Below are 57,671 nucleotides of genomic sequence, written 5' to 3' on the forward strand. Positions count from 1 at the left end.
GACTATCGGAACTCTGGGCAACTGGACGAAGGGGCCGTGATGGTGGTCGGCGCTAGCGCCACAGGCACGCAACTTGCCGACGAAATCCACCGCTCCGGCAGGCCCGTCACCTTGGTGGTGGGGGAGCATGTTAGGGCCCCACGCGTCTATCGGGGAAAGGATATCGAGTGGTGGATGGATGTCACCGGACTGAACGATCAACGCTATGATCGGGTGGACGACATCGAACGCGCGCGCCGGCTGCCGTCGTTTCAACTGGCCGGATCGCCGGAGCGGCGAACGCTGGATCTCAACGCGTTGACTGAGATCGGCGTCAAGCTCGTGGGCCGAATCGCCGCTATTTCCGACGGGAAGGCGCAGTTTTCAGGATCGCTGCACAACAGTTGCGCGATGGCTGACCTGAAGATGAACCGGCTGCTGAACACGTTCGATCAGTGGTCGTCGGAGAACGGATTCGATGGCCAAGTGGAAGCACCGCACCGCCTGGACCCCACCCAGGTCGAGGCCAAGCCGCCACTCCACATTGATCTTAGCTCCGGGAGGATCAAGACGATTCTTTGGGCCACGGGTTACCGGCCGGATTATTCCTGGCTGCACGTCGCGGTCCTCGATCGCAAGGGCAACATCCGGCACGACGGCGGCATTGTCGCTCATGCGGGACTGTACCTCATGGGGATGCAGTTCCTTCGCCGGCGAAAGTCGGCGCTGATCGACGGCGCGGGCGACGATGCACGCGACCTTAGCGATCACCTCGTCGCATTTCTCAGGCGAAAGTGACGGTCGGCAGCGACACGTCGATCAGATGCCGAGGTGAAGCTTCGGTTTCCAGAAAGGGCGGAACAGCTCGATCTTAGGACAGCGGTTCATGACGACCTTCAGGCCGGCGTCTTCCGCCAGCCGCGCCGCGGCGTCATCGCGAACCCCGATCTGGCTCCACAGGACCTTGGCCTTGATCTCTATGGCTTCCCTGGCCACCGCGTATAGATCTTCCGAGCGACGAAAGACCTCGACCATGTCGACCGGTTGGTCGATCGCGGCCAGCGACGGATAAACCTTCAGTCCGCGAATCTCCTGCAGGTCCGGTGTGGGATTGACCGGGATCATGTCGTAGCCGGTTTCGTGCAATACGCGCAGAACGCCGTAAGAAAACTTCGTCTTATCGGGGCTGGCGCCGACCATCGCGATAGTCTTCACCGATTTCAGAATGCCCTGGAGGTATTCCTCGGGGTAAGGATCGTCGTGGTTCATATGGGTCATTTCGATTTCTCTCAGGGGAACCGCGATATCGGCCTTCAGTTCGTGCAAGGCGAGGGGATCCGTGAAGGGGTTGCGATAAAGCTTCCCGTGGCTCTCGACCCCGACCTCCAGCGTGCAGTCGCTCATCGGACGCGCCACGCAAAGGATGACATAGCCATCATTGATCTGGCGGTTGTTCAGCGCCACCTGGGCTCTCTGGTCGACCTTCCCGGCGATCAACCGGGCCGCGCAGCTTATGCAGCCGCCATACTTGCAGCCGTAGGGAAGGTCGACGCCGTGATCGAGAAGGCTCTGCAGCAGCGGCTTCCGGCGATCGACATCGAATGCCACGCCGCCACGATTTGCAAGCGTGATGGTGAAGCTGGTCATATAAAGATATCGCTCGTGCAGTCGCCGCCGGGATACCTGGTCTCGTGACAGCGACTAGGCCCATTCGGTTCCTTGCCGAAATCGACGACGAAGTGCGGATCGATTTCCATTCCCCCTTCGCTGGTGTCGCAATTGACCATTAGCATACAGCCGCCGTTGGTGCGGATTTCCGGATAGAACTGGTTGTCCCAAGTCGAGAACAGCGACGTCGTCACGTAGAGGCGCTTGCCGTCGAGGCTGAGCTGGATCATCTGGGGTCCGCCGGTGACCTTCACGCCGTTGACCACCGGTGCACGACCGAGCAGACCGCCCATCCATACCTGCCCGGTCAATCTGGCGTGGTGTGGGTCTGAAATGTCGTACTGGCGAATATCGCCATGCAGCCAGTTGCAGAGATAGAGAAACCGATCGTCCATACTGATCAGGATGACGGAGATCACGCCCGGGATCGGGATCGGCCACTCCGGATGCGGCTCGTTTGCTACGTCGATGATCTTCTCCCACTGCCATTCGCGCTCGGCGTCCTTCCACCAGTGGATGATATTGGCGGATAGCGCCGCACCGACGAAGCCATGGCTGCTGTCGGGGTTGTGATGAAAACGCACTTCCAGCGGGATCAAACCGTCCTCACCAAGATAGAAGGTTTGCCGCGGCTCCTTTTGCGCGAAATCCCATAGATGAATCTCGCGCCCATATTTCAGGTGGCCCACTTCCTCAAGGTCGAAGCCCGGCATGAACGTGTTCGGCGCAGCCCATTCCGAACTCACCATCACATTGTGTCTGGGCTGATACCAGAAATCATAACCGAACTTGATGTTGCCCATGGAGTTTTCCCACCGGCCAACAATCTCGAAGTCCTTGTTAAGGTGGAGATATCCTCCTGGTGCATTGCCGCGCGCGTCGCCAAGCATGGAAATGATGATGCTTGAGCCGAGGCAGTGCACCGTATGGGGTGCCGACAGGTTGGTCTTGGCTTTGATTTCGGCTCCGTCGATCACCTTGTAGAGGGTCGGGTTACGGGGATCGGTTCCGCAGTCCACGATGTGCAGGTTCGACGAACGCACACCCGGCACGATAAGATACTTGCGCTCCATGCTTGTGTCGCCGTGGCAGGAGGAGCAGGCGTTCCAACCCATGTGGTGCAGCTCATCACCTATTCCCGGGACCTCGAGCCGCGAAATCACCTGGCTATACGTTGCGCTCTTGGGGTCCGCGTCTATGGTGCAAAGATAGTCGGGCTTCTGAATACCAGTACCGGTGTAAATAGCGATCGTGTAGAGCAGTTTCTCGCGAGGTGCGTTGATCGCTTCGGCAGGAGAAGCGTAACCGGGTCCACAGCAATGATCGGCCATGAGAACCTTCCAACTCTTTGAACAAATCACCGTCCACTCGAGCGGGATGCATCCATATGCTTCGCTTGAACGCTTCGGGTAGCAGGCGAAACAACTTGTTTGGCTGGAATCCGCGATCTCGTGACTTAGCTAAAGGATGTCTCCCTTTCGCCGAAGGCACAAGCCACCCGATGGCCGATTTCGACAAGCATTGCGGATCGACGGTGCCAAGGGGCCCGTAAGCGGACTGGCAGCTTCGAGGCTCGGATTTTGAGAAGCGGACAATCCCTGCAGCCGCAGGCGTCGACCTGATCTGACCGAATCGAGACCTTCCATCCCGATCCGCGCAAGGTCCGCGTTGGGGTCAAATCCGTGCGTTCCAACCCGGCGGCTGGAGCTAAACTCACTGGCCATCCGCGCTACACGTTGCTGAGGACCCGAGGATGCGATCGAAGGTACAGTATCCTGATTTTGCCGCTCGCTCCGCCGCATTTTGAGGTAGACTAAAGCAACTTGCCCGCGACGACTCCGATCGGGGGAGATTCATGGACGTTGACAGCTGGCTGCGTGACTTGGGGCTTGGCCAATACGCCGCTGCCTTCGAGGAGAACGCAGTCGATGCCGACACCTCGCGCGAGTTGACTGCCGACGATCTCAAGGAACTCGGCGTCAGCCTCGTCGGTCATCGCCGCAAGCTGCTTGCAGCGATTGCCGCACTCACGGACAGACCCTCTTCAACTGATGGAAGCGGTCCGCCCGAGAATTCCGAACTGGACAAGTGATGTCGATGTGGCCGAGCGTCGTCAATTGACAGTGATGTTTTGCGATCTGGTCGGATCAACGACGCTCTCGGCAGAGCTCGATCCGGAGGATCTGCGTCAAGTGATCGGCGGCTATCAAGCCGCCGTGACCGAGGAAGTCGCCAAGTTCGGAGGATTCGTCGCCAAGTACATGGGCGACGGCGTGCTTGCATATTTCGGCTATCCGCACGCTCACGAGGAGGACGCCGAAAGGGCCCTGCGGGCCGTCCCGGCCTCACCGGCAGCCGGCTCTTCCGGGAACTGAAGGAACTCGGCTATCGCGGCGGCTACACGGCCGTCACCGACTTCCTGCGCGACGTCCGTCCATCTGCGGCGGAGCGCGGCTACGAGGTCCGCTTCGAGACCCCGCCTGGCGAGCAGGCACAGGTCGACTTCGCCCAGTTCAATGTCGTCCTCACCGATGCGTTCGACCAAAAGCCTCGCGCACCGGCATCTGGCAGCGTCGCAAATTCCGCGTGCCGATCACCGTAATAATGACGATATGTGTCGGCTAGGTTCCTGCCGAGCGCTTCTGCAGCCAGTGTTGCTGATCGCTGATCCGCAGGACCGCCTGTCGCGATAATCCCGTTTCCGCGGCAACGGCCGACGCCCCAGCGCCCTGACTGAACATGAAAGCCACGGTCTCAAACGTCTTCCGATCATAACTTAGCTTGCGCCCTCGATATGCCGTTGAACTTGTCGCCCGCGCGGCGGCAATGCCGACCTTCTGGGCCTCTTTGGTAGCGATCGCCTGTGCCTCTGCAGTGGCGGCAGCCAAAAGCGCAATCAGCGTCGCGTGCGGCTTGTTGATCAGGGTCGGCCGTTTCGCCGTCGAACACCCGGCGCTGATCAGGGCGACGCGTTGCCGACGCCGACTTAGGGTCGGTAACGGACTGGCAGTTTCGGGGCATCGTCATCGCGAAACCTGACGTTTTGCCGCGAAACGTTGAAATTCATGTCTGGTCGTTTTGGCATTGCGTAGTCAGCGCATTCGCGTGGGAGAGCAAGATTCGGAACCGGCGGGGACAGAGCCACATCATTGCAATCGGCTGTTGTGTCGCAGCACGAGGCCTACCGCGCCGAGCAAAGCGTCGTTTTCGGTATGCTTGCCCACGGTTATCCGCGTGCGCAGGGCCGGCGCGATGTCGCGCGATTTGATCAGCGTGTGGCGCTCATAGGATGCGACCAGCGGCGCCAGCAGAATGTCGCCAGCCAAGGCCATGCGGCCGCCGATGATGATGAGCGGCGGATTGAGCACCGAGCCGATCACGCCCAGACCGCGGCCGGCCACCTCGGCCGTGTCCTCGATCATCCGCAAGGCCCTGACATCTCCCCGCTCGGCCATCTCGATCACGTCATCCATCGTGACCGGCCGCCGAACGATGCGCGAAATCTGCTCGAGCGGCCGTACAAAACTCGCATAAAGTTCCAGGCATCCGCGATTGCCGCACCGGCAAAGATCGCCACCGGGGTCAATGCTGATATGCCCGAACTCTCCGGCGCCGCCGGCGATGCCCGTCACGAGTCTCCCTTGTTGAACAACGGCACCGCCTACCCCCAGGTCTATCTTGAAGAGTACGAAATCATCGTGGCCGACGGCTGCGCCCCACATCAATTCCGCGATGGCGGCGCAGTTGCTTTCATTGTCGGCAAAAATCGGCTGCTCGAGAGCCGCTCCAAAAACATCTCGAATGTTGACGCCGGCCCAGGTCGGAACAATGCTCGCGCGCAGCACGACTCCTTCGCGGCTGACCGGGCCCGAGACTGAAACGCCAACCCCCAGCAGCCCGGCCATCGGCAACCCGTTTTCCTCATAGCATCGCGTGATCACTGACTTGGCCACCTGCCCCGCCTGCCGCGGCTGATAGTCCAGCCCCATGGGTATAGTTTGTTCGGCGATGACAGAATGCGAGACGTCAGCGACGACGAAACGCATCTCGTCGAGGCTCAGGTGGATTCCGACGCATGTGCCTGCGGCCGGATTGAGCGTGAGCGTCGCGGCCGGCCTGCCGATGCCTCTTGCACGGTCGCCGCTCGCCAAGGTTTCGACGACCATTCCTGACTTTCTCAAGCCAGCAAGTGCGGTGGAGACCGTCGATCGCGCCAACCCGGTGACACGGGTGATCTGCGACGCGGAGAGCACGCCACGCTCACTCAGGCATCGGACGATGAGGCTCTCCGGTGATGCGGACAGTCGATCGTTGAGCAGGCTCTTAAGCAAGGGTTTGGTCATGAACGATCACAAGGTCGTTGACTCATAGCTTGAATATGACATTCTGGAAAGAACTCGAGACTACAGTATCTCGCTGGCGGTATTAAAGCCACAAGCGGTCAATACGAACCGTAGAATTCATAATGGGAGAGAAACGATGAAATACACCATGACGGTCCTCGCGGCCGCTACTGCCTGCACCCTGGTTTCTGGGGCAGCCCTCGCCGAGCCCAAAACTAACCTGCTGCATCAATGGGCGACCGGATCCGACGCCCAGGCGATCGCCAAGCTAGGTGAGATGTTCACGGCGAAGGGAGGCACGTGGCAGCAGACCTCCATCGCGGGTCACACGGCCAACACGCTCGCAAAATTGCGTGCCGACGTGATTGCCGGCAATGCGCCTCCTGCGGTGCAGCTCAAAGGCCCCGAGATCGCCGAATGGAACGAGACCGGCATGACCGCCAATCTCGACGAGTTGGCCGCAGCAGAAAACTGGGAGAAAGTTGTCGCCCCTGAATTGCTGCCTGTGATGAAGCCTACAGGCAACTGGGTGGCTGCGCCGATGAATATCCACCGCATCAACTGGCTGTGGGCATCGCCGAAGGTCTTGCAGGAAGCAGGCGTGGCCGAGGTGCCGAAAACCTGGGCGGACTTCAACGCCGCCTGCGACAAGATTGTGGCGGCGGGCAAGATCTGCATCTCGCATTCGACCGCGGACTGGACGGACTCGACCGTCTTCGAAGTGGTCGTCTACGGCATGGATCTCGATCTGTTCAAGAAGGCCTTCGTCGAGGGCGACGTCAAGGCGATGCGCAGCGACGGCATGGTCAAGGCCTTCGAGCAGATGCGCACCATGACCACAAAGTACATGGACCCCGGCATGAACGGGCGCGATTGGGATACCATGTCGCATCTGGTCGGCCGCGGCGAGGCCGCATTCCACATCATGGGTGACTGGACGCTCGGCCTCTTGACCGCCGGCGGCTTCAAGGAAGGCACGGACTATGTCTGCGCTCAAGCCCCGACCGACTGGGGCAAGGCGGGCTTCATCCTGAACTCCGATTCGGTTGTGTTCTTCAAGCAGACCGATCCGGACTACGTCGAGGGGCAGAAGCTGCTCGCCTCTCTGATTCTGTCGCCCGAGTTCCAGACAGCCTTCAACCAGACCAAGGGCTCTATCCCGTCCCGGCTGGACGTCGATCTGTCGACTGGATTCAACCCATGCCAGCAACTCTCGCAGAAGGATCTGCAGGCTTCGATCACCGCGGGTACGCTCGTCCGCTCGATGGCGCACAACATGACGATCCCGCAGAAGGTGCGCGGCGCCATCATGGATACCGTCACTGAATTCGTGGCGACGCCCGGCATGTCGGCGCAGGATGCGGCCAGTGCGATGGCCGATGCCGCCGAAGCGCAGATGTAACGCTGCCGATGAAAGGCCGGGCGGAAACGCCCGGCCAGACTTCGCCGGAGCTGCCCGATGTCCACGCCTGACCTGACCGTGCCGGTTGCGGCTTCAGCAGCTCCGCCATGGCGAGAGCGACTGACCACGATGGCGCCTGTTCTGCTGTTGGCACCGTCGCTGGTGGCGAGTTTCATCTACGTCTTTGTCTTTACACTCTGGACGCTCTACCTCTCGCTTTCCAATTCATCGCTTTTGCCGACCTACGGGTTTGTCGGCGTGGACAATTATGTGTCGCTCTGGGCGAACCGGCGATGGAACATCGCCTACACGAACCTCTTCCTATTCAGTGCTTTCTATATTCTGGGATCGATGGCGGTCGGACTGCTGCTCGCCATCCTGATCGACCAGCGCGTCCGCGGCGAGGCGATCTGGCGCACGATCTTCCTCTATCCGCTGGCGGTGTCCTTCATCGTCACCGGTACGGTGTGGAGTTGGCTTTACAACCCTGTCGACGGCATCCAGGCTTTCGTGAGGGGGCTCGGCTGGAGCGATTTCAGCTTTGCCCTGACCGCCAACCGTAACACCGCGATCTATGCCGTCATCATTACCGGCATTTGGCAGTCGTCCGGCTTCGCAATGGCCCTTTTCCTGGCCGGGCTGCGGTCAGTCGATCCAGACCTCGTCAAGGCCGCGCAGATCGACGGCGCTTCGACGTTTCGCACTTATCGCAAAGTCATCCTGCCGACGATCGCCCCCATATTCCTGGCGGTAGCCGTCATCCAGATCCAGTTCGCCATCAAGACCTTCGACCTGGTGGCGGCGCTGACGCGGGGCGGGCCAGGTGTGTCGACGACTTTCCCGGCCATCTATGTGTACGATCTGATGTTCCAGCGCGGGCAAATCGGCGAGGGTGCGGCAGCGGCGATGATGATGCTCGCCGCGCTTGCCGTGGTGCTGGTGCCCTATTCGCTGTGGATCGTCTGGCGCAGGCAGGCGGAGGGGCGCGATGGCTAGCATCGCCCTCAACGACAGGTATGATCCCGAAGCTGCTGCTGCTCGGCGACGGTATTTCTGGAGCCGCTTTCTTGTCTATGCAGTGCTGACGTTTTTCGCGGTCATCTACCTCGTGCCGCTGCTGGTCGTGATCTTCAACTCTTTGCGGGAGCAGCCCGAGATCGCGCAGAACGGCCTCATCTCCTTGCCGCGCAGCTTCCGCCTTGATGCATGGGCCGATGCCTGGGGCTCCTACTGCATCAGCGGAACTTGCGAGGGAATGCGGCGCAATTTCTTCAACTCGCTATGGATGACGGTCCCCGCCACCATCATCTCGACCGTTCTCGGAGCAATAAACGGCTACATCCTCTCCAAATGGCGCTTCAAGGGCTCCGAAGTGCTCTTCAATCTGATGCTGCTCGGCGTTTTCATGCCCGGCCAGATCTCGCTCATGCCGTGGGCGTTCCTGCTTGGTAAGCTCGGCCTCACCAATTCGACGTACGGCCTCGTGCTGATTCACGTCATCCAGGGCATCTCGTTCACAACGCTGTTCTGCCGCAATTTCTACGTGAGCATCCCCGACGACCTCATCAAGGCGGCGCGCATCGACGGCGCCGGCTTCTGGCGCATTTTCCGCAAGATCATCCTGCCGCTGTCACCGCCGATTCTGATCGTCACCGTCATCTGGCAGTTCACCGGCATTTGGAACGAATATCTGTTCGGCGTCGTCTTCACATCGGGGCAGGAGCAGCCGATCACGGCTGCGTTGGTCGCTCTCACTGCCGGCGGTACGACCGCCCGCGCTTACGACGTTATGAGCGCAGCAGTGTTGATCGGCGCGTTGCCGCCGTTGCTGATCTACCTGTTCGGCGGAAAATACTTCGTACGCGGCCTGACCCAGGGCGCCATCAAATGAGACGCCCTTAATGTCTGCGCTGACGATCCGCAACCTTCACAAACGCTACGGGGCTGTAGAAGTCCTGACCGGCATCAATCTCGAGGCACAGACCGGGGAGTTCGTTGCTCTAGTCGGCCCTTCAGGCTGTGGCAAGTCCACCTTGCTCGCCATGATTGCCGGCTTGGAGACCATCACTTCGGGCGAGATCTGGATCGGCGACCGGCTCGTCAACTCGGTGCAGCCCAAGGACCGCGACATCGCGATGGTTTTCCAGTCCTATGCGCTCTATCCCACGATGACGGTGCGCGAGAACATCACCTTCGGTATGGAAAGCCGAGGCGTGCCGAGAGCCGATCAAGCCGAAGCCGTGAAGCGGGTTGCCGCGCTCCTGCAGATCGAGCAGCTGCTCAAACGCAAGCCGGGCCAGCTTTCAGGCGGCCAACGGCAGCGGGTTGCGATGGGGCGGGCGCTGGTGCGCGATCCAAAACTGTTCCTGTTCGACGAGCCGCTGTCCAACCTCGACGCCAAGCTGCGTGTCGACATGCGCACCGAAATCAAGAAGCTCCACCATCGCGTCGGCAAGACGACTGTCTACGTCACCCACGACCAGGTGGAGGCGATGACGCTCGCATCCCGGATCGCGGTGATGAACCAAGGTTCGGTCCAGCAGTTTGACACGCCGAAGTCCATCTATGAGCGGCCGGCCAACATGTTCGTGGCCGGCTTCATGGGATCGCCGGCGATGAATTTCATTCCCGCCCGCCTCGCCGGCCCGGCCAATATCTCGGTGCGCACCGCCAATGGCAGCGACGCCACCCTGGCGCTTCCCACGCCGGTGGCTGCCGGCGCACCTGATAACCTGATACTCGGGGTCCGGCCGGAACACATCTATCGCTTCACGACGGACCTGAAGTCGCGGAAACCCGCGGTCGCCTCCCTGGAGGCGCCGGTCGAGCTGGTCGAGCCGACGGGTGCCGAGACGCTTGCGGTGCTGAGACTCGGCGACCTGGAAATCACCGGCCGGTTCGAACCGGACACCGCTCCCACGATGGGCGAAATGGTGACGCTCGGCATCGATATGTCGCGCGCCTGTCTGTTCGACCCGACAACCAAGGCGCTTCTCTGACTGATGTCCCCACAATTCGCGACTTACCCGAGCTTGACCGACCGCGTCGTGCTGATCTCTGGCGGCGCCTCCGGCATCGGTGCCGACATGGTCCGAGCCTTCGCCTCGAGCGGCGCTCGTGTCGGTCTTCTCGATGTGCAGGATGCGCCCGCGCGGGCGCTGGTGGCGGAGCTGAGCGAGGCCAGGCACGCACCGCTCTATCTTCGCTGCGACGTGACCGATATCGATGCGCTGCAGGCCTCGATAGAAGATGTGCGTGCGCGGCTTGGTCCGGTCGCCGTCCTCGTCAACAACGCCGCCAACGATCAGCGGCACAGTATCGGCGAGGTGACTGCCGACTATTGGGACAACAGCTTCGACGTCAATCTCCGCCATCATTTCTTCGCTGCGCAGGCAGTGCATCCGCATATGAAGGAACTCGGCTTCGGCTCGATCATAAACTTCTCGTCGATCTCCTGGCGCTTCGGGGCCGATCAGATGGTGACCTATGCGACGGCCAAGGGAGCTGTCGTCGCCTTGACCCGCGCGCTTGCGCGATCGTTCGGTCCTGACAACATCCGCGTCAATGCGATCGAGCCTGGCGCCGTCATCACGGAGCGGCAGCGCGAGCTGTGGTTCAAGACGCAGGACGCAATCGACCAGACGGTGCAGCGACAGCTGATCCGCCGCGTCCTGCTGGGCGAGGAGATCGCGCGGGCAGCACTTTTCCTGGCGGCGGACGACAGCCGCATGATCACCAAGCAATCCATCACCGTCGATGCGGGTCTGCGCTGATGCGATCATTCCCTCATTCCCCACTGGAGCCAAGTTGATGTTTCGCCTCGGCCTCAATCCTTATGGGCTGACTTATCATCTCGGCCTGCAGGGTCGCGGAACACCGCGCCACAACCCTAATGGGGCGGGTCTCCAGGGCTTCATCGCGCTCGCCGAGGAACTTGGTGCACGAACGCTCGAAATTTACGAGCCTTGGCTCACCGACCTGCCCGACGCCGAGGTCGTCAACCTGCGCAAGCGACTGGCCGGGCTCGGCATCGTGCCGGTGGTGAGCGGCGGCCTTCTCGTCGCCGGTCCCCTGGACAAAGCCTTCCGCGCAGCGCGCCTGCTGGAAGCGACGACGATCCGTACCGCGCTGACCCCCGTCCTGTGCGGCGATCGCAACGCGTGGGGCGAGAAGTGGACCGAATTCGACGCGACGATCCGCGCTGCCCTGAGAGAATGGGGACCGCGGGCGGCGGCGGAAGGACGGGTGCTAGCCATCGAGAACCATCAGGATTTTGGCAGCGACGAGTTGGTCGCGTTCTGCGAGCTTGGGGGGCCAGCTGTCGGCATCACCTTCGATACGGGCAACACGTTCCCCGTCGGCGAGGCGCCGCTTGCCTTCACGCGAAGGATCGCGCCCCACGTTCGCCACGTCCACCTGAAGGACTACCGCGTGCAATTCACCGATGAGGGATATCGTCTCGTCCGCTGTGCGATCGGAGACGGCGCCGTGCCTTTTGCCAAACTGGCGGCCATCCTCGCCGAGCACCACGACACGTTAACCGCGGTGCTTGAACCCGGCGCGCTGGAGGCCCGCCACGTTCGCCTTCTCACCGATGAGTGGTGGAACGGATACCCTGAGAAGACCGCGCGTGAGTTGGTGGCCTGCCTTAGCGCCGCGCATGTGAACCGCCTTGCCGACGACGCCGATTACCGGACGCCGTGGGAGCGCGAGGAGGACGGCGCGCTCGTTTCTTATGAGCTCGATATGATCCGCCGCAGCGCCGCCAACATGAAGAAGTTCGATCTATGACAACGGAGAAACAAACATGACCGCCCGAGAACTTAGCGGCCTCACCGCCTTCGTGACCGGCTCTGGACGCGGTCTCGGCCGCGTGATGGCCGAGCGCCTGGCCGAACTCGGAGCAAACGTCGCGATACACGATCTGGATTGGACGAGGCCCTCCCAATATGGCGAATTCGCCGACCTCGGCGAATCCGCCAAGGGTTTGGAAAAGCATGGCACGCGCGTGACTGCGGTCACCGGCAACATCGGCGACAGGGACGCCATCGCCGAAATGAAGAGGAAGATCGAGGCGGACCTCGGCGATGTGCACGTCCTGGTCAACTGCGCAGGCGGCGACATCGGTGCAAAGGGGGTAAAGCCAAATCCCAACAACGCGCTCGACATCGCCTACGAAGACATCAGGACACTGACCGAGAACAACCTCATCGGCACAATGCTGGTCTGCCAGGCATTTGTACCGCCGATGGTCAAGCGCGGCTCCGGTTCGGTGATCAACATCGCCTCGGCGGCGGCGCATATCGGCTGCTCGCCGGAAGTCGTTTATTCGACGCTGAAAGCCGCGGTCGTCCACTATACGCGCTGCCTCGCCAAGGAACTGATTGACGACGGCGTGCGTGTCAATGCGATCAGCCCCGGCGCGACCAAGACCGCGCGGTTCCAGGCGAGCCGGGTGGTCGATCCGGCACGGATGGATTCGAGCCAGAAATCTTTGAACCGCTACGCGGAGGCGGAAGAGATCGCGGAAGCGGTGGCCTTCCTCGCTGGTCCGCGTGCACGCTTCATTAACGGCCAGGTCATCCGAGTCGACGGCGGCTTCACCATCTTCCCAGGTTGAAGCGCAACTGTCATAGCCTGTTGGAGGACGCCTCACCATTGAGCGCTGAGTTATGCCGAAACCGTGCATCGCCCCTACATTGTCCTCGAGTCGCGTGATACACGCGAGAAGCCAATGTCCGGGCTTGAGTTCCGCGCACGCCTAACCAGGTCCTCCCAGCAACGGGGGCCTGTTTCGGAACAAGACATGCACAAGTCAGCTGCGATCGGGGCAGCTTGAGATTGCACACAGGGCCTACACGTCGGTCCGGAGGGCTCACGTGGCCGCTGGATCGGTACCGCTTCGTCGACGGATGCCGTGAACCCGAAGGGCGATACGCCCTGGTGAACAGGACATTCAATATTCGTCCCGGCGCAACGGCGAGCGTGATGGCTCCGGATCAAGCAAACGATTGTCCGATAGATGGAAGAAGAGATGGCTTCATATTCGCCTCCGATCGATGATATCGCTTTCCTGCTTGCGGAGGTCTTTGATTTTGACCGCCTAATGCGGTCGCTTCCCGGCTGCCAGGACGTCGATGCCAAGCTTGCGGTATCTATCCTGGAAGAGGGCGGTAGATTCTGTACGGGCGTGCTCGAACCGTTGAACAGGTCCGGTGACGAGGAAGGCTGTCGGCTCACGGACGGCCAGGTCTTCACACCGAAGGGGATGCCTGAAGCATACAGGGCCTTTGTAGACGCGGGCTGGTCGGCCCTTTTCGGCAGACCCGGAGTATGGCGGGCAGGGCCTGCCTCGCGTCATCCAGATCCTGTTCGATGAGATGCTGTCCTCCGCCAACCTGTCGTTTGGCCTCTTCCCGGGGCTTACGCGTGGCGCCGTGGAAGCGCTCTCGAATCACGCAAGCGCGGAGCTCAGGCAGAAATACCTGCCGAAGATGATCGCCGGCGAATGGACTGGCGCGATGGCCCTGACAGAATCGTCGGCCGGCACCGACCTCAGGTCTCCTGACAGCGCGGGCCGGGCCTGTCGGCGACGGCTCCTATCGTATCCATGGAACGAAGATTTTCATCTCGTCGGGCGACCACGACTTTGGGGGGAACGTCGTCCACCTGGTGCTAGCTCGTTTGCCCGATGCCCCGAAGGGAGTAAAGGGTATCAGCCTGTTCCTGACGCCAAAGTTTCTCGTCGAGGAAGACGGCACGCCCGGAGCACGAAACGGGATCTCGGTCGGGTCTCTGGAACACAAGATGGGCATACATGCTCAGCCGACCTGCGTCATGAATTACGACGGTGGGATCGGCGGGCTGGTCGGTGAACCGGGTCGCGGCCTCGATGCCATGTTGACAATGATGAAGGCGGAGCGCCTGTTCGTTGGTGTGCAGGGGCTGGGTATCGCCGAGATAGCCAATCAGAAGGCCGCAAACTATGCACATGAGCGTAGGCAGGGGCGTTCGGCTGATGGGAGCCGTTGGCCTGTTCCCATCATAGAGCATGCCGACGTGCGCAGGATGCTGCTGACCGGACGCAGCCTGGCGGATGCGTCGCGCGCGTTGGCGGTATGGACGGCCATGCAGATGGACGTCGCTGCCCGTCATCCGGACCCTGCTGTGCGCAAGGAAGCGGACGCTCTCGTTGCGCTGCTGACGCCTGTAATCAAGGCGGCTTTCACGGATTTCGGCTTTGAAACGGCAGTGGCTTCGCAGCAGGTGTTTGGTGGCCACGGCTATATCCGCGAATGGGGGATGGAGCAGTTTGTCCGCGATGCGCGCATCACGCAGATTTACGAGGGCACCAACGGTGTGCAGGCAATGGATCTCGTTGGCCGCAAGCTGTTGGCGGATGGCGGAGCCGCGGCCGGTCGCTTCTTCTCGATAATCAAGCAGGACCTTGAAATTGCGGCGCAAGTGCCCGAAGCCGAGCAGATCGCCAGGGCAACCGAACAGGCGCTCGGACGGCTCGAGCGGACGACGTCCTATCTTCTCGCTACCCGTGCCGATCTCGCGGCGGCCGGCGCTGCGGCGACCGACTATCTGCGCCTGTTCGCACTCGTCGCGTGTAGCTGGATGTGGGCGCGGATGGCTTTGAAGGCAGCCAACAGCGACGCTCCGCTCCGCCGCCGCAAGCGCGCCGCTGCCGCCTTTTTTGTCGAACGGGTGTTGCCACAGACCCTGGCGCTGGAGCTTTCCATCACCAATGGTCCGGCAACATTGATGGCAATCGAGGGGGATCTCCTCTGAGGGAAGCGGCCCGGCTTGTTCATCTAGCCATGGCGATCGTTGCCGCGACTGCCAGATGCGACGGCTGAAATGGACGCGATCCCGACGGTTCGTCCATAGAGCTCCACTGCAAAACGCGACAGCGAAGAGTCTCGATACCCGGCACCATCGCAATGTGATATATGAACTAAATGGTTTATTGACATTGCTCCGGCTCGCCACCAAGATGATCGAGCCGGTTCGGACACTGCGGTCGACAATATCTCTGGAAACTTCGGGTGAGGACCGTCGCCGGAGGAGGTTCAAGAAGTTCCTCTTCCGGACTGGGGACCGCTGCGCCTCGGTCGCAATCACGACGGACGTGTGAAGCCGGGGATGTCGAGCAGAAGTCTGGTACCGCCTGGGAAGCATAATGGAGAGAGCCTTGAGAGACTTCAAGCCGGAGATGAGCATTCGCATTCTATGCACTGTACTTAGCCTGCTGTTGCTTCCTGTTGCCAATGTGCGGGCGCAGACTTTGACTGATGTGTCGATAGCGCTTCCATCGACCAGCGTCGTCGGCGGATCGATCCGGCTCGCCGATGTGATGGGCATGTTCGAGAAACACGGCCTGAAGCCGAAGTTTACGGTGATGGATGGCGGCGCCGTGACACTGTCGGCACTGGTTTCCGGGTCGGTCGATGCAGCGATGCTGGGCGGAACCGAGAACGCAGTCGCCCGTTCGCGTGGCCAAGATGTCGTCATCCTTGCGAACACATATGGCGGTTTCGGCGCGACGCTGGTACTCGACAGGGCAGTTGCAGACGCGAGCGGGGTCGCTCCTGACGCTCCGCTCCAGCAGCGCCTGAAAGCGCTTTCGGGGCTGACGCTCGCTGCGCCCAGCCCGACCTCCGACTATACGTTCGCCTTCAAGTCGGCTGCGGCCGGGCAGGGGGCTGCTCCCAATTTCGTGTTTATGAGTCAAAGTGCCATGCCGGCTGCCCTGCAGAGCGGCGCTGTTCAGGGCTACGTGGCCAGCGCCCCGAACTGGGGCGCGCAAGTCTTGTCGGGAACGGCTGTCGTCTGGATCAGCGGTCCCAAACGAGAGCTGCCTCCGGAATTCTCGCCGCGCAGTTCGATCAGCTTGCAGATGATGCGTGCCACCGCTGACGGCAAGCCGGAAATTACCGGATCATTGATCGCCGTCGTGGACGAGATGATCGCCGCCATGACAAACCGCCCCGACGATGTGATCGCGGCGCTGGGCAAGCTTTATCCCGCCTTGTCGGCGGAGGAACTGAAACTGCTCTTCGGTTCGGAATCCGGTCCTTGGGCTGCCAACAGGCTCACGGTCGAGGATGTCCAGGCCGACCTCGAATTCGCACTGCGCACCGGAGTGCTTTCGAGCCTGGAGGGTATAGACGCTCGCCAGATGCTTCACCCGTAGATTGTTGGCACGCGTCCATCGACGGCCTCGTTGAAAAACGGGGCCCTCGATAGGGAGATCGTTGTGCCTGACGTGCGGCTTGCGCGTCCGAATATGCAGACCCGTGCGCAGTGGAACAGTACATGGAACAGATCCGAAGCGCTACCGCCGCGGCTGTCATCTGCCGGCAGCTGGCAATCAGTTTCGACGAGGTCGTGGTCAAGTTTGGCGACTTTCATGCGATGGGGCCGACCAGCCTCGACGTCCGCCATGGCGAGTTCCTGGCGATCGTAGGTCCCAGCGGATGCGGGAAATCGACCTTGCTGAACCTCGTTGCCGGCACGCTGGTGCCCAGCAGCGGTGCAGTCGCCTACAAGGGCAATGGGGTCGCGGGTATCAACCACGACGTTGGCTACGTGACCCAGAAGAACTATTGCCTACCGTGGCGCACGGTGGAGGGCAACGTCCGCCTTCCCCTCGAGTTTCGCAACGTCCCTCCCGCAGATGCGCGCGAACAAGTTCGCGATGCGCTCGCCATGGTCGGGCTGCTTGGATTCGAGAAGGCGTACCCCAAGCAGCTGTCGGGCGGGATGCAGCAGCGCGTCGCCATAGCGCGCACTCTGGCATACCGGCCGAGCGTTTATCTCATGGACGAGCCTTTCGGCAGCCTCGACGCGCAATTGCGCACGCGCATGCATGAAGAACTGCTCAAGATCTGGCAGGAGACCGGGGCGACCTTCGTCTTCGTCACGCATGACCTGCAGGAGGCGATCACGCTGGCTGACCGGGTGGTCGTCATGTCGAAGCGGCCAGGAATTCCGAAACTTGTCGTCGACATCGACCTGCCCCGCCCTCGGGACATAATCGATATTCAGGCGAGCCCTGCTTTCGGCGCATACTTCAAGACGCTGTGGGCCGCTCTCGACGTTCACTAGGACATTTAGGGAGGCTGGACATGGCTATCGACAACCGACAGCCGGCGCGGCACGGCTGGCGATTTTTCGTGGGCTCGAACACGTTTCTTCAAGTGCTCGTCGGGATCGTCGGGCTTGCATTCTGGGAAGCCGCCTCACGCAGCTTCGATCTCGACTTTTGGATCAGCAGTCCTACCGCGGTAGCAACGGAACTCGTCCGGTGGGAACGATCCGGTCACCTTTGGGTCGACCTGCGGGTGACCATGACCGAGGCGAGCCTCGGCTTCATCGTTGGCTGTATCGCAGGCGGCTTCACGGGCTTCGTCCTCGGCTGGACACAACGGCTCGGAGACATACTCGAACCCTATATCGTTGCGCTATATTCCATTCCGAAGATCGCATTGGCGCCGCTGTTCGTGCTGTGGCTCGGCATCGGCGTGACCAACAAGGTGATGTTTGCGGCGATGCTCGTCTTTTTCATCGTCTTCTTCACCACCTACCGCGGCGTGCGCAGTGTCGACCGAGAGCTCGTGCAGAATGCCTGGCTTCTTGGGGCCAATCGCTGGGACATCTGGACCAAGATAGCCATTCCCTATTCCGCTGTGTGGATGTTGACGGGCCTGCGTATCGCGCTGCCCGATGCTCTGATAGGTGCGATCGTAGGTGAGTTTGTGGCATCCGACGCCGGCGTCGGGTATCGGATCAAGGAGGCGACGGCTTTCGTCAACACCGCTGGCGTCTTCGCAGGCCTCTTTGTCTTGCTCTTGATCAGCCTGTGTCTGCTCAGCCTTCTCAAGCTCATCGAGAACCGCACCTTGCGATGGCAGGCAGGGGACGGGGCCATCGCGACGGAGCCAGGCCATTGACTGCCGGGCGTGCTATCCGCTGCGGTCCCTCGGAGCCTCCGCACGTTCATCCTGCTCCGCACTCCGCAGCATCGCCCGATCTGGTTTTGAAGGGGGGCTCAGTCACGGCATCGCGCCATACGTCCCTTCCATCATCAGAATTGACATAAATCATTTAAATAAGATAGGTTCATTGAATGGGACGGCCGTGGGCAAGAGGAATTGACCCCGGCAGCGACTTGGAGCGACCGCGGGTTATCAACCTCTCTGCGAAGTTCTGATCAACACTTGGCGCCTGCTCGACCCGGCGAGCTCGATCGCTCATCGCAGCCGCGGTTCGGGGTCGCCGTTGAGAAGGACTGATAGGCGAAATAGGAGCAAACGTAAGTGGGAACGTCCCTTGCCAACCTCGTTGCCCAGCGTATTGCGTTCGGCATCCTTCTCCTGTTTGCGGTATCGGTGCTGATCTTCGCCGGCACGCAAATCCTTCCGGGCGATGTGGCGGCATCGATCCTGGGTCAGTCAGCGACGCCGCAGGCGCTCGCCAATCTGCGTGAGGAACTTGGTCTCAACGACCCAGCGATCGTGCGCTATTTTCACTGGCTGGGCGGGGTCCTGACCGGCGATCTGGGCACCGCGCTTTCGAGCCGGCAAGACATCGCGTCCTCGCTCGGCCCCCGGCTCTGGAACACGCTCTTCCTGGCTTTCTGGGCGGCCGTCGTGGCCGTGCCGCTGGCAATCATCCTTGGCCTGCTCGCGGTGCGCTACCGCAATGGCCCCGTCGACAAGACGATTTCGGGCCTGGCGCTCGCCTCCACGTCGCTCCCGGAGTTCTTCATCGGCTATCTGCTGGTATTTCTGTTCGCGGTGAAGCTGCAATGGTTTCCGAGCCTCTCGACCGTCTACGACGGGATGCCTTTCCTGGAACGCATGAAGGCGATCGCCCTGCCGGCCTCGGCGCTAACGCTCGTGGTGCTGGCCCATATGATGCGCATGACGCGCGCGGCAATCCTCAACGTCATGCAATCGGCCTACATCGAAACCGCCGAGCTGAAGGGCCTCAAACCGCTCCAGATCATCCGGCGCCACGCCTTTCCGAACGCCGTCGCGCCGATCATCAATGTCGTGATGCTGAACCTCGCCTTCCTGATCGTCGGTGTGGTCGTGGTGGAGGTGATCTTCGTCTATCCGGGCATGGGGCAGTATCTCGTCGACCACGTCTCGAAACGCGACGTGCCCGTCGTGCAGGCGGTGGGGCTGATCTTCGCCGCCGTCTATATCGGCCTGAACATGATCGCCGACATTGCCGCAATCCTCGTGAATCCGCGCCTGAGGCACCCGAAATGACAGCACTCGTGCTCCGCTATGGCGCCCGCATCCCGATCGGCGCGTTGATCGGGCTGATCGCCTGTGCGGCTTTTCTGTTCATTGCGATCTTCGCGCAATGGATCGCGCCCTACGGGCTCGGCGAGATCGTCGGAGATGTCTGGGAACCGGCGTCGCCCGAACATTGGCTGGGGACCGACAATCTTGGCCGCGATCTCCTCTCTCGCATGCTCTACGGCGGCCAGACCACGATCCTAATCGCAGCGATGGCGACCGCGCTTTCCTTCACTCTAGGGTCCATTCTCGGTTTCCTCGCTGCTGTTGTCGGCGGTTGGTTTGAGAGCATCCTGTCGCGTTTTGTCGATCTGCTCATGGCCGTTCCGACCCTTATCTTCGGCCTTGTCGTGCTGTCGGTCCTGCCTTCCAACCTCATAACGCTGGTCCTGGTCATGGGCATCCTGGACTCCACCCGCGTCTATCGCCTTGCGCGCGCGGTGGCGACCGACATCAACGTCATGGACTTCGTCGAGGCGGCCAAGCTGCGGGGTGAAGGCAGCGGCTGGATCATCTTCCGCGAGATCCTTCCCAACGCGCTTTCGCCGCTGGTTTCGGAACTCGGCCTGCGGTTCATCAACGCGGTGCTCTTCCTCTCCGCGCTTTCATTCCTCGGGCTCGGCGTGCAGCCGCCGGACGCGGACTGGGGTGGCATGGTCAAGGAGAACAAGGACGGGATCGTCTTCGGCGTGGCGGCGGCACTGATCCCGGCCGGGGCCATCGCTGCGCTTTCGATCTCGGTCAATCTCGTGGCGGACTGGATACTCAACCGAACCACGTCACTAACGGGAGGGCGAGGTGATGCTTAAGCCGGCAGGGACGTGGCGTGACCCCGAAAGCAGCCTGCTGCTCGACATGCGCAATCTGCGCATCGAGGCGACCGTCCATCCGCCCGGCGACGATCCGCAGAACGTCGTTATCGTGGACGACGTCTCTCTCACGCTGGAAAAGGGCCGAGTCCTCGGACTGATCGGCGAATCCGGCGCCGGCAAGTCCACCATGGGTCTCGCCTCCATGGGCTATGGTCGCGGCAGCATGAGGATCACGGGCGGAGAGGTCTTCCTCAACGGTCGCGACATCCTCAAAGGCGGCGTCCACGAGTTGCGCAAGGTGCGCGGCAGCGAGATCTGCTATGTCGCCCAGTCGGCCGCAGCGGCGTTCAACCCGGCTCAGCGCCTCATGGACCAGGTCGTCGAAGCGGCATTGCACCACGGCATCGCGACAAGGGCCGAGGCGGAGAAGCGCGCGGTGGCGCTGTTCAGGAAGCTCGGCCTGCCGGATCCTGAAAACATCGGTCAGCGCTATACGCACCAGGTATCCGGCGGCCAGTTGCAGCGCGTCATGACAGCGATGGCGCTGTGCCCGGAGCCCGACCTGATCGTTTTCGACGAGCCCACCACCGCCCTCGACGTGACGACACAGATCGGCGTGCTTGCCGCCATCAAGGATGCGATCCGCGACACTGGCGTCGCTGCGCTCTACATTACCCACGATCTGGCCGTCGTGTCCCAGGTCTCGGACGAGATCATGGTGCTGCGCCACGGAAAGATGGTCGAGTACGGGAAGACGCGGCAGATAATCGAGGCGCCGCGCATGGACTACACCAAGGCTCTGGTCTCGGTGCGTTCACTCGAGCACGTGGAGAATCAACCCGGCGCCGCATCGCTGCTGTCCGTCAACGACGTCACGGCAGCCTATGGTCGTGCGCATGTAAAAGTAGTTCAGAATGTATCGGTGCAGGTGTGTCCGGGCCAGACACTCGCCATCGTCGGCGAATCCGGTTCTGGAAAGTCGACGCTTGCGAGGGTCATCACCGGCCTGATGCCTCCGCTCTCAGGCAGCATCACCTTTGACGGCCGGACGCTGGCGTCCAGCCTCGCCGAGCGCACCAAGGATGACTTGCGGCAATTGCAGATGATCTACCAGATGGCCGACGTGGCGATGAATCCGCGCCAGACCGTCGGCACCATCATCGGCCGGCCGCTCGAGTTCTACTTCGGCATGCGCGGAAGGGAGCGCGATGCCCGCGTCGCCGAACTACTCGACGAGATCGAGATGGGCAGGGGCTTCATGAACCGCTACCCGGCCGAACTCTCGGGTGGTCAGAAACAACGCATATGCATCGCCCGCGCACTTGCGGCCAAACCCAAGCTCATCATCTGCGACGAGGTAACGAGCGCGCTCGATCCGGTGGTGGCCAACGGCATCCTGAAGCTGCTGCTTCGTCTGCAGAAGATCGAGGACGTAGCTTATCTGTTCATCACCCACGACCTCCACACGGTCAAGGCGATCGCCGATTCCATCGCAGTGATGTATCGCGGCGAAGTTGTGCGCTATGGCCCGAAAAGCAGCGTGCTGGCGCGCCCCTTCGACGCCTATACCGACCTGCTTCTTTCCTCGGTGCCCGAGATGGAAATCGGCTGGCTGGAGCGGGCCAGTTCGAGAGGATCTGCCGCTCAAAGCGCATCGTAGCCGTGTCCAACCCAGACTACTGTTGGATGCGGCAATGCCTTCGCGGCTCCGTCGATACGAGATATCCGAAAGCGCCGCTCCCGGCCACGCTTTAGAAATATTCATATAAATGGATTAGTTCATATTGCCTTGTCTGATAAGCGTAGTTACGCTCGCGTCCAAGCATCGAGGAATGTGAGCAGGTCCATGGGGACGGACAGCGTGGTTTGCGGGTTTGATCTGACCCCCGGTCCAATCCAGCGGGCGGGCTTCAGGGACTGACGTCGACGTCGCTGGATTCCGAAGCGTTCCCGTGGCTCAGCGCCCAGGAAATCACCGTCGCGGGCATCCCGCTCCTAGCGCTGCGTGTCTCCTATGCCGGCGAGCTCGGCTGGGAGCTGCATGTGGCGATGGACCGTCTTGCCGAACTGTATGACGCGATCCATGCCGCAGGCGCGGGCAACGGCCTGCGCAACATCGGCGTCCGGGCACTCAATTCGCTGCGCCTCGAAAAGGCCTACCGCGGTTTCGGCACCGAACTGACCGAACGCTACTCGCTGGATCAGGCGGGCCTGCCGTTCTTCGCCAGCACGCGGAAGCAGTATCGCGGCCGGGCCGCGGTCGACGCAGAGCGGCAGGACCCCAACAGCCTTCGCCTCGTCTATCTCGCGGTCCAGAATTCCGACAACGACGCATGGGGCGACGAGCCGGTCTACGCCAATGGCAAGCTGATCGGCGCGGTCACCAGCGGCGGGTTCGGCTTCCGGGTGGGCCAGTCGATCGCATTCGGCCTGGTCGACGACGCCCATGCCGCGCCGGGTACGGAACTCCAGATCAAGATGCTCGGCGAGATGCGCTCGGCGACCGTCTGCGCCGAGGCGATCTATGATCCGCAGAACCTCAAGCTGAAGGGCTGACCGAGGAGTCCATTGCAGCTGCTGAAAGAGGCCTGAGAGTTGCAAAGTCGGCAGCTGCTCGCTAACCTGTCGCGTCCGTGATCAGAGGCAGATCAGGATATGACGACCATTCGAGGAGCGAGCCGTCATACACGCTGATGCGACGGTGGTCGAGATTCTCGAGGACGAAATAGGCCATGCTGGCCGCGAGACCGGCACCACAATAAATGATCGTGCGTTTCTGCGGCTCGATGCCCGCTGCCGTGACGAGTTGCTCCAACTTGTCCGGGTCGAGATAGCGATTCGATTGCGGGTCGATGAGTTCAGCGAAAGGAAGTGACAGGCTGCCGGGAATTCGCCCGGGCCGACCGTAGTAGCTACCGCCGGTCCCCTCAAACTGGTTCCGCTGCAAAGCGTTGACAAGCTGGATGTCTGGTTTCTCCAACGCCGCGCGGACTTCGTCCAGCGAAGCGATCGCGTCCTTTACCGCATGCAACGTCACTTCGGTGGGGTGGGGCGTGAGCGTGATTGTGCTGGTCACTGGCAGGCCCGCCTCAATCCAGGCTTCCCAACCGCCGTTCAAGATCATCACGTTGGAGACGCCGCACGCCCGCAGAACCCAGTATATCCTCGCGACTGCTGACTGGTTGCCCCAGCGCGACAGCCGACCGTACAGGACGATCACAGAACCTTCGCGCCAGCCAAGGCCGGACAGCACGGCGGCAATCTGATCGGGCTCAGGCAGTCCGTAGCCAATGGCGCGGCGCGGCGAAGAGAAATCCTCCATGAGGTAGCGGTAGTGCGAGCCGGGAATGTGAGCCTCGCGCCAGTGACCGTAGTCGCTCTCGACAAGCGCGCGGCCGTTCGGGTTCGACTTCATGTCGACGCTGCAATCCAGGATGATCAATCCGGTCTTCCCAAGGCAGTGGGCGAGTTCTCCCGGTTCAACTAGGAAGGGAAAAGACGTCATGCTGAAGGCCTCAAAGCTTGGAATTTTGTTGTCTGCTGCGCCTATGGGCGGCATGTTCTTTGTGAGCGGATGCGACAGGCAGTGCGCGAGATAGGAATCGCGCGCCTTGAGCGGCTCCATTTCGATAGTCAGGTGACAAGGCCGCCGGGCGGCTCAGAATTGCTTCCGCCCAGATAGGCTTCCCGCACCTTGTCATTCTCAAGGAAATCCGCGCTCGGGCCTTCAAGAGCGAGGGAGCCGGTCTTCAGCACGCAGGCGTAGTCGGAGATCCTGAGGGCGAGCTTGGAGTTCTGCTCGACGATGATGATCGTCGTTCCCTGCTGCTTGATGGTCGTGACCAACTTGGCCACTTCCAGAACCATCTTCGGCGCCAGTCCGAGCGTCGGCTCGTCGAGCATCAGGATGCGTGGTCGGCTGACGAGCGCCCGTGCGATGGCGACCATCTGCTGCTCGCCGCCAGAGAGGCTCGATGCGACCTGCCTGCTCCGTTCGGCCACCCTCGGGAAGATTCCGTAGATGACTTCGAGCTGCTGCCGAAACAGCGCGCGATCGCGTATGCGATAGGCGCCCATGCAAATGTTCTCGTAGACGGTAAGGTCGGGAAACAGCCGTCTTCCTTCCGGGCAAAGTACGATGCCCCTGGCGAGCCGTTCCTGGATTGTCAGCGACGAGACGTCCTCTCCGTCCATGCGGATGGCGCCGTCGCTGTGGCGGACCAGTCCTACAATCGCCCTGAGCAAGGTCGACTTGCCGGCGCCGTTCGCCCCGATCACCGCGAGGACCGAATCGACCGGCACCGCAAGCGAAATGCCGCGCAGCGCTTGCATGCCGCCACAGTGGACGGAAAGATTGCTGACCTCAAGCAAAGTCATAATCATCTCCGAGATAGGCGTCGATGACCCTGCTGTCCCGCTTGATCTCAGATGGGGTATCCAGCGCGACCTTGGCTCCCTGGCTCATGACGAGGATGCGGTCGCAGACGTCCATGACGAGCGGCATGTCGTGTTCTATGAGGAGGATGCTGATGCCGAGTTCGTCGCGCAAGCGGCGGATCAGCGTGCCTGCCTCCCTCTTTTCCGACGGATTGAGGCCGGCCGCGGGCTCATCCATCAGAAGCAGCTTGGGCTCGATCAGCATGGCCATGCCGACACCGAGCAACTTCTGCAGCCCGTATGCAAGGTCCCCGGCTACGCCGTCGAGATGGTCGCCCAGCCCGATGAAGCTGGCGACCGCGCGGAATCGATCCTCGCTCGCCGCCGCGGACCGAACCGCAAGGGGATTGTGCCGCCTCCGCAGCACGTTCGCGCGTCGGAGGTTCTCGGCGACCGTTTCCGACTTAAACACGGTCACGGCCTGGAAGGTGCGGCCGATGCCCAGACGCGCGATGGCGTCGCTCGAATAGCCGGAGATGTCCCGCTCGTCGAACGTCACGCCACCCGCGCTCGCTTTGTGTTGGCCCGCGATGACGTTGAAGAGCGTAGTCTTGCCGGCGCCGTTGGGGCCGATGATCCCGAAGATCTCGCCGCGCTTCATCGAGAAGCTGATATCCGAAACGGCCGTAAGTCCGCCGAAACGCTTGCTCAGGCCTCTTACATCGAGAAGATTCTTCATCAGCCCGGCTTCCTGCGCTCGAACAATGTGACGAGGCCGTCCTTGATCAGGACGAGAAATATAATCAGGACGACGCCGTAGATCAGGAGCTGGAAAGCGCGGGCCTCGCGCAGGAATTCGGGTAGCGGGACGATGAAGATCGCGCCCAGCACGGGTCCAAGCACCGAAGTCGCGCCTCCGACAACGTTCATGACGATGAGATCGACCGACAGCCAGAAGGTGAAGGCGTCCGGCGAAAGGAAGCCTATATAGAATCCGTAGATCCCGCCGGCGATGCCTGCGATCAATGCGCTGCCCACGAAGGCGGCGACGCGCCACGCAAGGGCATTTGAGCCAAGCGACCGGCTCAACGTCTCGTCCTCCTTGAGCGCCTGGAAGATTCGTCCGATCTCCGAGCGCTCAAGCAGGCGCAGGGCAACGTAGCAGACGGCGCAGAAGACGAGGCCGAACAGGTAATAATGCTGCGTCGTCGAGAAGCGCATGCCGAAGACGGACAGTTTGGGAATGCCGTAGATGCCGCTGTTTCCGCCGAATAGGGACGTCCATTCCTGGAAGACGAGATTCACGATCTGGCCGAAGGCGAATGTCAGAAGCGCGAAGTAGACGCCCTTGATGCGCAGGAACACCGGGCCGCATATGGCCGCCGTGGCGGCGGCGAGAAGGCCTCCGGCGAAGACGGACAGCATTGGCGGAAAGTCGAGCCGCATGGTCAGCAGGACCGCGCCATACGCGCCGATGCCCATGAACGCGGCCTGGGCGAGGGACAACTGGCCTACCTTGAGCATCAGGTTCAGGCTGAGGGCGAGTGGGATCATGATGGTGATCATGGTAGCCACGTGGAACACGTAGCGGCCGCCGACGACCCAGGGCAGTGTCGCGAGCGCGGCTACGATCAGATAGGCAAGGTAGGTTTTCCTCACCGCGCGGTCCGTCCCAGCAGGCCGTTGGGCCTTACGATGACGACGATCAGCACCATCGCGAAGGAAGCAATGAGCGCCGCGAGCGGACTGAGGAGGGTGGACAGGAACGCCTCGCTGAGGCCCAGCAGAAGGCCGCCGACCACGGCCCCGAGGATGCTTCCCAGACCGCCGAGAATGACCACGACGAAGGCTTTCAGCATTGGCATTTCGCCCATATAAGGCCCGACATTGTAGATCGGCGCCATGAGTGCGCCGGCCAGTCCGGCGAGCAGGCAGGCCACGCCGAAGGCGGCGCGATAGATCTGCCCCGACTTGACGCCCATCAGGCTGGCGGTCTCCGGGTCCTGCGCGACAGCCTTCATCGCAAGGCCGAGGCGGGAATGCTTCAGGAACAGATAGAAGATCGCGAGGATGATCAGGGCGCAGATCGCAACGACCGTGCGGTCCCAGGGGGCCACCGCTCCGAATGCCTGCCATGTCCCGGTAAAGGGCCGTGGCACGGTGTGCTCGGCCGGGCCGAAGGTTATCAGGCCGAGGGACTTCAGGATGATCGCGACCGCCAGGGACATGATCATGCCCGGCATCTCGTCATGCACGAGCCGTCGAAACAGCAGACGCTCGAGCACCATGCCAAGAACGGCGGCCGCCACGCCGCCCGCCAGGACCGCCGCGAAGAACGGCAGGCCGAGACTGCCGAAAAGCAGCAGGACGACGAAGGCCCCGATCATGTAGAACTCGCCATGCGCGAAATTGACGATGCGCATGATGCCGAAGATCATCGTGAAGCCGAGCGCCATGATCACATAGATGAGGCCGGCCAGGGCGCCGTTCATCAGCATTTGGTAAACCACGCGATCCCCCTTGGCAGGACACCCTCTGGTGGTTGGTAGCCGCGTGGGGCGGCTACTTCACTTCGGCGACGACTGCCACCTGGCCGCCCTTGATGATGCCGACATAGACCGGCGCCATGATCTCGCGGTTGCCAGCGCCACGTAATGTGAGGTCGCCTCCCTGAACCGACTTGATCGGCAGCACGTCGTTTATCGCGGCGGCAACCTTGGCCGCATCATCCGCATCGCCCGCCTTCTGGATTGCCTGCACCAGGACATTCGCAGCGTCGTAGAAGTTGACGATGTACTCGTTCGGCTGCTGCCCTACGGCTTTCTCGTATTCGGTGGCCAGATTCCTGAAGCCTTCATTCTGCCTGTCGGCGAAGATGACATTCACCAGCCCTTCCGCCGCTTCGTTTCCAGCTCCCGCTACGATGGCTTCCGCGCCGGTGCCGCCGACCTTGATGAACAGACCCGGATAGCCGAGATCCCGCGCCTGACGGACGATGAGCCCGGCGGTCGCCGGCGATGTGCTGCCAAGTTCGACGATATCGACATTCAAGCCCTGGATCTTTGTGACCATGGGCGCGAAATCCTGCTGCGCGCGCTCGTACAATTCGATGCCGAGAACTTCGAAGCCGCGCTCCTTGTACAGTCGCTCGGTGAGTTGGGCCTGGCTCCAGCCAGTTTCGTCATTCGGATTGACGATGGCGACCCGCCTTTCTTTCACGTTGTCGCGAACCCAGTCGAGGAAGGGAGGCATGTAATCCACCGGCGGACGGAGCATGCGATACATGAAGTTGCTGCCCTCATCGATAGCCTTGTCTGTCACCGAGGCGGTGAGTCCGAGTACGGCGTCACCCTCGAGGTTCTGCTTGAGAGCCAGCGTGGATGCCGAAGCGACGAGGAAGACATATTTCGCGCCGTCGATGTTCAGAAGTCGGTTGTAGGCGGCGACGGCGTCGGCGGCCTGATACTTGTCGTCATAGGCGATGACTTCGACCTGATGCTTCTCGCCGCCGATGTCCAGGCCGCCATTCGCATTGGTCTCCGCCGCCAGGATCTTGACGCCCTCAGCCGCCGCCATGCCCCATTGCGCGCCGGCGCCCGTCAGCGGCGCGATGACGCCGATCTTGATCGGCTCGGCCAGCGTCCCGGCGATGGACAATCCGGTCAGGCTGATACCGACCAGCAACTGAACCGCCAACTTCCTGATATTCACGCTGACCTCCATCAAAAACATATCAGTCAAATGACATTAATGATATATATGATTTTGTAAAGCGTCGAGCGTGATCTGGCCGTTTCCCTGTTTTTGCCTGCCGGGGCCATGCCGACGGCCGCGTGGATGTTGGGGCCGCCGGCGATCGCAAGATACCGGCAGCCCCGAAGCTATTCGTCACACTCGCTTGTTCAACTGATGCCGTGTCGTTCGCGCCAGTCTACGGGCGCGATGACGAACAGGACCTTCGCCTCGTCGCCGTCGTACTGAAGCGTCGTGCCTTCCGGCAGCCAGACCACGTCGCCCGGCTGGCACTCGCGCCCGACGCCATCGATCAGGAAGCGGAAGGTGCCCTCGATCACATAGACGACCTCATCGTATTTGACGGTGTAGGGCTCGCCGAGGCTTTTGAAGGTGCCGACGCCGACTGCCATCGTGGTGCTGGTTTCCTGCCCGATCAGGCGGATGGTCTGCTGACTCTGCCCGAGCCTTTCCGAAATATCCTCGTTGCGGATGATCGTCGCGGGGCCGTGCTTTTCGTTCGCTTGCATGTCTGTGTCCTTGTTTGAAGTCGCCAGGAGTTTGTGATGCTCCCAGTGCTCTTTCGTCTGAGAGGCTGATCGCGTGGGCTAGATTCCTGGCTTCACGGCCAGAGTTCGTCTCTGGCCGGACAGGCAACCGGCATGGTTGAGTGAAGCGCGGCCGCGGCATGGCTGTCCGGCCGGTACCGCCGCCGCAGATGAGACGAAGGCCGGAAGATCCGGCCTTCGTTGATTCCGATGGGTGAACGGTTCTGCCGCGGAACAGGTCCATGGCCCGTCTGTCCCGTTATGCGAACCAGGTGCGGGAGGGCGCGAGGCCTCCCATCAGCTCGTCCGTAGGATTGTCGGACCATCCGGCGATCTTGTCTGAATGCGCGTTGATGAAGTCGGCGAAGACGGGGACGAACAGGCCGCCCTCGTCCCACAGGATGCTCGCCATCTTGGCGTACAGCTCCTTGCGCTTGGCCTCATCCAGTTCGCCGCGTGCCTCGATCAGAAGTGCGTCGAATTCGGAATTGTTGAAATGCGTCAGGTTCCATTCGGCGCCGGTCTGGAAGAATACGGTGTATTGCTGGTCCTGGACCGGCCTGCCAAGATAGTTGTCGGCGTGGAAGGATTTGACACCGGCGATATCCGCCCAGTAGCCATCGTCCGGCACCTTCCTCACCGCCAGCGGAATTCCGGCCTGCTGGGCCGTCGCCTGCCATAGGAGGGCAGCGTCGACGGCGCCCGGGAACACGGTTTCCGCCACGAAGAGTTCGATCGGGCTGCCGTCGTGTCCGGATGCCTGGTAGTGCTCGGCCGCCTTTGCGAGATCGAATGGCCGCTGTTCGAGTTCATTCGCGAAGAGCGGATAGGTGCCGTTGATAGGCACGTCGTTTCCGATCGTGCCGAAACCGCCCAGGATCTTGTCCAGCATCTCCTCGCGGTTCATCGCGTATTTCAGGGCCAGCCTGAGGTCCTTGCTGTTGAAGGGCGCGGTGTCGACATGTGCTTCGAAGGCGTAGTGGCTGCGGCTTGGAGTGTTCCTCACCTGAATGCCCGGGGCGCTCTTCAGGAACTTTGCGATCTTGGGATCGATCTGGTTGATCATGTGCACCTGGCCGGACTGCAGCGCCGAAACGCGAGCGGTCGAGTCATTGATCACGATGATCTCGAGCCCGTCATAGTGGCCGCGGGTCGCATCCCAATCGTCCATGTTCTTCTCCATCACGATGCGGACGCCCGGCTGATAGGATACCAGCTTGTAGGGACCGGTGCCGATCGCGGCATCGGGCTTGTCGACGCCGCCCCTTGGCTGGATGGGCAGGTGATAGTCGGACAGGAGATAGGGTAGGTCCGAGTTCGCGGTCGAGAGCTTCAGGACGACGTTCTGGCCGTCGACCCTCATGTCCGTTATGCCCTTCATGAGAGCCAGCGCGACGGATTGCGATTTCTCATCGGAATGGCGTTTGTAGGTTGCAACCACGTCGTCCGGCGTGAGCTCTGTGCCGTCGTGGAACTTTACGCCTTGACGGATTTTGAACGCCCATTCAGTGCCGTCATCGTTCGGGGTGGCGCTTTCCGCCAGCCGGTAGTCAAGCGTGCCGTCCGGATTGACCGCCACCAGACCCTCGCCCCAGCTGCGCGTGAGAATGCGCGTCATGGGGCTGGCGATCAGCGCGGGGTCGAGCGGGTCCGTGCTAGAGCCGCCGCCGATGCCGATCTTGAGAACGCCGCCCTTCTTCGGCTCCTCGGCCTGGGCCGAACTGCTCCAGCCGGCCGACGCGCCAAACGCCAGTGCGCCGAAGGCGAGCGAGCCTCCAAGCATGGAACGCCGGTTGATCCTCACGTGGAATATGCCGCCTGTATTGTTTCTGTTTGTCACAGGTTCCTCCTAATTCCCCAGTTACGCCGGCTCAAAGCCGGATGCGCCTTGCTTCTCCGCAGATGAACGCGAGCTCATGCCACATGGCTTGGGTCGGCGAGCATCCTACGACGGAAACGATAGTCCCAGCTTTCGTTAAGATCAACCTTATTGTATAAACGATCTAGATCATATATTCCAGGCGAGTTCCGCCGCGAGGCTGCGAGACGAAGGGGGATCTGTCATGCGCTCACCATTGAATGACCTGTCGGGGAAAAGCTTCGACGTCGCCATTATCGGAGGCGGCATCAACGGCGGCGCCGCCGCACAGCATCTGGCCGCCGAGGGATACTCCGTCCTCATGTTCGACAAGAGCGACTTCGGCACCGGAGCGAGCAGCCGGTCCAGCCGTCTGCTGCATTGCGGTCTGAGCGGCCTTATGCCGAAATCGTCCCCCTGGGAGTTCGTCTTCCAGCCCTGGAAGCTCAAAGCCGCCTTGAAGTCTGGGCGGGAACAGTCGAAGTCGCGCGACGAGTTCGTGACGACGATGCCCGAATATGTTCGGAAGTTCACCTTCTGCTTACCGATCTATGATGACAGTCGCTTTCCAGGCTGGCAGCTCGATGTCGCGTTTCGCTTGCTCGACCGCAAGGACGCGAAGGTGCCGCTCGACTACCGCAGGCTGAGCGCGAAGGATGCGCGTTCAACAATACCATTGGTTTCGAAGCTGCGGTCGCCCGAACGCTTACGCAGCGTGGCGACGTTCTCGGAATACAATTTCGACTGGGCCGAACGGATCGTTGTTGACACGGTCTTGGAAGCCGAGCGGCATGGGGCGACAGTGCGCAACTACACGGCGCTGGAGCGCTTCGAGCGCCAGGGAGACCGCTGGAGGCTCTTCCTGTCGGATGGGCTCGACGCCGGCGCAGGACCCGTCTCGGTCGATGCGCGCGTGGTGATGAACATGACGGGCCCGTGGGTCGACGACGTGAACCGACTCACCGGACAACCCCGTTCGCCCCGTCTGATAAACGGGAACAAGGGCGTCCACATCATGGTGCGGCTCGCGCCCGAGTTCCGCAACCACGGGATATTCTCCTTCGGTCCGGACGACATCTTCCTCTACATGATGCCGTGGCGGGACATGCACTATATCGGCCCGACCGACATGCCCTACGAGGGCAGCCTGGACGATGTCTGCGCCACCGAGGCGGATATAGAACACGTGCTCGCGAACACGGCCCGCGTCATCCCGGGCCTTCAGTTGACGCGCTCGGACGTGCTCTACTCGTGGGCTGGCGTTCAGCCGCGGACCTTCGATCCGGCCAACCCCGAAGGAACCTGGTCGCGCGAGATCCATGACCTTTCCGCCAGTGGCATGCCGAACTTCCTCGCCGTGACCGGCGCAACGATCGGCCGCAGCAGGATGACAGGGCGCGATGCCACAGCGGCGATCCGGTCCCGACTGGAACCGAGTGGCGCGCGCAAGGGATTCTCCTACGCGGCCCACAAGCGCCCGCACGATCCCGATTCGCCTGCGCTTTTCAACGACGACCCAACAGTTCGGCTGTCGGACATCACCTATGCAGTCGAACATGAGCATGCCGAGACGTTGACGGACATCATGTTCCGCCGGACGGGAGCCGGCTGGAACGGGTCGATGGGGCGCGAAGGCGCGCAGGTCGCGGCCCGAATACTGGGCGAATGTCGCGGCTGGCCGCAGGAACGCATCGACGAGGAGGTCGAGCGCTACCTGGACGAACTCGCACATCGCCACGGAACCAGGGAAGGCGGTGGCCCGACCCGACCGTAAGGGCACCTCGAGAAAGGTCCCTTGCCGCGGCAGCACTACTGACAGTGAGGAATCCGTAATCGTCGGTGGAGGAGACCATGTCGACAACGAGCAACACTTGTGGAACGTCCGGCAAACGCCGGCCATTGAGCGGTTATGGCGGCCAGACCTATGACGTCGTCATCATCGGCGGTGGGGTGAATGGAGGCTCGGCCGCCCAGCACCTCGCGGCCGAGGGCTATTCCGTCCTCATGTTCGACAAGAATGACTTCGGAACCGGTGCGAGCAGTCGCTCAAGCCGCTTGCTCCACTGCGGTCTTGCCGGCCTCGCTCCCAGTTCGTCGGTTTGGGAATTTGTGCGGAACCCAAACAAGCTCAGGGCGGCGCTTCGGTCTGCCAGGGAGATGTCGATCTGCCGACAGGAATTCGCGTCGACCATGCCGGAATATGTACGCCAATTCACCTTCTGCTATCCGGTCTACGAAGGTGGACCCTATTCGGGCTGGCAGATGGACGCGGCGTTCAGGATGCTCGGATGGGTGGGCGCCGGCGACATTCCGTTGGACTATCGCCGGCTGGGCAAGAAGCAGTTCGGCGACATTCCGATGCTTTCCATCCTTCATTCGCAGGACCGGCTGCGCAGCGTCGCGACCTTCCGCGAATGCCGGTTCGAGTGGCCGGAGCGCATCGTCATGAACACCGTCATGGAAGCCGAGCGACTCGGCGCCAGCGTGCGAAACTACACGGAACTGACGCGCCTCGAGCGCAAAGGTGACGGTTGGGAGCTGGTCCTGTCGGACAGTCTCGATCCCAGCACCACGTCGGTACGGGTCGGCGCGAGGAAGGTCATGAACTTCACCGGCGCCTGGGTCGACGACGTCAACAAGCTCGCCGCAACGCCCAGTTCCGCGCAACTGATCCAGAGGTTCAAGGGCGTACATATCATGGTGCGCCTCCCCGTCGAGCACAGGGACCACGGCATATTCACCTTCATCCATGGTCACCAGCTATTCTACGTCGTCCCCTTTCGCGGCATGCACTACATCGGGCCGACGGAAATGCCATTCACGGGCAGTCTCGATGAGGTCTATGCGACCGAGGACGACATCGACGTCGTCCTCGCCAACGCCAGGAGCATACTCCCGGGTCTCGATCTCAAGCGTTCCGATGTCGTCTATTCCTGGGCCGGCATCGAGCCTCGCACCTACGACAAGAACAATCCTGAAGGCACGTGGTCGCGCCAGATTCACGATCTGTCGGCGAGCGGCATGCCAAATGTCATGGCTTTGACCGGCGCGACGATCGGTCGTAGCCGCATGTCGGGACGCGATGCGGTGACAAGGATGCGCGCGCAACTGAAGCCGCGCGGCACGCCCGCCAAGCTTTCCTACACGGCGAAAAAGCGTCCGCACGATCCCAACTCGCCTCCCTTGCTCAGCGACGATGTGACCGTGCGCCTCGCCGATATCCGCTACGCCATCGAAGAGGAGCATGCCGAGACGCTGTCCGATATCATGTTCCGGCGGACCGGCCTGGGCTGGAACGGGTCGATGGCCCGCGAAGGGGCACAGGTCGCCGCGCAGATCCTCGGCGAATGTCGCGGCTGGTCACCCGAGCGGATCAACGAGGAGGTGACGCGCTACTACGACCAGATCAGCCGGCTGCACGGCGTGAATGCGGTACCCGCGCACGCGCCGACTGCCGGCTGAGCGCCGCAAGCGCGAAACGCCGGCGAGCCACGCGATGCGAATCCGCCCGCCTGCTCTTGGCGGGCAGGCGGCCAGCTCAGCCGAACGCGATATCGATGTGTTGGGGGCGCACGAACTCCCGCAGGCCGTCTTCACCCCATTCCGAGCCGACACCGCTGTGCTTGTATCCGGTCATAGGCGCATCCGGACGCAAGGGCGATCCGCCGTTGATCTGCACGGTACCGACGCGCAGGCGGCCGCACAGCGCCATGCATTGCACACGATCACCGAACAGATATGTCTTCAGACCGAGGTCTGAATCGTTGGTGATCGCAATCGCCTCATCGATGTCGCGATAGGTCAGAACAACGGAGACCGGGCCGAAAAGTTCTTCCCGGGCCAGCGGATCGTCATTCGTCAGGCGACCGACCAGCGTGGGGTTCAGGAACCAGCCGCGCTCGATATCGGGTCGTCCGCCTCCGGCGATGATCTCGCCACCACGATCGACCGCCGCTTGGATCTTGGCCTCGATGCGATCGCGTTGCGCCGAGGTGATCACCGGACCCAGGATGGTGTCCGGCTGTCGCGGATCGCCGACCTTCAGCCTCGCGTAGATCTCACGGCTCGCGGCGCAGAATTCTTCGTAGCGCGACTCCTCGACGAGGATGCGCGTCGGCGAGCCGCAGCCCTGGCCGGCGTTGCGGGCGTAGCGAGCATGGAGCTGGAACGCATATTTCTTGTAGTCGACGCCGGGGAGCATGATCGCGGCCGATTTGCCGCCGAGTTCGAGGACCACGCTGCGCAGCCCTTTGGCCGCCTGTTCCATCACCTTGCGGCCGACATCCACCGACCCGGTGAAGGTGACCTTGCCGACGCCGGGATGCTCCGTCAGGGCGCGTCCGACCTCGGCGCCTCCCGCGATGACATTGAAAACACCTGGCGGGAAACCGGCTTGCCGGATGAGGCTGCCCAGCATGTTCACCGCCATCGGCGCTTGTGGAGACGAGAGCAGCACGACCGTGCAGCCTATCGCCAGAGCGGCCGCCGGCTTTGAGACTCCGATCAGCAACGGATAGTTGAAGGCGGAGATGGCTGCCACCACCCCGACGGGACGATAGACAATCCTGCTCACACCGCTGAACGTGGCATTGGCGCCGAGCTCCACGGATCGGTCGCGCAAGGCCTGGTCCGCGAACCAGCGAAGATAGGTCGCAGGAGTGAGCACGTGATTGGAGGTCAGATTGACGGGGGTTCCCATCTCCGAGATCAGTGCGTCCATCAGGACGTCGCGGTTCTCTTCGATGAGGTCGGCGAAGCGGCGGAGCGTCTTCGCACGGAAGGCCGGATCAGACCAGGAAGGATCGTCGAAGGCCCTGGCCGCGGCTCGGACGGCTTCGTCCACCTGATCGACGGACGCCGATGCTATCCGCGCGATCTCCGCCTCCGTCGCGGGATTGACCACCGCTATCTCTGGCCCGACGCCGAGCACGCTTCGACCGTCGATGGTCAGATGGGAATATGGGATCTCGGGCATGGAACGGTAATCCTCGTGGCGTGCAGGGTCGACCGACCTCCGACTTCGCGTGCGAACTCTATTCATCTAGATGAACTAGTCAAATAGAAATTGCTGGGTCGTGCGTATGGCGGGCTCCTAGGGTGCTGCAACATCCCGTCCAACAAAGGGATTGACATGTCGCCCGCGTCGCTGGAAAAAAAGTTAAATGATTTGTATTCATCGGCGTTTCGAGCTAGTCGGCGTCGTGGAATTGCAGGGGAGCGTCTCATGGCTGCAGGGAATGACGGGTCGAAAAACCGGCCGGCGATCGATTTCTCCGAGGAATTTGCACGCTTCGCGGCGACCGTCGAGGTGAAGGATCTCGCCCCGGAGGTGGTCGAGGCGGCGAAGGCCAATATCTTCGATACGATGGCCTGCGCGGCAGGCGGTATCTCCGGGGCGGGTGTCCGGGATCTGGCCGGACTGGTGGCGGATTGGGGCGGCAAGCCCGAAGCAAGTGTCTGGTTCACCGACATACGCGTGCCTGCTCCGATGGCAGCCTGGGTCAACGGGATGATGTCGCACGCCCGCGACTTCGACGACACGCTAGATGCAGCGACGTTGCATGCCGGCGTTTCCGTCATTCCCGCCGCGGTCGCTGCGGCCGAGACCGCGCCCGAGGCGACCGGCGAGGATCTGATCGCTGGCGTCGCCGTCGGGCTAGAGCTTATCTCCCGCCTGGGCCTGGCCACAAGGGTCGGCATCATCGAAAGCGGCTACATGTACACCTCGCTGTTCGGGCATTTCGCGGCCACCGCGGCGGCGGCCCGCGTCATGCGGCTCGACGCTGCGCAGACCCGCAACGCGCTGGGAATCGCTTACAGCCAGGCGGCGGGCAACCATCAGGTGACCCGTGACGCTGCGCTGACCAAGCGGATCCAGCCGGGCTTTGCGGCAAAAACCGGTCTGATCTCCGTCGCCATGAGCAAGCTCGGGATCCGCGGTGCGCAGATGACCTTCGAGGGCGTCGACGGGCTATTCCGCACCTATCTGCATGACCGCTACGATCCCGAACGCCTGCGGCAGGGGCTGGGCAGCCAGTTCGAGTTCGCGGCGCTGAGCTACAAGCCCTATCCCTGCTGCCGCTTCAACCACACGGCCATCGATGCGGCGCTTGTCCTGCGCGAGAAACTCGGAGGCGACCTGTCGGACATCCGCGCCATCCGCGTTGGGGTAAACAACCAGTCCTACGAGGCGGTATGCACCCCGCCCGAAATGCGCCGAGCGCCGAAGACGATCGTCCAGGCCCAGTTCTCCATTCCCTACACCTTCGCCACCGCACTGGTGACGGGCGGCGTCAATCTCAACGACCTTTCCGACGAGGCGCTCAATCGGCCTGACGTGCTCGCGCTGGCCGCCAAAACCGAATGCCGCGTCGATCTAGGGATCGAGGCGGACTGGCCACGCGCGGTCTCGCCGGCGGATGTCGAGATTGAGACCGTACGCGGAACCTTCTCGATGCGTGTCGACTACCCGAAGGGGCATCCCGATGCTCCGATGAGCGAGCGCGACTTCGATATGAAGATGGAGGGCTGCCTCGCGGCCAGCGGATTGGCGTGGCCGGAGGATACGGTCCGGCGCTTCCGCACGCGCGTCGACGGGCTTGCGCAAGCCAGGCGCGGGGCCGAAATTCTTGACGTGTTCGTGATGCGTAAATGATATAAATGATTTGACAATGCTGGTCGCTTTCTCTATCAAGGGAAGGGCGGATTGTCTAGGGCCCTGAGCAGCGGCACCAAGAAGCAAGGTGGGTTTTGGAAAAGAGTTCGGATTTCGATTTTGGCGCGGTTTCGCGGCCCGGAGATGTCATCTCCTGGCCGCAAGGCCCCGGCGAACCGACTGGGCTCACCCGCCGTCTCGTTTCGCAGGCCGATCATCTCCCAGGGCGCGGCATTTTCGTCGGCATGACGGCGAGCGACACACTGTCGCCGGCCGTCGCCATGAAGTTCAAGATGGTTGGCCTGAATGGCGCTGGAACCAACCGCTCGCTGGTTTCGCGCGGGCTCATGGATGTGATCCCGTCGCATGTGTCGACCGTCCCGGCGCTGCTGCGCAATCGGGACATTCGGGTTGACGTCGCGCTGATCCGTGTTCGACCGACCGACAGGTCGGACGAGTATTCGCTGGGCGTCATCTCCGACTATACCGAAGCGCTTGTGGCTTGCGCCCGCGTCGTCGTGGCCGAGGTTGATCCACGGCTGCCGCTGACTCGCGGGGATGCCGTCATCCCGGCCTCCGCCATTCATCATTTCGTGCAGGCTGGCGGCGACATCATTCAGATATCGGACCCCCGCCCGACCGATATCGAGCATGGCGTGGGCAGGAGGGTTGCAGAGCTGATCCCCGATCGTGCGACGGTTCAGTTGGGCGTCGGAGGGCTTTCCTGCGCGGTCGCAAGGGCGCTGCTCGGCCACAAGGAGCTCGGCGTTCACTCCGGCGTCGTCTCCGACATGCTGGTCGACATGGTGGAATCGGGCGCCGTCACCAATGCCTGGAAGGGGATTGACGCCGGCGTGACGGTCACCGGCGGACTGTTCGGGACCGACCGCCTGTATGCGTGGGCAGACGGTAATCCCGCAATCACGATGCGCTCGGTCGAGTACACCCACGATGTCGCGGTGATGGCGAAGCTGCACGCGTTTCACAGCATCAACTTCGCGATCGAGGTAGATATATCTGGCCAGGTCAATGCGGAACTCGCCGCGGGCCGCTACCTCGGCGCGGTCGGCGGACAGGTCGATTTCGTGCGCGGCGCCCGCTATTCCAAGGGCGGACGTTCGATCATAGCCCTGCCTGCGACGACACCCAACGGAAGCGTTTCCCGTATCGTTGCGTCGCTTGCCGATAGGCCTGTCACGACGCCCCGCTCGGATGTCGACACGGTCGTGACGGAATATGGCGTCGCGGATCTGCGCGGCGTTCCTTTCGATGAGCGTCGCCGCCGCTTGATCGCGATAGCTCACCCCGACCATCGCGACAAACTGGCAAAGGCTGACGCGATCGCGGCCGAATGAAGATGGTCGCGGTCGCCAATTAGAATGATGGGTTGATGAAACCGCTTGATATCAGATCCCCGAATGACGCCGTCCAGATAAAGGCAGGTGATGGGCGATCCGTGGAGCTATGGCTCAACCGGCCGGATCGGATGAACGCCCTGAGCCGGGAGATGGTCTCCGCGGTGCGCGACGTGGTGCGTCAGGCCGTCGAGCAGAAGGCCGGGGTCGTCGTTCTCAGGGCGCATGGGCGCGCCTTTTGCGCGGGCGCCGATCTCAAGCAGCGTGCGACCATGACCGAACAGGAGCGCTATGCGCACAATCGGGCGATTTCCGCACTCGCGGACGAACTGGCCGCCGTTCCGGTGCCGACGATCGCCGTGATCCATGGCGCGGCGCTTGGGGGCGGACTAGAGATATCGCTCGCTTGCGACATCCGCTTGTCAGCGGAAGAGGCTATGATCGGCCTGACCGAGGCGCGCCTGGGCGCTATCCCCGGCGCGGGTGGCACGCAGCGTTTGCCGCGGCTGATCGGAAAGTCCCAGGCGCTCTATCTTATGTATGCCGGCGAGCCGGTGACCGGCCGCCGGGCTGCCGACATCGGCATGGTCAACCTGGCTGTGCCCGCCGACGAACTGGGCAAGGTTGCCGACACCTACGTGGCGACACTGGCGACGCGTTCGCTGGACTGCGCGATGAAATTGAAGGACGTGGTCGCACGTGGCTGCATGTTGCCGTTGGATGAAGGGCTGGAATGCGAGCATCAGGCATTGCTTTCCATCTTCGGATCGGCAGATTATTTAGAGGGTATTGCTGCGTTTGCCGAAAAGCGGCCGCCACGTTTTCCTTCACTAGGATATTCCGATCATGGACGCGATACCGACCGTTAGCAAAGCCGAGCATGTCGCCCAGCGACTGCTGGACAACATCATCAAGAACAACCTCGTTCCGGGCGTTTCGATCGGGACAGAGGCGGAATTGCTCGAGCAGTTCGATGTCAGCCGTCCAACGCTGCGCGAGAGCCTGCGCGTCCTCGAGTCTCAGGGCATTTTGGAGCTTCGTCCCGGCCCAAAGGGCGGCATCATCCTGCGCAAGCCATCGATCAATATCCTGGCCCATGCGCTCTCGGTCTATCTGATGGTGGATCGCGTGCCGTACCTCGATGTCATCAAGGCGCGTGAGGTGATCGAGCCCGGTCTCGCGGCGGAAGCGGCTATGAACGGTACGGAAGACGACTTTGCCACGATGGAGCAATCGATCGAGCGGATGAAGGGCGCGAAGGATCAGGAGACCTTCCTCGCTGAGAACCGTTTCTTCCATCAGGCCGTAGCGCAAGCCAGCGGCAACAAGGTTCTCGAGGCCTTCTGGGGAAGCATCAGCGCGTTGGCCGACGGCGTTGAGTACGGCGTAAAGCTTAGCGAATCCAACCAGCAGCATGTCGTCACCGCTCACCAGAGCATCCTTGATGCCTGTCGCGCCCGCGATCCTCGCCTGGCTGCGGAGCGCATGGAGATCCATGTAAGCGAGCTCGAAACCCTTGTACGCAAGCGTTACAAGGAACTCATCAATCGTCCGACGCGCGTGTTCAATAGAACGCCCCGCAGCTAAGAGAACTGCCCCGCCCCACATAGGGAACGTCCACTCTTAAAATTAAATGATTTAGACATATGAAGGATGCGCACATGGAGTTCCGGCTCAGCCCTGAACAGAGAGAGATGGTCGCGACTGTGCGCGCCGTCACTCAGGAGCGGATCAAGCCACGCGCGCTGAAGTTTCTCGACGGCACCTTTCCGTGGGAGAATCTCAAGGACCTCGCCGAGATAGGCATCACCGGCATGGCTATACCGGAGGAATATGGCGGGCTGGGATTGAGCGTCCTCGACACCGCCCTCGTGGTCGAGGAAGTGGCCAAGGGCTGCTACACGACCGCGATGGCGCTGATGCCGCAGCTCGGCGTGCAGACGCGCATCCTGGCGCAGTATGCACCCGAGGAACTGAAGCGGCGCATATTCGACGGGGTGATAAGGGGCGAGTACGTCCTTGCAGTGTGCATGACGGAGCCCCACGCCGGCACCGACGTCGCAAACATCAAGACCAACACCGAGATCAAGGGTGACCGCGCCGTCATAAATGGCACGAAGACGTTGATCTCCAAGGTCGACGAAGCCCAGCTGTTCGTCGTGTTCACGCGCGTCGACAAGATAGCCGGCCGCGAAGGCATCGGCTGCGTCCTGGTCGATCGCGATACACCGGGCATGATCCGCACCGGGCGCTTCCACACGATGGGTGGCGAGCATCTCTTCGAGCTGACCTTCGAAAATGTCGAGGTTCCGCTCGAGAACCTGGTCATCAAGGGAGACGGCCTCAAGAAGCTGATGAGCGCCTTCAACACCCAGCGCTGCCTCAACCCGTCGATTTCGCTGGGGCTTGCCGAAGGCGCGTTCGAGGAGGCCGTGAAGTACTGCCGGGACCGCACGGCATTCAATCGCCCGATCGGCAAATTCCAGGGCATGCGTTGGAAGCTGGCCGAGATGTATAGGGACATCGAGATCGGACGCTCGATGCTCTATCGCGCGGCGGCGTCCGCCAACCCCTATCCGGATCCGCATCTAGCCGCGCTGGCGAAGATGTACTGCAACGAAATGGCGATTCGGGTAACGTCGGAGGCCATCCAGGTCCATGGCGGCTACGGCTTCACGGACGAGTTTCCAGTGTCGCGCTACTTCAGGGGCGCCCGCTACGGAACACTGGGCGGCGGAACCACCGAGACGCTCAAGGAACTGGTCGGCAAGAAGATCATAAACGACTTCCCGCATGACGGTTTCCTTGGTATGGGCAATTTTTGATGTTCGACGCAGTCCGGTCGTTTCTCTTCGTTCCCGGCGACAGCGAGAAGAAGATCGCCAAGGCTCTGGAGGGTTCGGCCGATGCGCTAATCCTCGACCTTGAGGATGCGGTGGCGCCTGAGAACCGCCTACGGGCCCGCGGCCTGTGCCTCGATGTCCTCGGGGCTCAGCGTTCGAAGCCGCTGGTCGTCCGCATGAACGGGCTGAGGACGCCGGACGCCCGCCCCGATCTGGCCGCCGTGCTGCGCGGGTGCCCCGACGGCATCATGCTGCCCAAATGCGCCGGCCTGGACGACGTGAAGCTGCTGGGACACTATCTCGACGTCCTGGAAGCGCGCGAAGGCCTCGAAGCCGGCCGTACGGCCATTCTGCCCATTATTACCGAGACGGCGGCGGCTATTCTCGCGGGTGCAAGCTACCGTGAAGGCCATCCCCGGCTGACCGCCATGCTCTGGGGTGGTGAGGATCTGGCGGCGGATCTAGGCGCCTCTCGCAACCGTGGCCATGATCGCGCCTACACCAGTCCCTATCTGGCAGCCCGATCGCTGTGCCTTTTCGCGGCCGTGTCGGCATCGGCCGTCGGTATCGATGCCGTGTACACGGACTTTCGCGACGGCGGCGGACTGCGCGCCGAAGCCGCCGAGGCATTGCACGACGGCTTCGGGAGCAAGGCTGCGATCCATCCCGCGCAGGTCGACATCATCAACGACGTGTTCACGCCCGACCCGGAGACGATTGCCAGGGCCGAGGCGATCGTCTCGGTCCTGGCTGGCGGCAAGACCGTGGCGGTCCTCGACGGCCGTCTGGTCGAAGCACCGCATCTGAAGGCGGCGCGGAAGATAATCGCGCGATCGGCGCTTGTTTCCGGGTCCCGGACGAAAGGTGGAGCGGAGCCGCAATTGACTTAAATCAGTTAGATAGATACAGACGTCCGTACAGTTTCAAAACGTGAACGCCGAGGCTGGGTAGGGGCTGCGGCATCGATCAACAGCCGGGTCATCAAGCGCAGATGTCAGTGCTCTCCAGCCAGTTCAAGCCGACTTCCTATTGGTGGGAAGCCGCCCCGCCGATCGATGGAACCCGCGCCGCCCCCGACGGCAACTACGACGTCGCGGTCGTCGGCTCCGGCGTGATCGGCCTGAACGCCGCATTGGCCTTGGCCGAAGGCGGCCGCAAGGTCGTGGTGTTCGATTCCGGCAAGATCGGTTCAGGCGCGAGCACCCGCAACAACGGGTCCATCGTTCCTTTCCACTTCCTGCATCAGGAGCAGCTAGAGGCGCGGTTCGGGGCAGAGGTGGGTGCGCGTGTCGCGCGGATGTTCGTCGACGCGTTCGAGCATCTGCTGAAGGTGCCGAAGCGCTATGGCTTCGACCCTATGATCAAGCCCTACGAGCGCTTCTTCCTGGCCTGCAGCCCGAAGCACTACGCGCACTACGTCGCGGATGCGGCACTGGAAGGCGAACGCGGCCTCGGTCTCGGCTGGAAGCCCATCGACAAGGCCGAACTCGAGCGCCGGACGGGCGTGCGCGGATATCACGGCGGGCTGCACATCCCGAACTCGCTCGCGATGCATTCCGGTCTCTATATCCAGGGTGTGGCTCAGGCCTGCATCGCCGCTGGAGTCGACCTCATCGGCAAGTGCCGCGTCCTCAAGATGCGAGGCGGCGGTGGCACGACGACGCTGGTCACAGAGCGGGGAGAGGTCCGGGCACGGGAAGTCGTCGTCGCGACCAATGGCTATTCCGACGGTGCTGTGCCCTATCTGAAACAGCGCCTCATACCCGCGCGTCTCTATCTCTCAGCCACCGAACCGGTCGATCCGAAGCTGATGGAGCGCTTCTTCCCCGATCGCCAGCTAGCCGACAGCAAGCGCTCGATGGGATGGATCCGTCCGACCCCCGACGGCACCCGTCTGATGGTTGGCGGACGTGGCGGCATGATGGGCAACGATCCCGAGGTGCATGCCAGGAAACTCTACCAGGACATGGTCGCGATGGTGCCCGAACTCGCGGGCATCAAGCTGACCCACTGCTGGTATGGCGTGATCGCTTTTCCGATGGACTTCCTTCCGCATGTGAGCAAGGTCGATGGCATCCACTACATCGTGGGATGCTGCGGCGTCGGCATGTGTGCCGGTACCTATCTGGGCAACCGCATCGGCAACAGGATTCTCGGAGCGCCGCAAGCCGACTCGGCGACCGCGGTGGACGACCTCAGGTTCCCCAGGATCCCCGGTCCATCGGCCATGAACCGGCTGTATTCGCGACTCGGCATCGAATGGTACAACCTTCGCGACTGGTGGGATCTGCGCCAGAAATAGGGATCGGATTATCCGGTAGGCCGCTTACTTCGTAAAAAATCGATCTGGTCGACGAAGCAGGCTTGCCAAATGACAAAATCATATAAATGATATACCTATATAGGTGATGAGTGTCGCAGCCAGCTGGACATGAGACGAGGACAGGGCGCAGATGATTGACAATTTTCTGATGATCGTCCTGAGGCGTCGGTTCGAGGCCATCATCCGGGACATGGTCAACGCCCTGTTCAAGTCCGGGCGCTCAGGTGTCTTGAACACGGCGATGGATTTCTCCTGCTCCATCACCGATGCCAGCTTCCAGTCGATCTCCGTCGCCATAGGCCTGCCGGTGCATACCGGTGCCATCGATCTCATCCCGCGCGTCGCGGCGGAGCGTTATGGCGGCGCGATGGCGCCCGGCGACTGCTTCGCCAACAACGACGGCTATCTCGGCAACACCCACTGTGCGGACTTCACGCTCTGCGTTCCTGTCTTCTTCGGCGGCAAGATACGCTTCTACGCCATCGCCCGCGCCCATTTCGCCGACATGGGCTTCCCGACGCCGACGACCTATGGTGCCGATGCGGTCGACCGGTATCAGGAAGGTCTGCAGCTTCCCTGTGTGCGGATCCAGAAGGATTACGAGGACGTGCGCGAGGTGGTCGACATTTGTCGCGCCAACATCCGCGCGCCTGAACAGTTCTACGGCGACTACAAGGCCTGCCTTGCGGCCGTTCGGACGGGAGAGAAGCGTCTCGATGAACTGTGCGACACCTACGGCTCGGATGTCCTCGAGGCGTTCGTGGAGGAGTTCCAGTCCTATGCAGAGATGATGGCGGTCAACGCCATCTCGAAGCTGTCGAAGGGCAAGGTCGAGGGGACGTACTATTACGATACGGACCTTCCGCAGTACCGCGACGGACTGCCGATCCATGCCGAGATCGATGTCGATCCCGAGGCCGGCAGGATCGTCATCGACCTGACCCGCAACGTCGACAATGTACCGCTGGGTATCAACCTGACGGAGTCGACCACCCTGGCCTCATGCCGCATGTCGACGCTGAACATTCTCGGGGCGGATATTCCGCGCTGCTCGGGAGCTTTCCGGCGGATCGAGGTCAGGATGCGCGAGGGCGCGGTGATCGGCAAGCCGGGCTATCCGGCGGCGACCTGCGCGGCCACGTCGAACCTCTGCTCGGCCTTCGCTTCCCACCTTCATGCGCTCTACGCGCAACTGAACGACGGACTGGGTTCCGGATATGGGACGGTAGGCGTTCCGGCTTCGGCTGCCGTGGTCTCAGGCCGCGACCCGCGCTACAACGGCAAGGAATATGTGAACCAGATCCTGATGGGTTACTGGGGTGGTCCGGCGACCGGCAAGAGCGACGGCTGGCTCACCTACGGTTCGGCTTCCACCCAGGGGGCGATCTACCAGTCCTCGGTGGAAGTGTCTGAACTCCAGCATCCCTTTATCGTCGAGAAGCTTGCGATCCGGCAGGATTCCGGCGGTGCAGGTCAGTTCCAGGGCGGGCCGGGCGCGGCGATCAGCTTTCTCGCGCACAAGTCTCCAGTGCGTTTCGTCTACTACGCCGCCTCGCGCACGCATCCTCCCAAAGGCGTCCGAGGCGGCAGGAGCGGGGCGCCGACCTATTCCTGGCTCGAATCTGAAAACGGCGAACGGCAGCTTCTCGGAAACAACGGAGACATATTGCTCCAGCCAGGCCAGAGGCTGCACTCCGAATCCTGCGGCGGCGGCGGCTATGGCGATCCGGCCAAGCGGGACCCTGAACGCGTCTCGCGCGATGTGAGGGAAGGCTGGATCTCGCCGGACTTCGCAGCCAAGCATTACGGCGCCGCGCGCTGATCGAACTGGAGAATCTGATATGCACGTCGCAGTTGACGTCGGAGGCACCTTCACCGATCTCGTCGTCGCCTACGAGGATGGCTCGGTCGTCGGCTACAAGACGCCGTCCACCAAGCCCGACATCATCCAGGGCTTCTTCAACGGGATCGACCTGATCGCCTCGCAGAACGGCGTTACCACCCAGTCCATCTTCGACAGGCTGACGCGGATCGACTTCGGAACGACCGCCGCGACCAACGCCATCCTCGAGGGCAAGGCGGCCCGGACGGGCCTGATCGTCACGGAAGGCTTCCGCGACGTCCTCGTCGTCCGCGAGGGCGGCAAGGAAGACACCTACAACATGCATGCGGAATACCCGCAGCCCTACGTCCCGCGCGCCCTGACCTTCGAGATCGGCGAGCGGATGACCGCCGAAGGCGACGTCTTGAAGCCGCTGGACGAGGCGAGCGTGTTGAAGGCCATCGAAGATCTGCGCGCGGAGAAGGTCGAGGCCGTTGCGGTCTCGCTGATCTGGTCCATCTCCAACCCGGCGCACGAACTGCGCATCGCCGAGCTGATCCGCGAGCATCTTCCAGAGGTGCAGGTCAGCGTCAGTCACGAAGTCAATCCGTGCCTGCGCGAGCATCGCCGCACCATCTCCTGCGCGCTCGATGCCTCCCTAAAGCCTCTGGCGGCCCTCAACATCGCCTCGATGAAGCGCCGCCTGGAAGAGGTGAACTACAAGGGCAAACTGACCTACATCACCTCGTCCGGCGGCAAGGCGGCGCCGGAAGACGTGTTGCGGCGTCCGGTCTACCTCTGCTTCTCGGGGCCGTCCGCTGCTCCCGAATCCGGCAGGCGTTTCGCCCGCATGGAGGGTGATCTGGTCGGCAACATCATCACGGTCGATATGGGTGGCACGAGCTTCGACGTGTCGATCACGACGAAGGGCGAGCTGCCGATGCATCGCGCCGGGACCATTGCCGGGCACATATTCGGCGTCCCCTCGGTCGAGATCCACACGATTGGCTCGGGCGGCGGTTCGATCGCCCGCGTCGATGCCGGCGGCTTCGTGCATGTGGGACCGGAAAGCGCTGGCTCCTATCCCGGTCCCGCCTGCTACAGCCGCGGCGGCACGAGGCCCACGGTCACCGATGCAAATCTGCTTTCGGGCTATCTGAACGAGAACTTCGTCTCGGGCGGCGGCATGACCCTGTCACGCGACTTGTCGAAACAGGTGGTGGAGGAGCACATCTCCAGTCGCCTTAACATCAGCAATGACGAGGCCGCGGGCCTGACCACCTTCGCCTGCGAGCAGGATATGGTCGCCGCGATCGAGGATCTGACGGTGCGGCGCGGTGTCGATCCGCGCGAATACATCATGGTTGCCGGTGGCGCTGCCGCTGGCGCGCATGCCGTGGCGATGGCCCGTGAGATCGGGATCAAGCGCGTGATCCTGCCGAAGATGGCGGGTGTCCTGTCGGCCTTCGGAATCCTGGCCGGCGACGCGACATTCGGATTTGCGCGCAGCGTCGCGACGACGACGGGCGCGTTCGACGTCGATACCGTGCGGAAGACGTTGCAGGAGCTGAAGGCCGAAGGCGAGAGGTTCCTGACCGGCCTGGACGTCGCGCCCGAGGCGCGACGGATGCTGTGGAGCTGCCAGGCTCGCTACCGTGCGCAGGTCTGGGAGCTTACACTGCCGTTTGATGCCTCCGATCTGGACGCGGAGGATCCCGGCGCCCTGCTCTCGACCCGGTTTCACAAGCTCCACCGCAGTCTCTATCAGTCGGCTTCGGAAGACGAAGACGTCGAGATCACGGAGTGGAACGTGCTTGCCATCGGCAAGCTGACCGATATCCGGTTGCCGGACATCAGCGCCGGCCACCTGCCGAAGCCTCCGACCAGCAGTCGCCGCGCCTACTTCCGCGAACTGTCCGCAGCAGTGGACGTGCCGGTCTACGGGCCGATGGCATTGGAGATCGACAGGGCCGTCGAGGGACCGCTGATCATTGACGAAGTCCTGACGACGATCGTTGTCGGCCCGAAGTCGTCGGTGACACTGACCAGATACGGCAACTACGTGGTCGATATCCAATAAGCTCGGCTGGGTCACTGGCCGCGCCGCATCCCGCCATCGACAGGGATCCATGCGCCCGTGATGTAGCTCGCGCGCGGTGAGGCAAGAAACACGATCAGGTCCGCGACGTCGGAAGGCTCGCCGAACCGACCCATGGGGATATAGCGTTCTGCGAAGGCCTGGCGCGACTCCTCGGTGGGATGGACCTTGTCGCGGATCTGTTCGGTCAGGATCCGGCCCGGGCCGATGCAGTTGACGGTCACTCCGTGGCGCGCGACATCGCGTGCGATCCCCTTGGACCAGAGGTTGAGGGCTGCCTTTGCGGCCACGGCGGCATTGAGCCCGATTGGCTCGAGTATGCCGGTCACGTTGATGATCCGGCCCCAGCCCGCATGTTTCATCGCCGGCAGCATGGCCGAAGCCAGCCGCCGCGCCGCTGTGAAATTGACCGAAAAGGCTTCTTCCCAGTCTTCCTCTGATGCATCGAGTGCCACCGGGCGTGTTCCACCAGCGCAGTTGACGACGATATTGATCGGCCCCGCGGCCTGCTGCACTGTTCCGACGAAGCGATGCAGTGCTTCCGCGGTGGCGAGGTCGGCCGCAAACGGTAGGATCTGTCCCCCGGTGTCACGTGCCTGAACCGAGATATATTCGAGCAGGGCCGCGCGTCGCGCCGTTGCAATGACGGTTGCGCCTTCGCGCGCCAGAGCAAGAGCGGTCGCGCGTCCTATTCCTGCGCTCGCGCCCGTAACCAGCGCGCATCGGCCATTGAGATCAAGATCCATCGGCATGTTACTCCCCTCGTGAACTTCACCGATATTAGTCTTGCAATCCTAGAAATGATATATATGATTTCAGAGGATCCGATGTCCGGATGCACCCTGAGCAGGAGAGCTGGATGATTACACGACGTGGGTTTGGCGGTGCAGCCGCTGGGATCGCAGCGGGTGGCTTGTTGCTCCAAGCTTCGGCCGCCAAGGCGAGCACGCTGATGGAAACCGAAACCTTTCAGCAGATTCTCGATACGAAGAAGCTTCGCGTACCCGGGTTCTCGGCAAACCAGCCGCATATGTGGAAGGATGTCGACGGGAGCTGGCGTGGCTGGCTCTACGAGGTGAGCAAGAGCCTTGCTGGCGATCTTGGCGCCGAGCTTGAGATCGTCGAGACGACGTGGGGCAACTCGATCATCGAGCTGCAGCAGAACAGGCTCGACCTGATCCTCGGAACCACGCCGACTCCGGAGCGCCTGATGGTCATGGACGTTTCAAGCGGCATGTATAAGACGCGGCTTGCGGTCACCGCGCGTCCTGGCCTCGCCGTCGAGACATGGGAGGACCTTAACAAGCCGGAGATCAAGATTTCCTGCGATGTCGGAACCGTCCATGAGCACATGGCCCGACGCCTCTGCCCCAACGCGGAGATCATCGCGCTGAAGTCAGTCGAAGAAGCGGCCCTTGCCGTCCGCAGTCGCCGCGCCGACGCCCACTGCATTTTCTGGACGAGTTCCAGGCGATCGACCCTGAACGATCCCGGCATCGGCGAGACCATAGTCCCAAAGCCGATCTTCTTTTCGAGCTCGAACATCGGCATGCGTCGCGAGCGTGACAAGACATGGCGGGACTTCATGAACGGATGGATCGACTACGCGCGCGGCGCGGGCATCATCCAGGTTGCCTATCTCAATGCCATGCAGTCCATCGGGATCGATCCGCAAGAGGCCCTTCAGGGCATCGAATTCTGATCGCCGGGCCTGAAGCCAACGCCCTCTTCATCGAACCGGCCGAAGTTCCCCGCCGGTAGGGGTGGAACGGCACGTCCAGCGCGGGATTGATTGCATGTATATCTGGGATTTCAGTCCGCTATGGAAGTATCGGTTCCTGTTCCTCGAGGGGATATGGGTTTCGATCGCTCTCACTGCGGCTGTGATCGTGCTAGGCCTGATCTGCGGTCTTCTTGGGGCGGCCGGCCAGCTGTCCCGATTCCGCATCCTTCGCTGGTTGTCCTGGCTCTACATCGAGTTCTTCCGCACCACGCCGCTTTTGGTCCAGCTCGTCTGGGTCTACTACGCGCTGCCGATCCTGTCCGGGGTCGAGTTGAGCGCGATCTCAGCGGCGGTCCTGAGCCTCTCGCTCTACGGGGGTTCCTTTTATGCAGAGGTGATCCGGGGCGGCATCGTCTCTATAGATCCCGGACAGTCCGAGGCCGGACTTGCGCTCGGTCTGACGCCATCCAGGGTGATGCGTCGCATCGTCCTGCCGCAGGCCTTCAAGCGCATGATCCCGCCGCTCATGAATCAGTCGATTCTGATGTTCAAGAACACGTCCTTGGTCTCGATTCTGGCGGTACCGGACATTCTCTACCAGGCGCAGCGCGCGACGATGGATACCTACAGGCCGCTGGAGGTCTATACCGCCGTTGCCTTGATCTACGTGGCGATCCTTCTCCCGCTGACGGCGCTCGCCAAGTTTATGGAGCGCAGGCTCAAGGAGTACTGACATGAGCGCCGATGCCCAAATGATCTCGGTCTCCGGTATCCACAAATCCTTTGATGATCATCACGTTCTCAAGGGCATCGATCTGGGCATCGACAAGGGCGAAGTCGTGGCGCTCGTCGGTCCGTCGGGGTCTGGCAAGTCGACTCTGCTGCGCTGCCTCAATCTCCTTGTCATCCCTGACCGGGGCGAAATGCGCATCGGTTCCGACCGTTTCGTTTTCGGTCCCGGGGCGCGCCTCCCAGGCACGCGGACGCAAGCCAATTTCCGCGCCAATACCGGAATGGTCTTCCAGCACTTCAATCTCTTTCCGCACCTAAGCGTGATCGAGAATGTCATGGAAGGCCCGCGCTATGCCAAGGGAATGGGCCGTGAAGCCGCCAAGGCAAAGGCCTGCGCACTCCTCATCAAAGTTGGACTGCAGGACAAGGCCGCCGCGAAGCCCAACCAACTGTCGGGCGGACAGAAGCAGCGTGTCGCGATCGCGCGGGCGCTGGCGATGGAGCCGGCCGTGATGCTCTTCGACGAAGCGACCTCGGCCCTCGATCCGGAACTGGTGAGCGAGGTGCTGTCGGTCATGCGGGAACTGGCGGCAGAAGGCATGACGATGATCATCGTCACCCACGAGATGTCGTTCGCCCGCGACGTGGCCGACAAGATGATCTTCATGCGCGACGGCCAGATCGTCGAACAGGGTTCGCCGGCCGAGGTCATGGATCACTCCAAGAACCCGTCGGCTCAATCGTTCTTCAGCAATTTCCGACAGGCATAAGGCACACGCCCCTGAGGCGAATGGATCAAACGAACCGGGATATGGCAATGTCAAACACGATACCTGAAAGCGTGATTCCCGAGTGTAGGCCAATCCCGAACCCCATCGCCGGTCTCGATGGCCGGACCTTCGACGTGGTGGTCATAGGCGGAGGCATCAACGGCACTGCCGCTGCCCAGCACCTGGCGGCCGAAGGCTATTCGGTCCTTCTCGTCGAGAAGAACGACTTCGGCTCGGGCACGTCGAGTCGTTCCAGCCGGCTTCTCCATGTCGGCCTGGCCGGTCTCGCCCCGGCGAGCTCTCCCTGGGAGTATTTGTTCAAGCCCGGCAAGTTCAAGGCGGCGCTGAAGTCGGCCAGGGAACAATCCCTCAGCCGCACGGAGTTCGCGGGAACGTCGCCCGAACGCGTGCAGAAATTCACCTTCTATTTCCCGATCTTCGACAACAGCCCCTACCGCGGTTGGCAGATCGATGTCGCCTTCGCCATCCTGAAGAGGTTCAACAAGGGGGGGCCGCCGCTAGATTACCAGCGTCTGAACGCCAGGCAGGCTCGGACGGCGCCGCTGCTGGCCCAGATGCGGGATTCCCACAGGCTGGTCGGCGGTGCCTCGTTTCGCGAATATCAGTTCGACTGGGCAGAGCGGGTGGTGGTCGACAGCGCGATGGAAGCGCGCCGGCTCGGTGCCACCGTGCGCAACTACACGGCCATGGAAGGCTACACCCGCAAGGGGGACGGCTGGGAATTGACCTTGTCCGACCGCCTCGATGGCGCCGCCCCAGCCATCAAGGTCGGTGCGAAGCTGGTGATGAACTTCGCGGGTGTCTGGGTTGACCAGGTGAACCGGATGAGTAACGTCCACAAGGCGCGCCGTCTGACCACCGGCGCCAAGGGCGTCCACATCATGGTCAGGCTCGCTCCGGAACTTCAGGACAAGGGCATCTTCACTGAGGATGCCAACAAGGAGCACTTCTATCTCGTTCCCTGGCGGGGGCTGCACTACATCGGCCCGACGGACACGGTCTTCAAGGGTAATCTCGACGATATCAACCCCACGGAGGAGGATATCGAGCTCATGCTGGACCTCACCCGCCGCATGATGCCGGGGCTTCCGCTCAAGCGCTCCGATGTCGTCTACTCCTGGGCCGGCGTGAGGCCGCGCACCTATGACCCGACGGTGCCGAAGGGCACCTGGTCGCGCGAGATCCACGACCTGACGGATGACGGCATGCCGAATTTCCTGGCGCTCACCGGTGCGACCATCATGCGAAGCCGGCTGACCGGACGCGACGCGGTGACGGCGGTGCGCAAGCGCATCGAACCGAGCGGCAGCCCGCAGAAGCTGTCTTTTGCCGCGCACCTGCCGCCGTCGAACGACCCGTCTCCGCTCCTTTCCAACGAAGGGCCAGCCGTACGCGTCTCGGACATACGCCATGCGATCGAGGCAGAGCAGGCCTGTTCCCTCGACGACATCCTCTTTCGACGTACCGGCCTCGGCTGGGGAGAGAACATGGCGCGGGAATACGCGACCGCCGTCGCGAAAATCCTTGGCGAATACACGGATTGGACGCCTGAGAGGGTCGACAGTGAGGTGCGCGCCTATTTCGACCTGGTGCAACGGAGAAATTCGGCCGCGTGATTTCGCCCGGCCGGACGCTCCTGCGCGTCGCCGCGCACGGGCTCAACTGGCCTTCATGCCGACCGGGTTGGTCGATCGGTCGTGACGTCCTTGACAGCCGCGGTTCTGTGCGGCCCAAGGGGAAAGTCCGCCGACTGGTTTACGGAGATGAGCGTCGGCAAGTTTGCCGCATGCAGTGAGGCAATATGAACCTAATTTTTGTCTTGGAATCCCGGACCAAAAAGAATAAATCATCTATATGAATATTTTATCTGGCCTTTTTTAGAACTGGGAGGAATTGGACGTGTCGCCGTATTCGGAACCTGTTTCTGCTCACAGCGGCGCCGCGCCGCTCTACCCCCTGTCGGGATTGCGGGTCATCGACCTCTCGCACGTCTACAACGGGCCTTATGCCACGTTCCTGATGGCGATGGCGGGGGCGGAGGTGATCAAGGTCGAGCCGCTTACCGGCGAGCATCTGCGCAGCCGTGGAGATCTGGGCGGCGCGGACCTGCCTTTCGCCATGCTGAATTCGAACAAGAAGGCGGTCACGCTGAATCTGAAGACCGACGAGGGCAAGAATATCCTCAGGGGTCTCGTGGCCAAGGCGGACATACTGGTCGAGAATTTTGCGCCCGGCGTGATGGAGCGTCTCGGTGTCGGTGCGCAGGAACTTCTAAAGATCAACCCGCGCCTGATCTACGGCTCGAGCTCGGGATACGGCAAATCCGGCCCCTATCGCGACTACCCGGCGATGGATCTGGTCATGCAGGCCATGTGCGGCGTCATCAACTCGACGGGCTTCCAGGACCAGCCGCCGGTCAAGTCGGGTGCCGCGGTCTGTGATTTCTCGGCCGGCGTTCATCTCTACGGGGCAATCATCACGGCTCTCTACAACCGCGAGCGCACCGGCAAGGGTCAAGTGGTCGAAGTCTCCATGCAGGACGCGACTTACGCCTTCCTCGCCTCGAACCTCGGCATGTATCACGCCCGCGGAGATGCGGCGCCGGAGCGCACAGGTAATCGCCACGGAGGCCTCGGCATTTCCCCGTACAACGCCTACCCGACGGCGGATGGCTATGTAGTCGTCAATTCCCCGGGGGACCGGCACTTCCATGCGATCCTGGACGTCATCGGCCATCCGGAACTGAAGGACGATCCGCGGCTGAACAGCAAGACCGCGCGCGTCAAGAATTTCGAGCTCGTGGATGAGCTGATCGAAACCTGGACGAAGAACCTGCCCAAGGCCGAGGTGGCGAGACGACTGCTCGCCGCATCGGTGCCATGTGCTCCGGTGCGCACCCTCGGTGAAGTCATGACGGACGAGAACATGCATGCGCGCGGCAGCCTGCAACGCGTGCAGCATCCGACTATGGGCGAGGTGGTCCTGCAGAATTCCCCGCTGATCTTCGAGGGCATCGAGCGCCGGCCGATCGAACCGAGCCTGCCACTCGGCGCCAGCAACGAGGAAGTTCTTACCGAATTGCTGGACTACAGCGCCGACGACGTGGTTCGGCTGAAAGAGCAGGGGGTCATCTGATCCCCGGCCGGCTGGGGACGGCCCGCGCCTTGGGTGCGCGCCCAAGCCCTATTTGATGTCGAATGCCGTGGCGGGCTCCACCGGCACAGTGCGACATCGGCACGACACGGGACCACTTTCTGGCGTGCAGCGTGCACTGAACCGATCGGCTGAACGCATATCTGCCCGTATCGGGCGCATGGACCACGCTCGACGCTATTGGTGAGTGCCACTCATATCACACCTCAATAGAAGTCTCCGGCCTGCAGCGGATCGGAGATTTTAGGGAGTGCCGACGAACCTCACGCGAACCAGGTTCTCGAAGGCGCAAAACCGCCCATCAGCTCGTCGTTCGGATTGCTCGTCCATCCGGCGATCTTGTCCGAATGAGCGTTCACGAAATCGGCGAAGACGGGGATGAAGACAGCCGCTTCCTCCCAGAGAATGCGCGCCATCTTCCCATACAGCTCCTTGCGCTTGGTCTCGTCGAGTTCCCCGCGGGCCTGAAGCAGGAGGGCGTCGAAGTCCGCATTGGCGAAATGCGAGGCATTCCATTCCGCGCCAGCCTGGAAGAACATCGAATACAGCTGGTCCTGGACGGGGCGGCCGAGCAGGTAGTCGGCCACGAAAGGCTGGAACAGCCAGACCTGTGTCCAGTAGCCGTCCTCGGGAACCCGTTTTACGGCGAGCGGAATGCCCGCCTGCGCACACGAAGCCTGCCAAAGCATCGCCATGTCGACCGCGCCCGGAAAGATCTCCGCCACGTGCAGTTCGATGGGGCTGCCGTCGTGACCTGAAGCCTTGTAGTGTTCGGCGGCCTTGGCAAGGTCGAATAGGCGCTGTTCCAGCTTCTCTTCGAAGAGGGGATAGGCGGAATTGATGGGGATATCGTTGCCGATCGAGCCGAATCCACCAAGGATCTTGTCCAGCATCTCCTGGCGGTTCAGCGCATATTTGAGGGCAAGTATCAGGTCCTTGCTGCCGAACGGCTGCTTGTCGATCATTGCCTCGAAGCAGTAATGAGCGCGGCTCGGTGTCTGCGTCACCTTGATGCCGGGGGCGGCGACAAGGAACTTCGCCACCTTCGGATCGATGTAGTTTGCCATGTGGATCTGGCCCGATTGCAGGGCAGAGGTCCGTGCCATCGAGTCGTTGATGACGAGCATTTCCAGGCCGTCGTAGTAGCCGCGGTCTCGGTTCCAGTCCTCCTGGTTCTTCTCGAGCACGTACCGGATTCCGGGCTCGATAGACACGACCTTGTATGGTCCCGTCCCAATCGTCGCCCCGGGCGCGTCCACGCCGCCCCGCGGCTGGATAGGCAGATGATAATCGGAAAGCAGGTACGGCAGGTCGGCGTTCGCGGTGGCTAGCCTCAGGACCACCTTTGAACCGTCGGCCTTCATCTCGGTGATGCCCTTCATGAGGGGCATGACCGCCGACTGCGATGCTTCGTCCGAATGACGCTTGTAGGTTGCGACGACATCCTCTGCCGTCAATTCGCTGCCGTCGTGAAACGTCACGCCCTGACGGATGTTGAACGTCCATTCGGTGCCGTCGGCGTTGGACGAGAAGCTCTCCGCAAGCAAGCCGACGGCCTTGCGGTCAGGCGTAACTTCTACCAGCGTGTCTCCCCATTGGCGGGTGACCAGCCTCGTAGGGGACGACGCGATGACGGCCGGATCGACCGGGTCAGTGGCTGCGCCACCATTCACGCCGATCTTGAGGATGCCACCGCGCTTCGGTTCCGCCGCCTGCGCGCTGCTGCCCAGAAGCGAAGCCGGGCCGCCCAGGCCGAGGACTGCACCGGCGGCAAGTGACGACGTCATCAGGGCCCGGCGCGTAAGACCCGCACTCTGCGGGTCATGTCTGGAATCGTCCCTGCTCTTTGTCATCTGTTGTTACTCCCCAAGGGATTGTCCGAATGGTCGGACTGGCGGTCCAACGGTGCGAAATGCTATAGATTAATTATAGTGTTGTCGGGATTCGCGGGCGAATTGGGCGGCAGCCGCGTCAGGCGGCGCGTGCCGCCACGATCTTCTCCGCCGTGATCGGAAGCGAGGTTATCCTGAGCCCCGTGGCCGTGGCGATCGCATTGGCAACGGCAGCCGGGGGGCAGATGCAGGGGGGCTCGCCGATGCCCTTGACGCCGTGGGGGCCGGAGACGCTGGGCGACTCCACCAGCACGCAGCGTATGTCCGGCACGTCTTGCGCCGTGGGCATCTTGTAGTCGGTCAGGTTGGCGTTCTGCACGATACCGTCCCGGTAGATGATTTCTTCGGACAGCGCCAGGCCGAGCGCTTGCGTGACACCGCCCTGGATCTGGCCTTCGACCGCCGCCGGATTCATGGCGTAGCCGACGTCGTGGCACGCGACATAGTCCCGGATGGTGATCTCGCCGGTCTCTTCATCCACGTCGACCGAGGCCGCGTGAGCGAAGAAGCTGGGATTGGACCATGCGGGAAGGGTGTGGTTCTTTACGCGCGACGCGTCGAACGCCGGACCCGGCGTGAAGGTCGTTCCGCGCGCGAGAAGGCCGCCTTCGCGGAAATTCACGATCTTGGCGATCTCCACCATCGGCACATGCTTGTCGGGCAGGACCACGCCGCGGTCGCGGATCTGCACCTCTTCGACCGGAACGCCATAGATCCGTCCCGCCATCTGCCTGAGTTGGGCCTTGAAGTCCTCGGCCGCGTTGCGGCACGCATTGCCGACGTTAAACAGCGTGCGGCTGCCCTGCGAACCGTAGTCATAGGGCGAGGTTTGGGTGTCGGCCATCGCGATGTGGATGTCGGAATGGGCGAGCCCGAGTTCGTCCGCGAGGATCTGCGCCGCCCCGCTGAGCGCGCCGGTACCGATCTCCACCGCGCCGCTCTGCATTGTGACGGTGCCGTCGCCGTTCAGCCGCAGCACGACGCCCGACGACATGCCCGCCACCAGCCACCATCCGCAGGCCATACCCTTGCCGCGGTTGGCTTCCGGATTGCCGCGCACCCAGCCGATCGCTTCAGCGGCACGGTTGAGGCATTCGGCTATGGAGACGCTGGCGAGCTTTTCACCCACAGGTCCCTTCGAATTCTCGGTGAAGACGTTTTTCAGGCGGAATTCCAGCGGATCGAGCCCGAGGTCGCGGGCGATGATGTCCATCTGGCTTTCGACGGCGAGATTGGCCATCGGCC

47 protein-coding genes and 4 pseudogenes (2 of these 51 cut by a window edge) are annotated in these 57,671 nt (G+C 62.1%); 34 read left to right on the top strand and 17 right to left on the bottom strand.

The annotated features are described in order from the left end of the window. Nucleotides 1–777: the 3' portion of an NAD(P)-binding domain-containing protein gene (locus RB623_RS03800; protein WP_308055418.1), read on the top strand. Its footprint begins 441 nt before the window's first position; 777 of the gene's 1,218 nt are visible here — the last part of the coding sequence; its start codon lies beyond the left edge, outside the window; its stop codon occupies nt 775–777. 21 nt (nt 778–798) lie between these two features. Here RB623_RS03800 and RB623_RS03805 read toward each other — a convergent pair whose 3' ends face one another. The 3 genes and pseudogenes from RB623_RS03805 to RB623_RS03815 form a co-directional block, all read right to left on the bottom strand. Beyond that, nucleotides 799–1,248, bottom strand: coding sequence for a CoA-binding protein (locus RB623_RS03805; protein WP_308055487.1), 450 nt, complete (start codon nt 1,246–1,248; stop codon nt 799–801). Between the two features lie 147 nt (nt 1,249–1,395). Further along, nucleotides 1,396–1,626: pseudogene (locus RB623_RS03810) on the bottom strand (2Fe-2S iron-sulfur cluster-binding protein); the annotation flags it as partial. Next, nucleotides 1,623–2,978: a selenium-binding family protein gene (locus RB623_RS03815; RefSeq protein ID WP_308055419.1), complete on the bottom strand. Its 1,356-nt coding sequence runs from the start codon at nt 2,976–2,978 to the stop codon at nt 1,623–1,625. The pseudogene RB623_RS03810 and the gene RB623_RS03815, both read right to left, overlap by 4 nt. 524 nt (nt 2,979–3,502) lie before the next feature. Here RB623_RS03815 and RB623_RS30310 point away from each other — a divergent pair. Both RB623_RS30310 and RB623_RS03830 read left to right on the top strand, forming a co-directional pair. Next, nucleotides 3,503–3,983: pseudogene (locus RB623_RS30310) on the top strand (adenylate/guanylate cyclase domain-containing protein); the annotation flags it as partial. Nucleotides 3,984–3,985: 2 nt separating this feature from the next. Further along, nucleotides 3,986–4,189: pseudogene (locus tag RB623_RS03830) on the top strand (IS21 family transposase); the annotation flags it as partial. Nucleotides 4,190–4,268: 79 nt separating this feature from the next. On the opposite strand, the gene RB623_RS30315 reads toward RB623_RS03830, so the two are convergent. Both RB623_RS30315 and RB623_RS03840 read right to left on the bottom strand, forming a co-directional pair. After that, a complete protein-coding gene (locus RB623_RS30315; RefSeq protein ID WP_374121635.1) occupies nt 4,269–4,388 on the bottom strand; it encodes a hypothetical protein in 120 nt (39 codons plus the stop codon). 405 nt (nt 4,389–4,793) lie between these two features. After that, nucleotides 4,794–5,990: an ROK family transcriptional regulator gene (locus tag RB623_RS03840; RefSeq protein ID WP_308055421.1), complete on the bottom strand. Its 1,197-nt coding sequence runs from the start codon at nt 5,988–5,990 to the stop codon at nt 4,794–4,796. A gap of 136 nt (nt 5,991–6,126) precedes the next feature. On the opposite strand from RB623_RS03840, the gene RB623_RS03845 reads away from it, so the two are divergent. The 15 genes and pseudogenes from RB623_RS03845 (at nt 6,127) to RB623_RS03925 (ending at nt 23,080) form a co-directional block, all read left to right on the top strand. Further along, nucleotides 6,127–7,392: an ABC transporter substrate-binding protein gene (locus RB623_RS03845; protein ID WP_308055422.1), complete on the top strand. Its 1,266-nt coding sequence runs from the start codon at nt 6,127–6,129 to the stop codon at nt 7,390–7,392. Between the two features lie 57 nt (nt 7,393–7,449). Continuing rightward, the gene (locus RB623_RS03850; RefSeq protein ID WP_308055423.1) at nt 7,450–8,388 is read left to right on the top strand and encodes a sugar ABC transporter permease; all 939 of its coding nucleotides are present in this window, start codon (nt 7,450–7,452) and stop codon (nt 8,386–8,388) included. Continuing rightward, a complete protein-coding gene (locus tag RB623_RS03855; protein ID WP_308055424.1) occupies nt 8,381–9,283 on the top strand; it encodes a carbohydrate ABC transporter permease in 903 nt (300 codons plus the stop codon). The genes RB623_RS03850 and RB623_RS03855 overlap by 8 nt, the downstream gene beginning before the upstream one ends. A 10-nt stretch (nt 9,284–9,293) precedes the next feature. After that, on the top strand, nt 9,294–10,391 hold the full coding sequence (locus tag RB623_RS03860) for a sn-glycerol-3-phosphate ABC transporter ATP-binding protein UgpC (RefSeq protein ID WP_308055425.1): 1,098 nt from the start codon (nt 9,294–9,296) through the stop codon (nt 10,389–10,391). Between the two features lie 3 nt (nt 10,392–10,394). Then, complete coding sequence (locus RB623_RS03865) at nt 10,395–11,165, top strand: SDR family oxidoreductase (RefSeq protein WP_308055426.1); 771 nt, start codon at nt 10,395–10,397, stop codon at nt 11,163–11,165. Between the two features lie 37 nt (nt 11,166–11,202). Beyond that, nucleotides 11,203–12,183, top strand: coding sequence for a sugar phosphate isomerase/epimerase family protein (locus tag RB623_RS03870; RefSeq protein ID WP_308055427.1), 981 nt, complete (start codon nt 11,203–11,205; stop codon nt 12,181–12,183). Nucleotides 12,184–12,199: 16 nt separating this feature from the next. Next, complete coding sequence (locus RB623_RS03875) at nt 12,200–13,012, top strand: SDR family oxidoreductase (protein ID WP_308055428.1); 813 nt, start codon at nt 12,200–12,202, stop codon at nt 13,010–13,012. A gap of 414 nt (nt 13,013–13,426) precedes the next feature. After that, nucleotides 13,427–15,189: pseudogene (locus RB623_RS30320) on the top strand (acyl-CoA dehydrogenase). Between the two features lie 403 nt (nt 15,190–15,592). Next, entirely contained in the window at nt 15,593–16,594 is a 1,002-nt protein-coding gene (locus RB623_RS03895) for an ABC transporter substrate-binding protein (RefSeq protein WP_308055431.1), read from the top strand. Between the two features lie 122 nt (nt 16,595–16,716). Then, the gene (locus tag RB623_RS03900) at nt 16,717–17,508 is read left to right on the top strand and encodes an ABC transporter ATP-binding protein (protein ID WP_308055432.1); all 792 of its coding nucleotides are present in this window, start codon (nt 16,717–16,719) and stop codon (nt 17,506–17,508) included. Nucleotides 17,509–17,528: 20 nt separating this feature from the next. Further along, complete coding sequence (locus RB623_RS03905; RefSeq protein ID WP_308055433.1) at nt 17,529–18,353, top strand: ABC transporter permease; 825 nt, start codon at nt 17,529–17,531, stop codon at nt 18,351–18,353. A gap of 366 nt (nt 18,354–18,719) precedes the next feature. Beyond that, a complete protein-coding gene (locus RB623_RS03910; protein ID WP_308055434.1) occupies nt 18,720–19,679 on the top strand; it encodes an ABC transporter permease in 960 nt (319 codons plus the stop codon). Then, entirely contained in the window at nt 19,676–20,521 is an 846-nt protein-coding gene (locus RB623_RS03915; protein WP_308055435.1) for an ABC transporter permease, read from the top strand. The genes RB623_RS03910 and RB623_RS03915 overlap by 4 nt, the downstream gene beginning before the upstream one ends. Then, a complete protein-coding gene (locus RB623_RS03920; RefSeq protein ID WP_308055436.1) occupies nt 20,514–22,184 on the top strand; it encodes an ABC transporter ATP-binding protein in 1,671 nt (556 codons plus the stop codon). Before RB623_RS03915 ends, RB623_RS03920 begins: the two co-directional genes overlap by 8 nt. A gap of 257 nt (nt 22,185–22,441) precedes the next feature. Further along, on the top strand, nt 22,442–23,080 hold the full coding sequence (locus RB623_RS03925; RefSeq protein WP_308055489.1) for a glycine cleavage T C-terminal barrel domain-containing protein: 639 nt from the start codon (nt 22,442–22,444) through the stop codon (nt 23,078–23,080). 61 nt (nt 23,081–23,141) lie between these two features. On the opposite strand, the gene RB623_RS03930 is transcribed toward RB623_RS03925, so the two are convergent. The 8 genes from RB623_RS03930 to RB623_RS03965 all read right to left on the bottom strand — a co-directional run bounded on the left by RB623_RS03930 (nt 23,142) and on the right by RB623_RS03965 (nt 30,964). Beyond that, nucleotides 23,142–24,149, bottom strand: coding sequence for a sulfurtransferase (locus RB623_RS03930; RefSeq protein ID WP_308055437.1), 1,008 nt, complete (start codon nt 24,147–24,149; stop codon nt 23,142–23,144). Between the two features lie 8 nt (nt 24,150–24,157). Then, nucleotides 24,158–24,901 carry an ABC transporter ATP-binding protein gene (locus tag RB623_RS03935; RefSeq protein WP_308055438.1) on the bottom strand — a complete coding sequence of 248 codons (744 nt, stop codon included), beginning with the start codon at nt 24,899–24,901 and terminating at the stop codon, nt 24,158–24,160. Continuing rightward, complete coding sequence (locus tag RB623_RS03940) at nt 24,888–25,640, bottom strand: ABC transporter ATP-binding protein (protein ID WP_308055439.1); 753 nt, start codon at nt 25,638–25,640, stop codon at nt 24,888–24,890. The genes RB623_RS03935 and RB623_RS03940 overlap by 14 nt, the downstream gene beginning before the upstream one ends. Beyond that, nucleotides 25,640–26,560: a branched-chain amino acid ABC transporter permease gene (locus RB623_RS03945; protein WP_308055440.1), complete on the bottom strand. Its 921-nt coding sequence runs from the start codon at nt 26,558–26,560 to the stop codon at nt 25,640–25,642. Before RB623_RS03945 ends, RB623_RS03940 begins: the two co-directional genes overlap by 1 nt. Next, a complete protein-coding gene (locus RB623_RS03950) occupies nt 26,557–27,411 on the bottom strand; it encodes a branched-chain amino acid ABC transporter permease (protein WP_308055441.1) in 855 nt (284 codons plus the stop codon). The genes RB623_RS03945 and RB623_RS03950 overlap by 4 nt, the downstream gene beginning before the upstream one ends. Nucleotides 27,412–27,463: 52 nt before the next feature. Next, a complete protein-coding gene (locus RB623_RS03955; RefSeq protein WP_308055442.1) occupies nt 27,464–28,612 on the bottom strand; it encodes an ABC transporter substrate-binding protein in 1,149 nt (382 codons plus the stop codon). Between the two features lie 191 nt (nt 28,613–28,803). Further along, the gene (locus RB623_RS03960; RefSeq protein WP_308055443.1) at nt 28,804–29,163 is read right to left on the bottom strand and encodes an ethanolamine utilization protein EutQ; all 360 of its coding nucleotides are present in this window, start codon (nt 29,161–29,163) and stop codon (nt 28,804–28,806) included. 277 nt (nt 29,164–29,440) lie between these two features. Next, nucleotides 29,441–30,964, bottom strand: a complete 1,524-nt coding sequence (locus RB623_RS03965) for an ABC transporter substrate-binding protein (protein WP_374121636.1) — start codon at nt 30,962–30,964, stop codon at nt 29,441–29,443. Nucleotides 30,965–31,244: 280 nt separating this feature from the next. On the opposite strand from RB623_RS03965, the gene RB623_RS03970 reads away from it, so the two are divergent. Then, entirely contained in the window at nt 31,245–32,813 is a 1,569-nt protein-coding gene (locus RB623_RS03970; RefSeq protein WP_308055445.1) for an FAD-dependent oxidoreductase, read from the top strand. 77 nt (nt 32,814–32,890) lie between these two features. Next, nucleotides 32,891–34,501: an FAD-dependent oxidoreductase gene (locus RB623_RS03975; protein ID WP_308055446.1), complete on the top strand. Its 1,611-nt coding sequence runs from the start codon at nt 32,891–32,893 to the stop codon at nt 34,499–34,501. Nucleotides 34,502–34,577: 76 nt separating this feature from the next. On the opposite strand, the gene RB623_RS03980 is transcribed toward RB623_RS03975, so the two are convergent. Then, nucleotides 34,578–36,014 (bottom strand): aldehyde dehydrogenase family protein, encoded by a 1,437-nt coding sequence (locus RB623_RS03980; RefSeq protein WP_308055447.1) that lies wholly within the window; start codon nt 36,012–36,014, stop codon nt 34,578–34,580. 249 nt (nt 36,015–36,263) lie between these two features. Here RB623_RS03980 and RB623_RS03985 point away from each other — a divergent pair, with 249 nt between their 5' ends. The 9 genes from RB623_RS03985 (at nt 36,264) to RB623_RS04025 (ending at nt 48,117) form a co-directional block, all read left to right on the top strand. After that, a complete protein-coding gene (locus tag RB623_RS03985) occupies nt 36,264–37,694 on the top strand; it encodes an MmgE/PrpD family protein (protein ID WP_308055448.1) in 1,431 nt (476 codons plus the stop codon). Nucleotides 37,695–38,041: 347 nt separating this feature from the next. Next, entirely contained in the window at nt 38,042–39,049 is a 1,008-nt protein-coding gene (locus tag RB623_RS03990; RefSeq protein ID WP_308055449.1) for an acetyl-CoA hydrolase/transferase C-terminal domain-containing protein, read from the top strand. A 35-nt stretch (nt 39,050–39,084) separates the two neighbouring features. After that, nucleotides 39,085–39,918, top strand: coding sequence for an enoyl-CoA hydratase-related protein (locus RB623_RS03995; protein WP_308055450.1), 834 nt, complete (start codon nt 39,085–39,087; stop codon nt 39,916–39,918). Further along, nucleotides 39,896–40,636 (top strand): FadR/GntR family transcriptional regulator, encoded by a 741-nt coding sequence (locus RB623_RS04000; protein WP_308055451.1) that lies wholly within the window; start codon nt 39,896–39,898, stop codon nt 40,634–40,636. The genes RB623_RS03995 and RB623_RS04000 overlap by 23 nt, the downstream gene beginning before the upstream one ends. Before the next feature lie 74 nt (nt 40,637–40,710). Then, entirely contained in the window at nt 40,711–41,874 is a 1,164-nt protein-coding gene (locus RB623_RS04005; protein WP_308055452.1) for an acyl-CoA dehydrogenase family protein, read from the top strand. After that, on the top strand, nt 41,874–42,782 hold the full coding sequence (locus RB623_RS04010) for a CoA ester lyase (RefSeq protein ID WP_308055453.1): 909 nt from the start codon (nt 41,874–41,876) through the stop codon (nt 42,780–42,782). The genes RB623_RS04005 and RB623_RS04010 overlap by 1 nt, the downstream gene beginning before the upstream one ends. 101 nt (nt 42,783–42,883) lie before the next feature. Next, nucleotides 42,884–44,194 (top strand): FAD-binding oxidoreductase, encoded by a 1,311-nt coding sequence (locus RB623_RS04015; RefSeq protein WP_308055454.1) that lies wholly within the window; start codon nt 42,884–42,886, stop codon nt 44,192–44,194. 151 nt (nt 44,195–44,345) lie between these two features. After that, on the top strand, nt 44,346–46,037 hold the full coding sequence (locus tag RB623_RS04020; RefSeq protein ID WP_308055455.1) for a hydantoinase B/oxoprolinase family protein: 1,692 nt from the start codon (nt 44,346–44,348) through the stop codon (nt 46,035–46,037). A 19-nt stretch (nt 46,038–46,056) separates the two neighbouring features. Continuing rightward, nucleotides 46,057–48,117, top strand: a complete 2,061-nt coding sequence (locus RB623_RS04025) for a hydantoinase/oxoprolinase family protein (RefSeq protein WP_308055456.1) — start codon at nt 46,057–46,059, stop codon at nt 48,115–48,117. Nucleotides 48,118–48,128: 11 nt separating this feature from the next. Here RB623_RS04025 and RB623_RS04030 read toward each other — a convergent pair whose 3' ends face one another. After that, complete coding sequence (locus RB623_RS04030; RefSeq protein WP_308055457.1) at nt 48,129–48,881, bottom strand: SDR family oxidoreductase; 753 nt, start codon at nt 48,879–48,881, stop codon at nt 48,129–48,131. Nucleotides 48,882–49,087: 206 nt separating this feature from the next. Between RB623_RS04030 and RB623_RS04035 the strand changes: the two genes are divergently transcribed. The 5 genes from RB623_RS04035 (at nt 49,088) to RB623_RS04055 (ending at nt 54,516) form a co-directional block, all read left to right on the top strand. Next, nucleotides 49,088–49,837 (top strand): transporter substrate-binding domain-containing protein, encoded by a 750-nt coding sequence (locus RB623_RS04035; RefSeq protein ID WP_308055458.1) that lies wholly within the window; start codon nt 49,088–49,090, stop codon nt 49,835–49,837. A gap of 94 nt (nt 49,838–49,931) precedes the next feature. Next, nucleotides 49,932–50,591, top strand: a complete 660-nt coding sequence (locus tag RB623_RS04040; protein WP_308055459.1) for an amino acid ABC transporter permease — start codon at nt 49,932–49,934, stop codon at nt 50,589–50,591. Nucleotide 50,592: 1 nt separating this feature from the next. Beyond that, nucleotides 50,593–51,360: an amino acid ABC transporter ATP-binding protein gene (locus RB623_RS04045; protein WP_308055460.1), complete on the top strand. Its 768-nt coding sequence runs from the start codon at nt 50,593–50,595 to the stop codon at nt 51,358–51,360. A gap of 47 nt (nt 51,361–51,407) precedes the next feature. After that, entirely contained in the window at nt 51,408–52,997 is a 1,590-nt protein-coding gene (locus RB623_RS04050) for an FAD-dependent oxidoreductase (RefSeq protein WP_308055461.1), read from the top strand. A 283-nt stretch (nt 52,998–53,280) separates the two neighbouring features. Continuing rightward, the gene (locus tag RB623_RS04055; protein ID WP_308055462.1) at nt 53,281–54,516 is read left to right on the top strand and encodes a CoA transferase; all 1,236 of its coding nucleotides are present in this window, start codon (nt 53,281–53,283) and stop codon (nt 54,514–54,516) included. A 281-nt stretch (nt 54,517–54,797) separates the two neighbouring features. Here RB623_RS04055 and RB623_RS04060 read toward each other — a convergent pair whose 3' ends face one another. Both RB623_RS04060 and RB623_RS04065 read right to left on the bottom strand, forming a co-directional pair. After that, on the bottom strand, nt 54,798–56,387 hold the full coding sequence (locus tag RB623_RS04060; protein ID WP_308055463.1) for an ABC transporter substrate-binding protein: 1,590 nt from the start codon (nt 56,385–56,387) through the stop codon (nt 54,798–54,800). Nucleotides 56,388–56,505: 118 nt separating this feature from the next. After that, a protein-coding gene (locus tag RB623_RS04065) for a xanthine dehydrogenase family protein molybdopterin-binding subunit (RefSeq protein ID WP_308055464.1) crosses the window boundary here: on the bottom strand, nt 56,506–57,671 show its 3' portion. It continues 1,102 nt past the right edge of the window; only the last 1,166 of its 2,268 coding nucleotides appear in the window; its start codon lies beyond the right edge, outside the window — the gene reads right to left on this strand; the stop codon is at nt 56,506–56,508.

Origin of the sequence: Mesorhizobium sp. LHD-90 (assembly GCF_030929505.1) — a bacterium.
Lineage (GTDB): Bacteria > Pseudomonadota > Alphaproteobacteria > Rhizobiales > Rhizobiaceae > Kumtagia.

Excerpts from the sequence above, each read along its gene's own strand:
- RB623_RS03970 (WP_308055445.1), top strand. The coding sequence starts at position 31,245 with ATGCGCTCACCATTGAATGACCTGTCGGGGAAAAGCTTCGACGTCGCC.
- RB623_RS03865 (WP_308055426.1), top strand. The coding sequence starts at position 10,395 with ATGTCCCCACAATTCGCGACTTACCCGAGCTTGACCGACCGCGTCGTG.
- RB623_RS03930 (WP_308055437.1), bottom strand. The coding sequence starts at position 24,149 with ATGGAGCCGCTCAAGGCGCGCGATTCCTATCTCGCGCACTGCCTGTCG.
- RB623_RS03980 (WP_308055447.1), bottom strand. The coding sequence starts at position 36,014 with ATGCCCGAGATCCCATATTCCCATCTGACCATCGACGGTCGAAGCGTG.
- RB623_RS04035 (WP_308055458.1), top strand. The coding sequence starts at position 49,088 with ATGGAAACCGAAACCTTTCAGCAGATTCTCGATACGAAGAAGCTTCGC.
- RB623_RS30315 (WP_374121635.1), bottom strand. The coding sequence starts at position 4,388 with ATGTTCAGTCAGGGCGCTGGGGCGTCGGCCGTTGCCGCGGAAACGGGA.
- RB623_RS03975 (WP_308055446.1), top strand. The coding sequence starts at position 32,891 with ATGTCGACAACGAGCAACACTTGTGGAACGTCCGGCAAACGCCGGCCA.
- RB623_RS04040 (WP_308055459.1), top strand. The coding sequence starts at position 49,932 with ATGTATATCTGGGATTTCAGTCCGCTATGGAAGTATCGGTTCCTGTTC.
- RB623_RS04025 (WP_308055456.1), top strand. The coding sequence starts at position 46,057 with ATGCACGTCGCAGTTGACGTCGGAGGCACCTTCACCGATCTCGTCGTC.
- RB623_RS04060 (WP_308055463.1), bottom strand. The coding sequence starts at position 56,387 with ATGACAAAGAGCAGGGACGATTCCAGACATGACCCGCAGAGTGCGGGT.
- RB623_RS04005 (WP_308055452.1), top strand. The coding sequence starts at position 40,711 with ATGGAGTTCCGGCTCAGCCCTGAACAGAGAGAGATGGTCGCGACTGTG.
- RB623_RS03935 (WP_308055438.1), bottom strand. The coding sequence starts at position 24,901 with ATGACTTTGCTTGAGGTCAGCAATCTTTCCGTCCACTGTGGCGGCATG.
- RB623_RS03900 (WP_308055432.1), top strand. The coding sequence starts at position 16,717 with ATGGAACAGATCCGAAGCGCTACCGCCGCGGCTGTCATCTGCCGGCAG.
- RB623_RS03870 (WP_308055427.1), top strand. The coding sequence starts at position 11,203 with ATGTTTCGCCTCGGCCTCAATCCTTATGGGCTGACTTATCATCTCGGC.
- RB623_RS03860 (WP_308055425.1), top strand. The coding sequence starts at position 9,294 with ATGTCTGCGCTGACGATCCGCAACCTTCACAAACGCTACGGGGCTGTA.
- RB623_RS03965 (WP_374121636.1), bottom strand. The coding sequence starts at position 30,964 with ATGCTTGGAGGCTCGCTCGCCTTCGGCGCACTGGCGTTTGGCGCGTCG.
- RB623_RS03855 (WP_308055424.1), top strand. The coding sequence starts at position 8,381 with ATGGCTAGCATCGCCCTCAACGACAGGTATGATCCCGAAGCTGCTGCT.
- RB623_RS04010 (WP_308055453.1), top strand. The coding sequence starts at position 41,874 with ATGTTCGACGCAGTCCGGTCGTTTCTCTTCGTTCCCGGCGACAGCGAG.
- RB623_RS03845 (WP_308055422.1), top strand. The coding sequence starts at position 6,127 with ATGAAATACACCATGACGGTCCTCGCGGCCGCTACTGCCTGCACCCTG.
- RB623_RS03850 (WP_308055423.1), top strand. The coding sequence starts at position 7,450 with ATGTCCACGCCTGACCTGACCGTGCCGGTTGCGGCTTCAGCAGCTCCG.
- RB623_RS04000 (WP_308055451.1), top strand. The coding sequence starts at position 39,896 with ATGGACGCGATACCGACCGTTAGCAAAGCCGAGCATGTCGCCCAGCGA.
- RB623_RS04015 (WP_308055454.1), top strand. The coding sequence starts at position 42,884 with ATGTCAGTGCTCTCCAGCCAGTTCAAGCCGACTTCCTATTGGTGGGAA.
- RB623_RS04020 (WP_308055455.1), top strand. The coding sequence starts at position 44,346 with ATGATTGACAATTTTCTGATGATCGTCCTGAGGCGTCGGTTCGAGGCC.
- RB623_RS03915 (WP_308055435.1), top strand. The coding sequence starts at position 19,676 with ATGACAGCACTCGTGCTCCGCTATGGCGCCCGCATCCCGATCGGCGCG.
- RB623_RS03905 (WP_308055433.1), top strand. The coding sequence starts at position 17,529 with ATGGCTATCGACAACCGACAGCCGGCGCGGCACGGCTGGCGATTTTTC.
- RB623_RS03815 (WP_308055419.1), bottom strand. The coding sequence starts at position 2,978 with ATGGCCGATCATTGCTGTGGACCCGGTTACGCTTCTCCTGCCGAAGCG.
- RB623_RS03920 (WP_308055436.1), top strand. The coding sequence starts at position 20,514 with ATGCTTAAGCCGGCAGGGACGTGGCGTGACCCCGAAAGCAGCCTGCTG.
- RB623_RS03960 (WP_308055443.1), bottom strand. The coding sequence starts at position 29,163 with ATGCAAGCGAACGAAAAGCACGGCCCCGCGACGATCATCCGCAACGAG.
- RB623_RS03990 (WP_308055449.1), top strand. The coding sequence starts at position 38,042 with ATGGATGTGATCCCGTCGCATGTGTCGACCGTCCCGGCGCTGCTGCGC.
- RB623_RS04050 (WP_308055461.1), top strand. The coding sequence starts at position 51,408 with ATGTCAAACACGATACCTGAAAGCGTGATTCCCGAGTGTAGGCCAATC.
- RB623_RS03840 (WP_308055421.1), bottom strand. The coding sequence starts at position 5,990 with ATGACCAAACCCTTGCTTAAGAGCCTGCTCAACGATCGACTGTCCGCA.
- RB623_RS03875 (WP_308055428.1), top strand. The coding sequence starts at position 12,200 with ATGACCGCCCGAGAACTTAGCGGCCTCACCGCCTTCGTGACCGGCTCT.
- RB623_RS03805 (WP_308055487.1), bottom strand. The coding sequence starts at position 1,248 with ATGAACCACGACGATCCTTACCCCGAGGAATACCTCCAGGGCATTCTG.
- RB623_RS03995 (WP_308055450.1), top strand. The coding sequence starts at position 39,085 with ATGAAACCGCTTGATATCAGATCCCCGAATGACGCCGTCCAGATAAAG.
- RB623_RS03940 (WP_308055439.1), bottom strand. The coding sequence starts at position 25,640 with ATGAAGAATCTTCTCGATGTAAGAGGCCTGAGCAAGCGTTTCGGCGGA.
- RB623_RS04030 (WP_308055457.1), bottom strand. The coding sequence starts at position 48,881 with ATGGATCTTGATCTCAATGGCCGATGCGCGCTGGTTACGGGCGCGAGC.
- RB623_RS04045 (WP_308055460.1), top strand. The coding sequence starts at position 50,593 with ATGAGCGCCGATGCCCAAATGATCTCGGTCTCCGGTATCCACAAATCC.
- RB623_RS03985 (WP_308055448.1), top strand. The coding sequence starts at position 36,264 with ATGGCTGCAGGGAATGACGGGTCGAAAAACCGGCCGGCGATCGATTTC.